We start from the raw sequence: 57,671 nt of genomic DNA on the forward strand, positions 1-57,671 counted from the left end.
CCGCGATACGGTTTTTGTCGTGAGCCCAAAGTTCCTTGATGAGCCGGTAGTCCAGTTCGCGGGACCATTTGCGGGTGAGGAAGGCTTCAATCTCCTCGCGTCCCTGCGGAAACTCGGCGCGATTTCGCCAACGCGAATTTGGCGTATAGGCAAGCGCGACCTTGGCCGGGTCACGGCTATTCCAGCCATCTTCGGCAAGCCTCACTTTTTCTCGCGCAGTTTCGTCAGAGAATGGGGGCAGCGGGGGACGGGACATGTTCAGTTCTCCATTTCCGGGGAGTGGGCAAAGGCGACCGCGCAATCGCGGCATTCGGCTTTTCGTTCTGAGAGATTGACCTCTGCGAGGCGCCTCTGGCCGTCAGCCGGGTGGTCGATGATCGCGCTTTCGACACAGGCAATCATCCCGAGCGCGACGAACAGGGCGACCAGATATCGGCGCATCTCGCGCAGTTCGGGGTCGTCTTGAGTTTTCCGAGTTGCTTCGTCGAAAGCCACCGGGGGAATGAATCCGCCAGCAAGTTCTTCAGCTGCCGGCATGGGAATGAGGGACCAGTTCATAGCTCGATCTCCAGCCTGTCGACATCGCGATGAGGGACCGCAGAGCATGTGAGCACTTCGCCCTCGGCTATCTCTACGCTGGGCTTGTTGGTGTATGCGACCTTACCCTTGAGCAGCTTGACCGCGCACATTCCGCAAGTGCCTCGGCGGCAGCTGAACGGCGCTTCGATCCCGCGAGCTTCGGCGAGTTCAAGCAGGGTTCCGCCTTGAGGCTCCCAACGCGCTTCCTTGTTTGATCCGGCAAAGATCACCGGTACGCTCTCGGTTGCCGCGGCTACGACTTCGGTGACGACCACGCCTTCATCGGGGCGACGAATGAGCGAGGATGGACCAAATGCCTCGGCGTGAATTCGGGCATCCGAGACGTCCATGTCGCGAAGGCCGTCATACACTCCCTGCATAAAGCCAGGCGGGCCGCACATGTAGAAATCGTAGTCACCGAAGGGCAGGAACCGGCCAAGATCGGCGGCGCTGAAGCGGCCGTGCCAGCTATAATCCTCTCCCTGCTTCTCGTCGTCGCTAGGCGCGTCATGCACCGCGATGAACTTGACCGCGCCCGCAGCTTCGCGAACGAGTTCTCCGATCTCATCGTGAAAGGCGCGCAGGTCGCGGCTCTTGGCGGCGTGGACCAGCCATGTCGGGCGGGTCCCTCGCGTGCGTTTGCCCTCGAATACTATCTGGCGCAGCATCGAGAGCATCGGCGTGATACCCACGCCGGCGGCAACCAGTACGGCAGGACGTTTCACATCGCCCTCAATGAAAAAGTCTCCACCGGGACCGCGCGCTTCAATGACATCGCCTTCCTTCAGTGAATGGAGGTGCTCAGAAAAGAGCCCCTGCCGCTTCACGCTCAGACGGTAGGTTCCATCCGAGGGCGCAGACGAGAGTGTGTACGTCCGGGTGACCGGCGTGGCCGAACCGGGTATGTCTGCGCGAACCGGCAGATGTTGTCCCGCCTTGAAAGTCGAGATCCCGCCACCGTCCATGGGAACCAGGGTGAACGAAGAAATCTCTGCGGTCTCGCGCGTGATTGTCTCGATGCGAAATTCGCGCCAAGTCTTCGCAGCTTTCTGCGCCTCAATCCTCGCAGCGGTCTCTTCCCATGATCCTGTCATAAGCGAGTTGGGCGAAAAGGCATCAAGGGCACGCAGTTTCCAGCGGATCGGCAGTGCAGCCCGGCGACGTACGATGCGACGCGGAGTGAAATGCCAAATACGCTCGGCGCCCTGGAAATTGGCAATTTCCGGACCGTCGAACACGATTTGCGTGTCGCCTGTAATTTGGAGGACGTCGCCTGTTTCAAAGTCGGCAAAGATCAGTCCAGCGCGTGGATTGACGGTAAAATTGCCCAGCGTGTTGAAGTGAAGGTTTCCAGCAAAATCCGGGATCGTCATCCGGCCTTCACCATCAACCCTCACGAAGCCCGGTTTTCCCCCGCGGTGCGAGACGTCGACCTGACGTTCATCTTCCAGGTCGACGTAGGAAGCCACGAAGAAAGTGTCGGCGGCTGCGATCATGGTGCGGGCTTCATCGTCGAGAGAGGAAAGCTCCTCTGCCTCGCTTGTGAATTCGGCCTTTGGCCCACGGACGAATTCAAAGTCTCTGAGTTGGATGTACTGGGGGCAATTTCCGAAAGAATGCCCGACGCTCACTGCAAAACCGCTAGCGGTGGTCGAGTGGATCAGTCCATTCATCCGGTTGCGTCGGCGGGTTGAAAGCTCGATCCCGAGCATTCCGATTGCCTTGCCGTCCTTCAACCCGGCAGTAGCGGGGTCACTGCTGTCCGGTGCAAAATCGATGGTGAGTTCGCGCGGATCTGGGGAATGCATGAAACCCGGCTCGCCTGTGACCATCGAAGCCCAGACATCGCCGCTTTCATCAACAGAGCCGATCATCATGAAGGGGATCGAGTTGTAAAAATTGCGGTGCTGCTCGGGCATGTAGTCCCGGACCACCTGCGAACCATTCTTCGCCATACGCTCCGCAACACCGAGCCGCTCCTGCACGGCGACTTCGCCGGGATGCCAGGGGAACGCTTGTTGTGCCGTTGCATGCGCCATTCTTCGTACTCCGGTCGAGTGAGGGGAAGGGGTGCAGCCGGGGCGGGTGGGGGAGAGGAGAGGGCGGGTTCCCGCCCCGGCCGCGAGGGTGATCATGCGGCTTTGCGCAGGCCGATTTCAGTGGTCTGGAAGGGTACGAAGCCTTCGAGCTTCTCAATCCGATCAAGCCACGCGTTGACGCGGGTGTAGGCCGACAAATCGACGTTCCCTTCAGGAGCGTTGACGATGTAGCTGTAGAGCGCGACGTCAGCGATCGTCGGTTGGGCGCTGCCAGTGATCCAGTTGCGGCCTTCCAGCTCGCTATCGATCAGCTTGAGAATGGCGTGAGCCTTTGCGATCGTCTTTTCCGGATCGAAATCGGCGCCGAAGACGGTAATCAGGCGAGCAGCACCTGGCCCAGCTGCGAGTTCCCCCGCGGCGACCGAAAGCCAGCGCTGGACGCGGGCTGCAGCAGCGGGTGCTTCAGGAAGCCAGTCACTGCGGCCGAACTTCTTTGCGACATAGACAAGGATGGCGTTGGAGTCTGAGATCACGGTGTCACCGTCGACCAGCACAGGAACTTGGCCAAAGGGGTTGAGCGCCAGATACGGAGCCGACTTGTGCTCGCCATTGGCAAGATCGACATCGACGATCTCGGCCTCGACGTTAAGGAGCGACAGGAAGAGCCGGGCGCGGTGAGCGTGGCCAGAGAGCGGGAAGTGGTAGAGTTTCATTACATTCGCCTTTCGAGATGTCGTCCTGGGGAGGAGTTGACTGTGGGTCGGTGCGTCCGACGGATTTCGGTCTAGGCAATTGCGTTTGACGTTAGAATGCGGCAAATATTCAAGTCAGTATTTCGAATTATGAAATAATCTACGTTGGAGCGGCACCATCGATAAAGTTCACGCTATGAAGGTCTTTCTCGAGGTGGCGCGCAGGCAAAGCTTTGCCGCTGCCGGACGGGAAATGAACGCCAGCCCTGCGACCGTCACGCGGACCGTGGCTGCGCTTGAGGAAATGATCGGTGCTGACTTGTTCGTGCGAACCACGCGTACGGTGCGCCTGACCGAAGCGGGCGAAAGATATGCTCCGGAATGTGAACGCATTCTCGCCGAGATTGACGCTGCAGACGCGCTAGCTGCCGGTGTCCAGGCGCAACCGGTCGGTTTGCTTACGATCACCGCCCCTGTCCTTTTTGGCCGATTGTATGTTGCTCCGATCGTGACAGAGTTTTGCGACCTCTATCCTGATGTGAGTGTGCAACTCGTCTTTCTCGACCGGGTGACCAACATGGTGGATGAGGGCTTTGATATCGCACTGCGCATCGGGCACTTACGAGATTCTTCGCTTAAAGCCGCACGAGTGGGACATGTAAGACGGGTGGTAACCGGATCGGCCGATTATCTCAGGCGCAACGGCGTGCCGCAGTCTCCGCAAGACCTAAAGTCACACAAGATTATTGCTGTCTCGAGCGGGTTCTCAGGCGTCGACTGGCGCTTTGGCAAGGACGAGAAAGCCGTCATCAGGGTGCACCCACAGATCCTTTGCAACAACAATGCAGCGGCCATTGGAATGGCGGCGGAGGGGTGGGGCCTGACGCGCGTCCTGTCATATCAGGTCGGACCTGAAGTAAACGCCGGTCGACTGCGGCTGGTGCTGGAGGATTATGAAGAGGCCTCGCTTCCCGTTCATATCGTCCACGGAGGGACACGCAGCACGGCTGCAAAGGTCAGGGCATTTGTCGACTTCGCGGTCGAGCGACTGCGAGCCAACCCCATTTTTGCGTCTGCCGATTAAGCCCTGAAGTGCCGCCTTTATTCGTGGCGCAGAGCGTCGATTGGGTCGAGCTGTGATGCTCGGCGTGCGGGATAGTAGCCAAAGACGATCCCCATTCCTGAAGCAAACAGGAAGCTGAAGATGTTGATCATCGGATCGAACACGAAGGGCACGTCAATGACGCCTGCCAGCGACACAGAAGCGAAGAAGGCGAGCAAAAGACCGACCAATCCGCCAAACGCACAAAGAACCACCGCTTCGGTCAGGAATTGTAACCGGACTTCTCTCGCCAGCGCACCAATGGCAAGTCTGATCCCTATCTCCCGAGTTCGCTCTGTGACCGAGACCAGCATGATGTTCATGATGCCGATACCTCCGACCAAGAGGCTGATTGAAGCGATGACGGCAACCATCGCCGTCAGCGCCCCTGTCACGGAGCTAAGTGCGTCATTCACTTGTGCTGTGTCGATGATGTTGAAGTCGTTGGGCGCGTCGCCTTGCAGCACGCGGCGTTCGCGCAGCAGGTCGATCAGCGAATCCTGAATTACAGTGGCCGAGTAAGCCGCGTTATATTTCAGGACGAAATAGTCGATATTGTCGCTGCCTCGGAACCGTCGCTGAACTGTTTTCAGCGGCATGAACACCGTGTCATCGTCGTCCGCCCCGCCGCCGCCCTGGCCGCGTTCCTCGAGAACGCCGATGACGGTACAGGGCACATCGCCGAGCCTCATTTCCTCGCCAATCGGGCTCACGTCAGGGAGGAAAATGGCCTCGCGAACCTTAGGGCCAAGCAGGCAGACGTTTTGCCCGGAAGCTTCCTCGTCGCTGGTGAAGGGACGTCCTTCGACCACTTCGATCGCCTGAGCCTCGAGGAAGTTCGTATCCGCACCCGTGACGCGCGTGTCCCAGTCCTGTCCGTTGTAGAATGCGGTCGCGCTTGCGCCGACATTGGCGGCGGCAACTTCGACACCTGCAATCTGCTGCTCGACAGCTTCGACGTCGTCGAGATCGAACTGGCGAACCGGGCCATTGTCCACGCGTACCGGGAAGACGATGAAGTTTGACGATCCGAGCGAGGAGATTTCGTCTTGCACCGATGCGGTCACGCCGTTGCCGAGCGTGACCATCGTCACAACCGCTGCAACGCCGATGATGATGCCGAGGGTCGTTAAGATCGAGCGCATGAGGTGACGCCTGATCTCGCGAAGGGCCAGAAGGAAGGTTGCACCGAGCATCAGGCATCTCCTCCCTGAGCTTCAAGGCTGCGAGTGCCCCGTTCAGTGCGTTCCACTAGGCCGTCACGGAAGTGAATGACTGTCTTTGCGAAGGCGGCCATTTCCTCTTCATGCGTCACCATGATCACGGTGATGCCGCCCGCGTTGAGCTCGCGCATCAGCTCCATGATCTCGATCGAGCGTTCTGTATCGAGGTTGCCGGTCGGTTCGTCGGCGAGCAGCACGTCGGGATCGGAGACAAGCGCCCGCGCAATCGCGACACGCTGTTGCTGGCCGCCCGAAAGCTCCGCCGGGGTGTGCGATGCCCATGGTGCAAGACCAACTTGATCAAGCGCATGCATGGCAGCATCGCGGCGGACAGACTTCTTTTCGCCGCGATAGAGCAGGGGAAGCTCGACATTCTCCAGAGCGGTCGTGCGCGAGAGCAAATTGAAGCCCTGAAACACGAAGCCGAGATACTTCCGCCTGAGCAGGCTGCGCTGATCGCGGTCCATCTTCTGCACTTCGACGCCGCGAAAACGGAAGATTCCTTCGGTAGGAACATCGAGGCAACCGAGGATGTTCATTGTCGTCGACTTGCCCGAACCCGATGGGCCCATGATCGCGACGAACTGGCCGCGATCAATGGTGAGGTCCACTCCCTTGAGCGCCTTGAACGCGGCGGGCCCGTTGCCGAAGACTTTGGTAATGCCTTCAAGTTCAATGAGCGGCACTTCGCTCATCCGGCTTGTGCCTCCACTCCGGTGACGACTTTCGTACCCGCCTCAAGTTCATCCGACTGCACGGCGGTCGTCCGACCGTCGCTTCGCCCGGTGATGACTTCGACTGCCTTGAGAGTGCCGTCATCCTGAAGCACTTGGACAGTCTGCCTGCTGCCCACACCAATGGTCGCTTGCTGGTCTTCGCGCTCAAGCCCGACGCTGACATTGAGCACACCGCCGCCTTCGTCTTCGTTCTGTTGGCCCGGTCGAAAGCGCAGTGCGGCGTTCGGCACGAGTTTGACGCTCCCGGTGGTGTCGGTTGCGATCGTTGCGGTTGCGGTCATGCCGGGTCGCAAGAGGCCTTCAGGATTCTGCACGCTGAGCCGCGCCTCGTAGTTGACAACCGAGGCCCCCGCCGCGGCAGCAGCGCCGCCCGCCTGTTCGTTGACCGTGTTGCCTGAAGCAAGGTCCACCCGGTCCAGCGTCGCAGGGAACCGCCGGCCCGGATAAGCGTCCACGGTAAAGGTTGCATCCTGACCCGCTTCTACCTGGCCGACATCCGCCTCGTCGATGGATACGCGAAGCTGCATCGCGGCAAGGTCCTCGGCGATCACGAACAGGGTCACCGTGTTGAACGCGGCAACGACGGTCTGTCCAACCTCGATCTGACGAGCGAGCACCACGCCCGTCACCGGCGCGCGGATCACGGCGCGAGATCGGGTGGTAAGGTTCGCTCTCAGCGTTGCCTCGGCTGCCTGAATGTTGGCGCGTGCTGACGATACAGCCGCTTCGTCGCGGGCCGCGGCTGCTTCGGCTTGGTCGAGTTCGATCAGGGACGGCACGCGCCCCCCCGAAAGCTCGCGCACTTCGCGAAAGCGAACGAGCTGCGCATTGGTTGCTTCGAGCGAGGCCTGTGCCTGGACGAGGCTTGCACGCGCTGCGTTAAGATTGGCGCGCGACTGCGCGATCTGCTGGTCGATGATCTCGGTATTGATGATCGCGATGACCTGGCCGCGCGTTACGCGATCGTTGACGTCGACGAGCACCTGATCGACAGGGCCGGTCACTTCTGAGCCAACCGTCACCTGGTTCGTCGGACGCAGATTGCCGGTCGCCGTGACGGTGAGTTCGAGAGAGCCTTCGGTCACTTCCTCGGTGATGTAGGTAACCTCCCCATCGCCGCTCGAACACCGCGATATCGCAAAGATCAGGATCAGGATGATCAAGGCCGGAAGCCAATACTTCATCCAGCGCCGCCAGCGCGGGCGCTCCTTCACGCCAAGGAATTCATCGACGTTCGTGCCGTCATCCGTCTGGGGCGTGTCCGCCGTCTCGCTCATTGCCCGTTATCCCTGTCTTGCGAATTCTGTTCGGATGGCGATCGCCACCCGCCGCCCATGGCCCGCGCCAATTGCACAAAGGCAATCGCCCGCGCAGCTTCGGCTGAAATTTGAGAAGTCTCGGCGCTGAGCAGCGCGCTCTCTACATTGAGCAGCACCTGAAAATCGATCAGCCCTGCCTGATACTGGCTTCGTCCGAGAATGGCTGCATTGCGAGCGCCGTCGCTCGCTTCGACCAGCGCAATCACGCGTTCATTGCTTGTATCAAGGTCGACCGATGCTGTTTCGACGTCTTCGAGCGCGGTTAGGATCGACTGGCGCCACGCAGCGAGCGATCCGTCAGCTATCGCCCGCGAAGCGTCGACTCTGGCTCGGGCTGCTCCGCCATCGAAAAGAAGTTGCGATAAGCTGGCGAATACGTTGCCGGTAATGACATCGAACAGATCGTCTATTCCGAACGAGGAAGTGCCAACCGTGCCGGTGAGGCGAGCGATCGGGTAGAGTTGTGTCCTCGCGATACCGATCCTTTCAAAGTCGCCGACGAGCCGCGCTTCGGCAGCGCTGACATCTGGTCGCATTCGAAGGATGTCGGCCGGCGCGTTGACGGCGTTCGCGAGCGGAGGTGAGGGGACGTCACGCGGATCTGCAAGCAAGCGGGCGTAGACCTCGCCAGGCGGATCTCCGATGAGCGTCGAAATGGCGTTGGCTGCGGCAACCAGATCACCTTCGAGCAGCGGTATGGTAGCGGCCGTTTGCGCGCGTTGTGTTCGCGCCTGTTCAACGTCGAGGCTCGACACGAGCCCGGCCTGATTGCGCCACCTCGCGATCTGCAGGTTGTCGTCCTGGTTGGCAAGCGACTGACGGGCAAACTCAAGCTGAGCGGCGACAGAACGCGCTGTGATGGTCTGGATCGCGACTGTTGCAACCACGATCCGTTCCAGATCGGCTGCGTTAAAGCCTGCTGCGGCAAGATCGGCGCGCGAAGCATCGATGGAAGAACTGATCCTGCCAAACAGGTCGAGCTCCCATGCAAGATCGGCACTGAGCGAGAATTGGAATTCATCGCGAGAGAAATCGCCGAAGTCTCTTCCGACACCACCGCCTGCCGATGCTGAGGGCAAGCGCGCTGCCCGTGCCTCTCGCAGCCCAGCCTCAGCTGCACGCAGCTGGGCGAGGGACTGAGCGATGTCGTAGTTTTGAGTGCGGGCCTGAGTGACAAATTCGTCGATCAGCGGATCGTTCAAAAGCGCCCAGTATTCGCCCAGCTCGATCGCTTGGCCTTCTTGCGAGGCAAACGTCCAGCGTTCGGGCAAAGGAATGGTTTCCTGCAGCGTTGGTGGCTGGGCCGTGCCGGGAAGCGAGCAGCCCTGCAAAAGCGCCAACGCAAGGATTGCGGGCGCCGCAGCGACAGCTGCGAACCTTCTTTCCCGAGTTTTCTGCATTCGACCCCCTGATGCAGTGTTGCGACGCGGCTAACGATCACGCTTTTCAGGCATTTGGCAAGCCTTGCACATCGACGCTTGCCGAGAATGTGCACACGTTCATCGACGAATGGCGATTTCTGTCTGAACCACTACGGGCAGTCAGTCTTCCGCGTTGCGTTTCGAAGCGCCAATTCCGCGTTCCAGTATGGATCGAGCAGCCATCGCAACGCTCTCGCTGCTTTTCTCGTCAGACCAGACCGCAAATCGCAAGCCGAGGAAGACGTTCATTCCCATCAGCGCCCAAGCATGCGCTTCTTCGATGTCCTCGCGCATCTCTCCCATCGCCGCACCTTCGCGCAGACGCGACAGAATTCGTCGTGCGGTCCCTTCGTAGTGAGCGCGATAGGCTTGCGGGTCGACGAACTCGGATTCGTCGATGATCCGGTAAATTTCCTTGTGCTCGCGCGCGAAGTCCAGAAAACTTGAGAGCGCAGCTTGCTCGATGTCAAAAGCGTTGAACTGACCCCCGGCCTTGAGCTCGTCGACAGATTTCCCAGCCGACACTTTCACCTGGCTACTCAGGTGCTGGACGAGCGCCTGAAACAGCGCCTCCTTGCTGTCGAAGTATGTGTAGAACGAGCCAAGCGCGACACCTGCACGGCGAGTAATCGAACTTACCGATGCTTCGTGGAATCCCTTTTCGCCAAATTCCTCTGCCGATGCGTCGAGCAACTTGCGCAGTGTCTTGCGGCCGCGTTCCGTCCGCGGCGTCTTGGCGCCCGGTGCGTCGCTCAATTCGGTTGGTGTGTCGACCATACTTCCCCTCTGCTTGCGTGGATTAGGGGTAAGCGAGTGCATTCGCAAGAGAAGAACTTGAAAGGTGGTTCAACTTTCAGTAATGACCATCGCGAGAGGATTCTTGGGAGGAAAATTCAATGACCATTCGTTCGGTTATCACTCGCGCTGCACTTTTGTCCGGGAGCGCCGGCATAGCGCTCATTGCAGCTCCTGCGACAGCACAGACGACAAGCGCGGATGACGATGCAGGCGAAAGTGTCGGACAGGCTGGCGGCAATCAGATCGTCGTGACCGCCCGCCGCCGTGAAGAGCGTCTGCTGGACGTTCCGCTTTCGGTGACAGCGCTATCTGGCGAGCAACTTGAGCAACGCGGCATCCAGGAGCTGACGCAGGTTGCGCAGGAAATCCCCAATATCACGCTTGAGGTAAGCCGCGGGACAAACACCACGCTCACCGCTTTCATCCGCGGCGTGGGTCAGCAGGACCCGGTCGCAGGCTTTGAGGCAGGCGTTGGTCTTTACATCGATGACGTGTACCTGAACCGCCCTCAAGCGGCTGTGCTCGACGTTTACGATGTGGAGCGGATTGAAGTCCTGCGCGGACCCCAGGGAACTTTGTATGGCCGCAACACAATCGGCGGCGCGATCAAGTACGTGACCGCCAGCCTTCCCGACGAGACCAGCGTCACCGTGCGCGGCACTTACGGTTCTTATGATCAAGCCGATCTGATCGTCTCTGCCTCGACGCCCATCACTCCGAACCTCAAGATCGGGGCAAGCGGTGCTCGGCTTTCGCGCGGCGGGTTCGGCGACAACCTCACGCTCGGGACTGAGAACTACAACAAGGACATCTGGGCAGCGCGCGGAACTATCGAGTTCGACAATGGCCCGGTCTTTGTTCGCCTTTCCGGCGACTACGTGAAGGATAACAGCGAGGCACGCCAGGGCAGTCGCTTGATACCCGGCCTGTTTTCAGGAGCGCCCGTGCTCGACGATGTGTTCGACACAAGGGCAGGGCTGAATGTCGTTGATCAGGAAGTTGAGGCCTATGGCGGCGCGCTCAACATCGCGATTGAGCTGTCGGACACGATCACGCTCAAGTCGATCACTGGCTATCGCGAGGACAGCTCAACGACCCCTATCGACTTCGACAGTCTGCCCGCCGCCGACCTCGACGTCCCGGCCATCTATGAAAACGACCAGTTCAGTCAGGAGCTGCAGCTTCTTTATGAAGGCGATCGTCTGTCGGGCGTTTTCGGTGCCTATTACCTGAATGCGAGCGCTTTTACCGCGTTCGATGTGGCGCTATTCACGACCGGGGACCTGATCGGTCTGCCGGGCCTCAACGCTCAGACACTGGGTGATGTGGACACCGAAACATACAGCTTCTTCGGCGATTTCACCTATGACCTGACCGACACAATCAGCGTTTCGTTGGGTGGCCGCTACACCAACGACAAGCGCACAAGCCGTGTGTTGCGCACGACCTTTATCGGTGGGTTCTCGGACCTGTTCATCCTTAACAGCCCAGCGGTCGCGATTGCGACGACGAGCGATTTTCAGGGCAGCGAAACCTTCGAGGACTTCAACCCGCGCGCTTCGATCAGCTGGCAGCCGACGCCTGATCACAATATCTACTTCACCTATTCGCAAGGGTTCAAAGGCGGCGGCTTCGATCCGCGCGGACAGACGACCGCTGCGCCTGACCTTGATGGCGATGGCGACATCGATTTCGATGACCAGTTCGAATTCCTGCGTTTCGCACCCGAAACCGTCGACAGCTACGAGCTAGGCTGGAAGGCCTCGCTGCTCGACAACCGTCTGAATGTAAGCCTTGCTGCATTCATCGGCGACTATAACGATGTCCAGATACCGGGCTCGGTCGGTCTCGACACGAATGGCGACGGCATCAACGACAGCTTTATCGGCATCACGTCGAACGCAGCAAGCGCTGACGTCAACGGTTTCGAGTTCGAAGGCAACGCGCTTGTGGGTGAAGACTTCGCCGGCGACGGCAGCCGATTCAGCGTCAACTGGTCGCTTGGCTATCTCGATGCCAGCTTCAACACCTTCATTGATGCTTTCGGCAATGACGTCGCTGATCAGCGGGTTTTCCAGAACACGCCTGACGTGACTGCGCATATGGGTTTCGTGCTCGGCATTTCGGCAGCGGAAGGGATGATCGATTTCCTCGGCAGCGCGTCGCTACGCTCAGATGCCAGCCAGTTCGAAACGCCCAACCCGTTCCTCGATCAGGATGGCTTCGTGTTGGTTGATGCGAGTATCGTATACACCGACGATTCCGATCGCTTCTCGATCGGCGTACACGGCAAGAACCTGCTCGATAAGGAGTATATCGTCGCAGGCTACAACTTCGTCGCAGGCGGCACGCCTCCGGGCACTCCGTTCGTACCGACGCTCGGCCTGGAAGGCACATTGACCGGCTTCTACGGCGATCCGAGGCGTGTCTTTGTCACCGGAGAAATCCGCTTCTGATCGGGCGAAGTCGGTGAAGCCGATGACCCCATACCAAGCCGTCGAGTATTCCAGCGCGGATGGTCGCTTGAGGCTGTTCGCGCGGGATTACCCGGCCCGTCAGGCAAGCGATGCAGCGCCGCTCCTGATGATGCATGGTCTCACTCGCAACAGCGCTGATTTCGAGCCGCTCATCAAACATCTCGATTGGCAGGGGCGAATGATAGTCCCTGACCAACGAGGAAGGGGGCGCTCGCAATATGATGAGGACCCCGCCAACTACCGTCCCGATATCTATGTCGAGGACATGTGGCGGCTGCTCGATCATCTCGGCATCGAACGCGTTGTTTGCATCGGAACATCCATGGGCGGCCTCATGTCGATGATGATGGGGGCGCAAAGGTCCGACGCGGTCACGGGCATCGCGCTTAACGACATCGGCCCGTCCGTCAGTGAGGAAGGCCTTGATCGCATTCGCTCTTACGTTGGGCCGTCGGGTCCGATGGATGGCTGGGATGAAGCCGCAAGGCGCTGTAAGCAGATCAACCAGGACGCGCTCGACGGTTTCGACCATGCGGACTGGGTCGCCTTCGCTCGGCGGACATGCGAGGAATTGCCCGATGGCTCAGTCCGCTTCGCTTACGATCCGGGCATCGCGGCTGGCATGGCTGTTGAAGACACGAACGCCGTCCCGCCGGATCTTTGGCAGATGTGGGAGGCGCTGCGAGACAAGCCGGTCCTTACGATCCGCGGCGCGAAGAGCGACATCCTGACTGCGGAGACAGTGGCAGAGATGGGCCTGCGCCATCCCGATAGGTTTTCTTCAGTCGAGATCGCGGGACGCGGCCATGCGCCCTTGCTTGATGAGCCGGAAGCTGTATCGGCCATCGCCCGCTTCCTTGACGAGACTTGCAAATGACCGACGTCGCAACGGCCAGGGCCGATCCGCATCGCAACTCGGTGCTGTTCATGCTCCTGGTGGTTTACATCTTCAATTTCGTAGACCGCCAGATACTGTCGATCCTCGCGACCCCGATACAAGCGGACTTAGAGTTGAGCGACGGGGAGATGGGCCTGCTGGGTGGTCTTGCCTTTGCGCTTCTATACTCGACGATGGCAGTACCGCTCGCAGCGCTGGCAGACCGTACGAGCCGGTCGTGGGTCATCACGGTTTCGCTCGCCGCATGGAGCGGTTTTACAGCGCTATGCGGGCTCGCGCAAAATTTCTGGCACATCTTTCTTGCGCGGCTCGGCGTAGGGATTGGAGAGGCAGGCGGGGTTGCGCCATCCTATGCGTTGATTGGCGACTATTTCCCGAGCGAGAGGCGAGCGACTGCGCTCTCAGTCTATTCGCTCGGCATACCTATCGGCTCCGGGCTTGGCGTCCTGATGGGCGGCTATATCGCGGCCACGGTCGATTGGCGCACGGCATTTTTTGTTGTTGGCCTCGCGGGCGTCCTCATCGCCCCACTCTTCAAATTCTTGGTGCGCGATAAGACGAAGAACGTGGAAGTGCCCGATGCGTCAGGCGAAATGCCCCAGCAGCCTACGCTCAGGGAGACGGCTGGCATCCTCGCGAAGAAGCCGTCCTTCTGGCTCCTTTCCTTCGGTGCGGCGTCTTCTTCGATGCTCGGCTATGGCATCGCTTTCTGGCTGCCGAGCCTTTTGATCCGCAGCTTCGGTTTCGATCTTGTGCAATCCTCGCAATTCTATGGAGCCTTGCTGCTGATCGGCGGCGTAGCGGGCGTGCTTGCCGGGGGTATGCTGGCGGACAGGCTCGGCGGGCGTGATCGTGCATACTATGCCTGGTTGCCAGCGATTGCCTTCTTTCTTGGCGCACCTCTTTTTGGCGCCGGAATTTTGAGCAGCGAAGCGCAGCTTGCTTTCTTCCTGTTCCTTCTCCCGCAAGCCCTATCCTATGTCTGGCTGGGTCCGGTCCTTTCGGCGATCCAGCATCTGGTCGTTCCGTCAGCGCGTTCGACCGCTTCGGCCCTGTTCCTGCTGATCAACAACCTCATTGGCCTTGGCGGCGGTATCTACGCGCTGGGCGCCTTGTCGGACTTCCTTGCGCCGACTTATGGAGACGAGGCTTTGCGCTTTTCGATGCTCTATGCGCTTGGTCTCTATGGTGTCGCAGGGGTCCTGATGGCGTTCGCCGGTCCAGCGCTACGCCGCGACTGGGTGGCCGAGTAACAGCGCAAAGCTGCGTTTCATGGCCAAATTCGGCCATCTCCGATCCTGATCCTAAGCCGTTAAGCCACCGCCTAACAGCCTTTGTCATGGTCATGACAAGGACTGTGTGTGGCCCGCATCACTCCCCGGTTCCATTGACGCTTGGCAGTCAATCAATGGGGAGTTTCAACGATGAAAAATGCAGTTTCGGGCCTCGCAGTCGCAGCGGTCATGACGGCTTTCGCCATGCCGGCGCCAGCGATGGCGGACGATGAGGAGTTGCAGCTGGTGAATTGCGAAGAGAGCCTCGGCACGATCGCGGTTGTCGATGGCGATACACAGGGTTGGGCCGATTTCAGCCTTGGTTCGCCGCGCGAACTAATCAACACGCTCGCTGTCGAATCCGGATGCTTCACTCCGCACAGCGCCGCGTCGGGCGTCCCGGCAGACTTCCTGATGAACGTTGTGGCTGGCACCACCGAGGAGGTCGACCAGTCGATTGAACTCGCCAAAACCGCTGCTGTCGAAGGGCTGGTGCGTTCGGGCGCAGCAGCTTCGGTCATGTCGCGTGTTCCGGGTGCAGGCGCAATGCTTGGCATGTTCGGCGGCCTTGGCGGGCGCAGCCAGCGCCTCGCCGCCGGGATCAAGCTTCTCTCTCCCGCAACAGGTCAGACTATTGTCACCGGATCGGGCGAAGTGCGCCGTACCTCGCTCAGCTTCCGCCGCAACTCAACGTGGGGCACGCGGGCGGACGAAATCGGTTATCGCAGCAGCGGCAAGGGCAAGAAACTGGTCGAAGCCTTCGTCATCGCTTTCAATCAGGTGGTGGCACAGGATGCGACTATCACCTCAATCCCAAAAATGAGCGCAGCCGCAGCCGAAGAGCCGAAGGTGGCAACAGTGGCAGTGGCAACTTCCATGATGGCAATGCCGACGGATGATGCCGAAGTCGTGCGTGGCCTCATGGAAGGCACGACTCTTTCGCCGACCGGCAAGCGCGAAGGCCTGTTTATCGAAGTCGAGGACAATTTCGGCACCAAGGGTTGGGTCTCCGTCGAAGCGCTCAACTAAAGAGGCAAGGGGCAAGGCGGGAGGGCGCGCCAGCGTTTCTTCCGCCTTTTGCGTCAAACGCTTGCAGGGGCAATACAGGCATGGCAGCTTTTGATCCTCAGGGGCATGCGCTGGCGGGCGCAAACAGCCAGGGTGGGGGAATGGACAGGACGCCGCTTCGGATACTTTATGTAGAGGACGATGCGCGCTCGGCTGCCGCGGTAAGCGAGCTTGCCGAACAGAGCGGCGATGTGATCGTCTGGGAAGAGCAGGGGAGCAAAGCCCTGCTTCGTGCAGGCATGGAAGCGTTCGACGTCATCATCCTCGACCGCATGCTCGACGATATCGACGGTCTGACCATCACCAAAAGGCTGCGCGAAAGTGGGATCGGAACGCCGATCCTGATCCTGTCGGCTCTGGGCAGAAGTGCGGACCGGACCGACGGGCTCGATGCGGGTGCGGACGATTACATGGCAAAGCCGTTCGAGCCCGAAGAATTGATGGCGCGTCTGCGCGCCCTGCATCGCCGATCCCATGGGCGCGAGCACAGCGCGGTCATCATCTACGGTGCCTTCGAGTGCCACCTCAAGGCACGCACTGCTTTTCGCAATAACCGCCATCTTGCTCTCAGCCCGAAAGAGTTCGAGCTGTTCCGATATTTCATGGAGAATGCCGGAGAGACTGTCACGCGCGAGATGCTGTTGCGCGACGTTTGGAAAATGGACTTCGATCCGCAGACCAATGTGGTCGATGTCAACATCGGGCGGTTGAGGCGCAAGCTCGAAGAAGGCTTCGACGCGCCCGCACTCGAAACGATCTGGGGATCGGGTTACCGCATCCTCGACGGGAGGTAGGCATCGAGGCGCGCCGCTCGATATTCTCGCGCCTTGTTCTGGCCGCGATAGGTCTCTCTTTGGCGCTTGTGCTGGCGCTTTGGTTCATCACACACCAGACGGTGCTCTCAACCTTGAACGAGGGCGCTGAAAGCGAGGTCGATGTCGATATTGCCGGGCTGGTCGACATCTATGCGACGAGCGGTCAGGGCGAGCTCGAACGCCGGATCGCCGACCGGATCGCGCTGACGCCATCGGAGGGCAGCACGCCGCATTATCTCCTCGCTGACAACGCGGGGAACGTCATCGCAGGCGATATTGCAAGCTGGCCGGGTTTGGATGCTCGGGTTTCTGAAGCTGGCGTGATTGCGATCGGAGAACAGTCCGAGGCGTTTGCGCGAGCGGTTCAGCTTGGCCCCGATCTGCGGCTGCTCGTGGCGCGGCGGATTGATGGTAATGATGCCGTGCTTCGCAATGTCACGCTCGCTTTCGCGTTCGCCGGGACCTTCTTCGTGGTGCTTGTCGCACTTCTTGGAAGGCTCGCCGCGCTCAAACTCCAGCGACGCATTGGCCAAATCAACTCCGCCTTCCGTGACCCCGAAGCCGAAAGCGAATTGGAGCAGCGGATCGAAGGCGATGAGATCGACGAGCTTGCGAGCCATTCTGCAAAGGCATTGCGGCGTCAGCGAAACCTTATGGAAGCATACAAGGAAACCTCGGAACAGCTTGCACACGAGATGCGCACACCCCTCTCACATCTCGACAACCGCCTCCTGAAGGCGCTGCAATCCGGGCCTGAGCCGAAGGTTGGTGAACGGCTGGTTGAAGCACGGGCCGAGATCAAGCGGCTCGTGCAAACGCTGGAGTCGCTTCTCGACATTGCGTTCAGCAAGACGCGCCGCGGAGATGCAGCTGGCCTCGAACCTGTCGACCTTAGTGCGCTGATCTCGCGCATTTGCGACCTCTATTCAGGCAGTGCGGAAGAGACAGGACATGAGCTGGTCTGCGAAGTAGAGCCGGGCGTGGTGATCGACGGTGAGGAGCACCAACTTGGTCGTCTTGTGACCAACCTGCTCGATAATGCGTTGAAATATGTGCCCGCCGGTGGGCGCATCGAGGTGATCCTCTTTCAAGGGCCAGAGCTGGTCATTCGAGATGACGGCCCGGGCATAGCGCCATCCGACCGCTTGCGGATATTCGAGCGTTTCTATCGGGGGAGAGCGAGCATGAACGAGACGCATGGAAGCGGCTTGGGATTGGCGCTCGCGCAGGCGATTGCCGAGCGGCATGGGCTAAGCCTGACGCTCGACGACACTGACAAGGGAGCCAGTTTCCGCCTTAGCTGAGGCCATTCTTTGGCGTCGTATCCATACAAGAGGTTAGTTTGAGTAAGCAGTAAACAATTCATGGGGATTTGGGAGAACGGACATGGCAAGATCATTGTTAATCCTCGCGATTCTCGCGGCAGCAGCCTGCGTTCCTGCTCAACGTGCGTCAGGAAATGCTGCGGCCCAGGCAAACGGACCAGATTCCGTCGAACCACGAGCCACCAAAATCGCCCGTTCTCTTGCTGAGGCCGAAGCCGCTTACACCAGCGGGGAACAGGCAAAACTTGCTTCACTCGTCGGATCGCTGCGAGCAAGCGGGCTCGCCAAGCACGCGGAAGCTGAGGACGACGCACTTGCCACATGGTCGGATGCAACCGGCGCTGAAGCGGTCCCTTATCGAGGGCGGTTGCTCGGCCCGGCCTATGTTCGCGGCGAGCTTGCCGCAGGAGAAGTCTGGCGCAGCGCCCAGACCTTCAAATCGGGCGTGCCAAGTACTCTCGCGGTCTCTCACGAAGGATCGGGCCCGGTGCGGATGAAAGTGCGCGATCAAAGCGCTCGCGCCATCTGCGACCCGGGAAGAGTTACCAAGCCAGCCTGCCGGTTCACCCCGATGTACACCCAGCGCTACGAGATTGAGCTCGTGAACGAAGGAACGGGCCGTGCCGTCTATTTCCTCGTTTTTGACTAAGGGTTTTTTCGCAGCGACGAGCTTGCTGCTGGCCAGCCCGGCAGCCGCGCAATATTTCGACGTCTACGGTGAGGCAAACCGCACTTTGCCAGCGGCGCAAGCGGCATTTGATGCGATGCCCGAAAATGCGAGCATGCAGCTTCGTGCCGAGCGGGTGTCCGACCTCATCATGGGCCTGATCGGGAAGGCCAAGTACAAGGAAGCCTACGAGCTTTTTCTGGCAAACCAGTCGCTGGCGCTTCATCCCGATGCCCGGATGGCTGCGATTGGTCATGGCCTGGTTGCCTTTACCAAGGACGAGGCTCTCGCTGCACAGTACATCGAGACACTGGAGCAATTCGCCCAAACGGAAAGTTGCGCGCCATGCTATGCGCGGACCTTCGCAGCGCACCACCTTGCTCGCTATTTCTTCAACGTTGAAGACGATCTTGCGAAATCGATCCGATGGCACAAGCGCGCACTGGACCTGTCGCGCGAGGATCTGGCGCCTGGCGATCCCGCGCGGGTGAACTTCGCCTATCAATATGCTGCCTATCTTCGCAACCAGGACCTCGAAGCGGCGGAACTCGCCACCCGCCAAACCGAGGCGCTCGCTCTGGAATTGCTTCCGCGCGACGATCACCTTGGTTGGCTTTACGTGTTTCTCAACAATGCGCTCGTGGCGCTCGACAAGGGGCGAATTGGCGAGGCGGCCGAGTTGTTTTCCAAGATCGCCGATATCGGGGTGAAGGAATGGGGTCCAAGCGATCCGCAACTCCTCGGCATATATCAGAACACCGCGATACTGCTATCACGTGTGGGGCGGACCGAACAGGCGGTAGAGGTGGCTCTTACAGCTGAGGCCAACCAAGCTTACTCCGACGAGCGCGAACTGGGATATCACCAGTCTCTGATCGCTCGGCTTCTGTTCGAAGATGCGCGCGGAGAAGAAGCGATATCCTATTATCGCCGGGCCTTGGACACCTACAATGCAGCCTCGGATGATGAAACGACCGTGGCCCGAACTCGATTGGACCTCGCCAACGCGTTGAGCGTCGCCGGTGAGCACGACGAGGCGATATCCTTGTCGCAGCGCGCGCTCGAGACTTACACAAAGCTGGACGCCATCAATCCGGATCGCCGCACCCGGCAGTCCACCGCCGCGTTGATCCATGCCCGGGCAGGCCATATTGCGAATGCTGGTGCCATCATGGGGGAGGTACTCGGCGCAAACGAGGACGCCCTGCTCGATATCTACAGCCGAGATCAGGAGCGTGCGGCGATTGCGTCCGATGGCAAGACGATCTTCCGGGATTCGACGCTTGTCGCACTGCTAAGTGCGGACGTTGAGCGCGCTTGGCGTAGCGCGCAGCTTGCAGTGATGAGCGATCTTCAGGCTAGCGCTGTTGCCTTGACCTATCCCGGCGACCCGGACGGTTTCACCGCGGCTTTGCAAAACGTTCGAACAGCGCGTGCGACCGAGGTCGCCGCGCGTGAAAGCCTAGCCGCTGGTGAAGGCTCAGCCAACGCGCTTGCCGATGCAAGCGACATACGAAAAGCGGCAGAACTGGCGCTTGAGACGCGGTATCCCGATTACGCGGAATTCTTGAGGCCACGGCCACTTTCCATCCAGCAAGCGCAAGCGATCTTGAGCGACGATGAGGCATATCTTGTTCCGCTAGTATTCTCCGATCGCGTGGTAACGATTGCAATCACGTCCGACGGGTTTGTCTGGGGCGAGTCTACCAGCGAGCTCTATTCGACACGCGAGCTCGTCGAACGCTTGCGTGCATCTCTGGACGCCGGGCTTGGCGGGGATATGACCTTCGATGCCGATGCTGCTCACGAACTGTATCGGCGCATATTCACAGATGAGATCGTTGCTGGACTCGATGGAAAGGCGAAGCTCATCTTTCCCGCAGGCGGTTCATTCGCCGCAATCCCACCTTCGGTTTTGGTCAGCCGTGCCCATGAAGAAAGCGCTGCGCCCGCATATCTCATCCGCGAATACGCGATCGCGATCACTCCGGGGCTTGGTCTGCGCAAGAGGAATGACACGTCTTCGGCAATGGCGTTTGCCGGAATAGGCGCGCCGACCCTTGCTGCGGCGCCAGCGGACCGCTCCGGACTGCGCGGCGCGGTGGTCGATGTGAACAGCATTCTCGCGTTGCCTTCACTGCCTGGCGCCATGTCCGAGCTTGAAGCCTTGCGCGACGCGTTTCCGGATAGTCAGCCGCTCATTATGACAGGTGATGCGGCGACTGAAGCTGCCGTCCGCTCCGCTTCACTTGAACAGTACGAGGTTCTTGCCTTTGCCACTCATGGCTTGGTCAGTGGTCAGATTTCTGGCCTCTCGGAGCCAGCACTCGTGATGACACCTGAACCAGGAACCGCTTCTGCTGAGAATGACGGATTGCTCACCGCGAGCGAGATCGCGCAGCTCAGGCTTGCGGCGCAATGGGTTATCTTGTCGGCATGCAACACGGCGGCTGGAGAAGGACGCCATTCGCCGACGTACAGCGGGCTGGCTCGCGCGTTTCAGCTTGCAGGAGCGCGGTCTCTCCTGCTGTCGCACTGGCCGGTGCGCGATGATGCGGCTTCGCGGCTGAGTATCGAAACACTCACCGCGTCACGAGCGGGAATGTCGCGCAGCGAAGCTCTGCGTCAGGCGCAATTGAGCCTGATCAACGATGCTAATGTGCCCGGGGGAAGTTCGCCGTCGGTGTGGGCACCATTCGTCCTGATCGAGTAGCCGCAACGCGCAGATCAACCGATCTTGAGGCTGAGCACATTGTGGTTGCCGCGCCTTGCGTAGACCATGTCCTGCGCCCAGGCGCGGACGATCGCAATGCCGATGCCGCCTCCAGTCTGCGGGTGAGGGCTAGTGAATGCGGGCGCTTTGGCGAGATTGAACGAAGCTCCGTCATCTTCGACCTCGAGCACGACCGCATCGCCAGATCGGGAAAGGGACATCCACAAGGAGACATCGCAGTCCCCACCGCCATGTCGAAGAGCGTTGGAAACAAGCTCTTCAACGATGATCGAGACCTTGACCAATGTACGCTCACAAAGTCCGGTCTGGTTCATAAACTCGCGTGCAAACTCAATCGCATTCAGGATCGAGGGACGCGGATCGTGACCTGCGACCACAAAAGCAGAAAAGCGTCTCCTTTGATCCATAATTGTATGCTAACACAGACTCCGATGGAGGGAAGATATGCAAAAAATTTGGCTCTTGGTTGCTGCCCTGCTTGCCATGGTAGCGCAACCTGCGTTTGCGAATGAGATCGGGCGCGTCAAGAATGTGACCTCTGAAGGGGTCAACATCATTCGGGCTGGAGACCGGATACAAGCCACATCGGGCCTTCAGTTGTTCGAAGGCGATATTGTGGAAACTACCCGCAGCGGACGCGTCGGAATTACCTTCATCGATGATACTCGTATCGCAGTCGCTCCAGGCAGTCGTATGATTATCTCGCGATACAGTTTTGATCGTGCCCGCCGCACTGGCGCTTCTGAAATGAATGTTGAGCGCGGCAAGGTCGGGGTTGATTCCGGTCAGCTCTCGTCGACCGGAAACATGCGTTTTCGGGCAGGCTCTTCGACCCTTGGAGTAGCAGGTACCCACTTCATCATAGAGGTCGATGCCTGATGCGACTTATACTAGCGCTGGGGGGCGCGCTGGTTCTTGCCGGATGTGCAACCTCCAAAGAACGTGTAACGCTGCTGGATCCGGCTGAAACGCCGGGGAGCGCAAACAGCGAAATGGGATCGGTGGTGGTGATCCATGGAGATGGAGAAACAACACCAATCACCATGGCCAACCAGCAGGCGCAACTGCGCGGTGATCGGCCTCCGAACGTTAGGCAATTGAGCGCTCGAAGTGACGTCCACTCGGATGTCATGGCAGGACTGCCACTGCCCGTTGCGGCGCAGAGGTTCACTTTTGCTCGAAACACTGAGGCCCTAGATTCAGGAGAGCTGGGAAAACTTCAGACGTTTCTTCAAACCTATCTGGTGAGCTATTGCGTTTACTATCGCGGCCTATCAGCAGCTGAATGCGAGGACCCTGACCTACCGCCAGCTGAAGACGACCTTCCCGAATTCCGCGTGATTATCGAAGGCTTCACCGATTCCGCGGGTTTACCCGAAACACCCGACGATGTTCTTGAGCAGAGGAACCAGGATCTGTCACAAGACCGCGCGAACGGCGTGAGAGATCAGGTCTTGGCTTTGGTGCAACAGGCAGGAATTCCGATCACTGCTGCTCAGATCTCCGCACGTGGTAATGGTCAGTATGCAGCTTTGCGCAAACACAATGGTCGACGTGTAGATGATCCGGAGTTTCGGGTTGTCTCAGTGACCGTTCGTTGAAGCTTCTAGGCGAGTGATCATCGCGTCACTCGCCCAGATATCGAAGCGCGAAAATGGTGAGGTCATCGGCGGGATCGGCATCGCCTTCAAACTGGGCGATCCTGTCAGCTAGATATTGCACCCGTGAGCTCGCGCTCGCGCCTTGCTCTTCTTCGAGCGCCTTGATCACGCCGTCAAAACCGAACTGTGCCTTTTGCAAGTTCTCGGCATCGGTAGCGCCATCACTGATAAGGACCAAGGTATCGCCTTGCTCCAGTTGCACGCTTTCAATCTGATACGGAAATCCGTCAAAACTTCGAAGCCTTGGCCCACCTCTGAGGTTGACCATTTCGACTTTGCCTACTGCGTAGACACGTAACGGATTTTCGTGCCCGGCATTGACCATTTCGACCTTTCCGCTGGCGCAATCGATAACACCAGCAAGCAGGGTAAGGTCCATTGCATCGTCTTCTTCGTGCGACAGCTCGTCATTGAGAGCAATAACTGCGTCGTCCAGTCGAGCGCCGTGCGAGAGAAACTTGCTCTTCGCCGCGGTCTTGGAAAAGGCCATGAACAATGCCGCGCCCAAGCCCTTGCCGCTGACATCACCGACAAGAAAAAGAAGGCGATCGTCCTCCAATTCGAAAGCGTCATAGAAGTCGCCGCCGACCGATTTTGCGGGCCTTAGTTTCGCGCCGATCTCTGTCCGTCTTCCGAGGTCTGCGAGCCTTTCCGGGCTGGGAACCATGCGTAATTGCAGGTCGCGGGCATTCTCGTTTTCCTTCTTCTGTTCGGCCTCTCTGATCCTTTGAGCGACCAGTTCCTGAAGCGCGATGGCGTAGCGGGCGAGGAGCAGGCCCAAAGCCGCAAAGATGGCCACAATGAGCGGCCGCGCGGGATCGAAAAGCAGGTTTGCCTGCGCGTAGGCAAGATAGGATCCGACAGGCAAGGCTAGGCCGATTGCAGCCGCCGGAGCGAGAAGCCAATTGTTGAACGTCAGGCTGGCACCGAGAAGCAGCGCGACCAATCCAATCGCAACAGCCACCTCAAGTGCTTTCGAGGATGATGGGTAGGCCAGCCATTCGCCCTTCAATATCGCGTCGACGGCCTGAGCCTGAACGACGGGTCCTGGAATTTCTGAACCATGAGGGGTGGCCACGATGTCGTATGTGCCGGTTGCCGCGAGACCCAATATGACGACCTTTCCGCGCAGCCTTTCGTCCGGCTCTTCAGAATTCATGATCTGGACTGCGGGGATGACCCTAGACTCGTATTCCTCGTCGTAAGGAGACATCTTGAACAACAGGCTGCCGGTCTCATCGGACGGGATCTCTCGATTTCCCATTTCAAGTGTTCGACCGTCCCACCGCACTGGTTCACCGCCCGCCTTGATCCGAGCGAGTTCGACCGCAAAGCCGTTTCCGACGTTGCCTCCAGCCCTGACCGCCAATGGCACCCGGCGCAGAATGCCGTCGTCGTCAGGCGGACCGTTGACGAATGCTTGAGAAAACGCGGACGTATCAAACTTGCTGATGCTTGCGAGAACTTCTGGCCGGGACAGGGTGCCCGGCGGCGGTTCGCCTTCAACCGCGCTTGTGTTGAACGTCATTTCTTGCGCCGGAACACCCAGTGGCGAACCTTCCGGTTCGGCTACGCGCGCAAGGACGCTTGGCGATTGAGGTGACGCGATAATGTCACTCAAAAAATCGTCGAAATTTGGCAGAGACGTGATTTGGCTTTTGAGCGATGGGTCGATTTCAGTATCGAGGTAATTCTCGACAAAAGCGTCTGGCCTATTGGGGTCCTCTTTCAAGAAGTAGATGTCGATCCCAACAGCAGAAGGCTGCGCTTGGGTCATTTTGAACAGGAGCTTGGCAACGTTGAAACGTGTCCACGGCCATTGACCGTAAGCGGCAATCGAATTGTCATCGATCATTACAACGACAACTTGATCGTCCATCAGTTCGCGCGCATCCGCCCTTTGCCAGGCGTCGAACACAAGCCGGCGTTCAAAATCCTGCCCGATCCATGTGATAAGCGAACCGATGAGCGCGCCTATCATCACCGCCACTACCGCTAGGCGGCGGGCGCTGCTTTGCGGATTACCGGATTTAGAGTTCGACACAGAGTCCGTCGTAAGAGCACAGAACTTCGAGTTCGGTGTCGTTGCGGGTCAGTTCTTCGTAGCGAATGGTCTCGGAATGCATGCGCTGAATGTCAGCATCACTGTATGTCGGCTCATGATGGAAGAGCGCCAGTCTTTTCGCGCGCGCTTCGTGGCAAAGATCGACCGCTACGATGTTCGAGGAATGGCCCCAGTCCTCTTTCATGGAGACACTGTCGGCGAGCGAGTACATCGTATCGGCGATGACGAGGTCCGCATCGGCCATGAAGTCGGCCATGGCGGATTCGTCTTCCATCTTGTCGATCTTGTACTCGGCATCGGTGGAATAGATCGCAACACGCCCATCTGCGCTCTTGAAGCGATAGCCATAGCTTGCATGCGAATGTTCCTGCCGGATCATTGCCACGGTCAGCTCGCCGATCTGGTATTCGCGTCCGGTCTCAAGCGTGCGAAACTCGATGTCCGCCTTCAGCCAGTCGAAGGGTACCGGGAAAGAGATCTCTTCCTGTTGACGACGCAGTGCCTCTTCGGCGTCGGCATGGCCAGCATGGATAATGACCTTCGCCCCATCGACAAAGGCAGGGACGAAGAAAGGGAACCCCATGATGTGGTCCCAGTGAAGGTGTGACAAAAAGAAATGCCATTCTTTCGGGCGGTTGCCGTCGGATAGTCGCCGCAAGGTATCGAGGCCGAATTCTCGCAGTCCTGAACCCATGTCGCAAACCACGAAGGCACCGTTGCCGGCATCAACTTCCACGCAGCTAGTCGCACCGCCATAGCTTTGGCCAACCGCAAATTCGAGCTCGTCGCGAGCGAATTCAATCGCGGCTTCCTTGTCCGCGAAGCTCTTGCCATTTGCTTTGAGGAGTGCGTCGGCGACCTTGTCAGTTATCGTGGAGGCGTGAGGAGCAACCGGCAGCGACCCGCGCGTCCCCCAAAACCGGATATGCATAAATTCCCCCCCTTATGCATTTTAGTGTCCGATTGCGTCCTCGATCGTGTCAGCAACTCGGAAAACCATGTCGTAGCGACTTATCGCAAGGATTTCTCGCATGGTTTCGTTTGGTCTGGCAAGCACGATTGTCGTGTCGGTTTCCTGACCAGCACGCTGTGCAAGGGTCAAAGCGCGAAGGCCGCGTGACGACATATAGTGGATACCTGCAAGGTCGATAATCGCGTTGGCTGGCGCTGCCTTCACATGTTCAATCAGGTTGGTTTTGAAGTTGTCCGCGGTCGATTCGTCGACCCGTCCTGAAGGCGCGATAATTAGCGCACTACCGCGTTCTTCGGTTTTCCAGTCGAGTTCAGCGCCTGTCATACGAGTTGCATAGCGTGGCTTAACCGGATTGCCAAATGCCGCACGCCTGCGCGTGTGGCTTGCATCATACGCACCTAGGACTGGCGATATTGCGGCGATGTTCTGCACGATTTTTCTGCCTTGTTTTGCGACCTGGATTGGGGGGCCTCGCCACCCAATCAGCAGAAAGTAAATTTTCTCCTATTGCAGGGCTATTCCGTGCGCTTCGAAAGGCGCACGCCGCGGCGCACCAGCGCTTGTGTCCGCTTATCCTTGTGAAAACGCGACAACTTCGCATCTGCCCCCACCTATCACTTGTCATACCCTTGTTTTCAGGACGGAACGCGGTATCACTAAGGGAACAAACGGGTCGCCCAACTGCGATGCCTGATCAAAGACAAAAGTCGTTTCAGGCCTATTTCGCGAGCTTGTCGAAGCGCAATATCTGCTTCGAGGCGCTTTCGAGCGCTGAATGGGGACAAAGATGGGGGCACGTTTGTCAACACTTGATCAATTGTCGAATTGCGTCCGATTTTCATCGGATGCTGGTTCAGAACGTAGCAATGCCGCTGTGAAATGCGGGCTGAGGCGCGGCGCGATCGCCGGCTCGGTTCCGGCTTTCGCAATCGCCGCAACGGCGCTAGTTCCTTTCGAAGCCGCATCGGCTCAGGCGACGCCCGGCGCGCAATTGCCACCGGTCACGACCCCTCCGGCAAGAAACCAACTGACCCCGCCAGAGCTTCGCCGTGAAGATCGCAGTGTCACGCTGACGATCGACGGCGATCTAGAGCGCTCACCCTGTGTGCTCGATCGCGAGGAATATTCCGAGATTACGCTAACGCTTTCAGGCGTTCAGTTTTCCGGTCTCGAGAAAGTTCCCGGCCTCTCGCTCCAAGATGCCTATGACGGCTATCTCGGCCGTGAACTTCCGCTTGCGGTTTTGTGCGATATCCGCGCGCAGGCCAACTCAATCCTTCGCTCGCAGGGTTACCTCGCTACCGTCGAGATTCCGGAGCAGAACCTCAGCGATGGTGTCGCCGATTTCGGAGTGGTGTTCGGTAGGCTGACAGGCGTTCGCGTCCGCGGCGATGCGGGACCTTCCGAAGGGCTTGTCGCTGCATATCTCGAAAAACTCACTGACCAGCCTGTCTTCAATACGCAGGAGGCGGAGCGATATCTTCTGCTCGCTGACGACCTTCCCGGCGTTGCGGTGCGACTCTCGCTGCGTCCTGCTGCGGGTGGGGCGCCTGGAGACTTGTTGGGTGAAATCGCTGTCGTGCGCCAGCGCGGGGTCATCGATCTAAACGTCCAGAATTTCGGCTCGAAGGCCATCGGGCGCTTTGGTGGCCTCGTTCGCGGCGAGGTTTATGACATCACCGGGCTCGGTGACCGAACGTCGATTGCCGCCTATTCAACGCTAGAATTCACCGAGCAGCAAACATACCAGTTCGGCCACGATTTTGCCGTGGGCGGAGAAGGTCTGCGGCTTGGGGTCAATCTCACCTACAGTGTGACCGATCCTGATGTCGGCCTGCCGAACTTCGATGTTGATTCCGAGACTTTCCTCGCCGGCATCTTCGCGACCTATCCACTCCAGCGTTCACGGCGGTCGAGCATCTTTGCTGCGGGCGGGTTTGATCTCGTCAATCAGGAAGTTGATGTAAACGATTTTGCCCTGTCGACCGACCGCGTGCGTACACTGTTCGCCAGGATTTCAGGTGAACGGACTGATGAGCGCAGCGTGCAGCGGATCGATGGCTACTCGCCGTTTGAGCCTCGCTGGCGGTATCGCTGGGGCTTTGAAGTGCGCAAGGGCCTCGACGTTTTCGAGACGAGCCCCGATTGCAGGGCAAACCCGCTCGCTTGCACCACTGGGGGCTCGATCCCGCCAAGCAGGATCGAGGCTGACCCCGAGCCCCTGCTGTTCCGGTATGACGGGGCGCTGGAGTTTCGTCCTGACCCGATGGTGACCTTCTCGCTCGAGACGTTTGCACAGCATTCCGACGATCCGCTTCCAGCATTCGAAGAGTTCGCAGCAGGCAGTTTCTCGATTGGTCGCGGCTATGATCCGGGCGCCGTACTTGGCGACAGCGGCGTCGCGGCTTCGTTTGAGGTCAGCTACGGCACGCTCGCGCCTGCTGGCCCGGAGGAGGTCGCTTACCAGCCCTACGTCTTCACTGACGTAGCCTATGCCTGGAATGAAGATCCCAGCCGCAGGCCGCTCAATCCCGATCGGCTCTGGTCAGCTGGCGGCGGCGTGCGCGCCGCTTGGGGCTCCAAGATCCAGGCTGACGCATTTGTCGCGGTCCCGCTCGAACGCCCGGACCTCGCTATACAACGCGGCGACGTCCGCTTCATGTTCAGCGTAACCGCCCGACTTTTCCCGTGGAGATACTAAGATGGCTCATCTGAACCATAACCGCTCGAAACTTCTGATCGGCTGCGGCTCCGCTGCAATGGCCATGGGAATGTTGGCGACGCCGAATTCGGCAAGCGCTCAGGCGATCCAGGCGACAGAGACGATCGTCTCAGGTGATGTCGGGCGCGTGTTCACCGCAACCGGCAGCGAGGTGATCATCCTCGGCACGCCGACTGCGGTGATCGACTGGACTCCCGATCAGGACAACGCTGGCAACGCGCTCGACTTCCTGCCTAACGGCAACGATGTAACCTTCCAGAATGATGGCGATCAGCTGCTTGGTGAATTTGCGGTCCTGAACCGGATTCTGCCGTCTGCCAATGGCAACATCGCGGTGATTGATGGCACTGTGATCTCGCAGATTATCGATGGGCAGGGGCTACCTATTGGTCCTGGTGGCACCGTCGCGTTTTATTCGCCGACCGGTCTTCTGATCGGTGACAATGCCCTTTTCGACGTCGGGAATCTGATTCTGACGACGCTCGATATCGACCTCGCTAGCTTTGACAATTTCGCGCTGAACGGCGGGCAGTTGCAGATGGGTGGCACGCCGACGACCGCCAGAGTCCAGATTAATCCCGGCGCGATAATCACCGCGAGCGCAGAGAATTCCTTCTTTGCTGTCACCGCCGCAGAAATCCAGATGTTCGGCACCTCGGACATCAACGGCAGCCAGGCTTATGTCGCTGGCGAGGCGGTCAACATCACCGTCTCGAACGGCCTGTTCGACATCCAGATTCCGACCGGCACGACTGTCGGAAACGCGATCGTCTTCGATGGTGACGTCGGAGGTCCGTCGAGCACAGGCGTTACCGGCGACAACCACCTGATCTACGCTGTAGGCGCAGCGCAAACCGATCCTATTTCGCTTCTATTCAGCGGGAACCTGGGTTTCCAGCCGGCTGCAAGCGCAGGGATTGTGAATGGTGAGATCATCCTGTCGGCGAACTATGATGTGAGCGGACGGTCTGCCGCTGGTGGTAATGTCAGTGGCAATATCACTCAGCTGTTCGAGAACCGTGCCACTTCTAGCGATGTGGCTGGCAGTGTTTTTCTGACTGACTTTACCGCCAGTAGCAGCATCCTCGCCGTGGCAAATGAAGAGGTGCAGGTCACGGCCTTCAATGCCCCAAGTTCCATCGATGGCAATCTGTTCATGCTTGGCGCCAATTTTTCCGAACTGACAGCCAGCAACGGGCAGGATTTCACCATCACTGGTGACGTTCTTGTTTCGGCTGATGATCTGGCGCTCGAAGGCGCGGCATTCCCGGATACCTCTTTCATTGATGCACAAGCTGGCAGTGCCTTCATCGATGCCTTTGGCGGGGGTACCCTTTCAATCGGAGGCAACGTCCAAGTCAGTGCGAGCGCATTTGCTGGGTTTGATGTTGAGTTCCAGCAAGCGGGTTCCGCCACGGGTGGTGACGCCACAGTTGCGTCCACCGACGGAAACTTGTTCATCGCTGGCGAGGTCGATGTCTTTGCTACAGGCGGTATCCTCCCGATCTTTAACGACATTCTTTCCGCAGGCACGCTGACGGGCGGAACCGCTCAGATCTTTGCGACCGGAAATGGGCAGGTTACTATCGATGGTCCTGCCTTCTTGCGCGCGGGCACCAACAACAATGCGGATGGCTCACTGACCGACACCTCGACAGGGTCGGACGGCGTCGGCGGTTTGGCTATTCTTCAGTCGCTCGATACGAGTACGATCAATCTGAATGGCAGCGTCCAACTCAGCACTTTCGCGAGCGCAGGTGACTCCAACACCTCCGGACCCGGAGCAAGCGCGACCGCCGGAAGCTCAATCGTCTTCATCGGTTCAACTGGGTCGATAGACATCGTTGGTGACCTCATACTGGAGGCCGGCGCATTCGGCGGCTTCAATCAGGCCGGTCAAGGGGGTGAGGCGCGTGGTGGTGGAGCGAACGTCTTCTTCGACCAAGGCGGCACACTGGACATTAGCGGCGACTTCCTTGGCCTCGCGCGCGCCGCTGGTGGTTCCGGAGACAGCGGTGGCGACGCTTTCGGCGGCTTCGCGGGCTTACGGGTTGACGTCGGCACGATCACTGTCGGTGGAAACGCAGTGGCCGTTACGATCGGTTCCGGCGGAAGTGCGGTCAATTCGGGCGGCGACGGTGGTCGTGGAGAGGGCGGCAATGCGTTTTTGCAAGCAAGCGGTACGCTCACTGGCACTGCAAGCCTTACTATCTCAGGTAATGCGACCGTCAGCGCCGATGGCGAGGGTGGCAACGGTGGCGACGCGACGTCCGATTCTCCGGCTGGCAACGGCGGAATTGGTCTAGGCGGACAGTTTCTGACGCCCAATCAGGCAAACCCGCAAGCCGTACCTAACAATGGCGCTTTCATCCTTGCAGGTGGTGATAACGGATCAATCTCTGTGGGCGGCATCTCAATTGCACAAGCTGCCGGCACCGGCGGCAATGGAGGCGCTGGAGCTACCTCGCAGGCGGGCGGTCGTGGCGGTGACGCTTTTGGCGGCCTTGCGCAGGTTGGTCTCGCATTTCTGCTCGGCGACGGATCGATCGGCATTGGCTCAGCCAGTTTCGGCGCAATTGAGGTCGACGCCACGGCATTCGGCGGAAACGGCGGCGCGGCAGGACCCGGCTCCACAGCAGGTGACGGCGGAACTGGCCAAGGCGGTGATGCCGTATTCAGCGCGCGCGCAGGCACGGCGATCGCAGGCGACGTTTTGCTTCTTTCCGACGCTGATGGCGGCTTTGGCAACATTGGTGGTGAGGGCCTGGGAGGCAACTCGGTGCTGTCTGTCAGCGCTGGCGGTTCGGCCACGATTGCTTCGCTGAATGCGATTTCCGACGCTCGCGGGGGTACGGGCACGCTTGCCTCAGGCCTTGGAAGTGGTGGCGGTGCCGCGATCGATGTGTTCGATGTCGGCGAGCTAACCATCAATGGTGACGTCTTGCTTCAAGGCTTCGGCTTCGGGGGAAGCAGCACGACCGGCGAAGGCGGATCGGGCAATGGCGGAGATGCCAATATTCGCGTCGATGGGGAGGGACTCGTCGACGAAGGCAACCTGCTGACCATCAATGGCAATGTCAGGCTGGATTCGACCGGCTTCTCCGGTTCGGGCCTTTCGAGCACGCTCGGGGCCGAAGCTGAAGGCGGCGACTCTCGCATTGAGATCCAGGGCCTCAGCACCGTCTTCATCGACGGTGACATCAACATGCAGGCCGATGGTAATGGCGGCAACAATATCGGGACCGGCAAAGGCGGCACCGGCATTGCAGGCGAATCTGTTACGCTTCTTGAGAACGGTGCGGTTTTCGAGCTTACCGGTGACTATGACACGCTCGCGTTTGCCATGGGCGGTGTCGGCTTCGACGGCGGCGACGCGTTCGCTGGCATGGCCGCATTCATCGTCGAAGGCGGTGCCGAGGCGACTGTCGGTGGCAATCTCTTCGTCAATTCGGACGCACGCGGTGGCGCGGCTATCGGAGCGGGCGGACGAGGGGGCGATGGCCAAGCTGGCCAGGCAAACATCGCAGCGATCGGCTCGGAAACGCTTGCAGCGCGCCTGACGATCGGTGGTGAGGCTGGCGCGTTCTCGAACGGCTTTGGCGGTGTTGGCGGCAATGGCGATGGTGACACAATCGCAGCCGGTCGGGGCGGTGACGGCTTTGGCGGGAACTTCGATTTCGTTCTGGCTGGCGATGACAGCGAGGTCAGCTTTGCCCGCATTGCGGCTGGAAGCGACAACGGTTTCATCACCGTCTCCGGGGCTTCCACGATTGCCGCCGATGGTACTGGCGGTGCTGGAGGCAATGGTGGTCCTGATCAAGCGGGCGGTACCGGCGGTGACGGTCTTGGCGGCGATGCCAACGTCGGCACGGTCTCTTTCCTCGATGCCTCGCCGCTGGTTGGCAACGGCTCGATCCAACTCGGCACGATTGCTGTAAGTTCGAACGGAATTGGCGGCGCAGGCGGATTTGGCGGCTCTACAACAGATCCCCGAGGCAATGGCGGCAATGGCACGGGCAATCGCGCACTCGCGTCTACGCGAGGTGGTAGCTTTACCGCTACTGATGTCTTCGCATCAGGCAACGGAACCGGAGGCGAAGGCGGTGTCGGAGGCACCGGCACCGGCGGAGAGCGAGTTGGCGTCTTCACCAACACTACGGATGGCGGCACCATCAATATCGATAGCTTGATTGCCGTCGCTATCGGTCAGGGCGGTTTTGGCTTCAACGGCGATGGCGGCGCCGGGATCGGTGGTCAAAGCTTCATGGGTTTCCAAGGTGGCACCACGACAGTCACTGGCGATGTTTTGGTAGACTCGACAGGCTTCGGCGGCTCTTCGGCTAACGGAAATGGTGGGGACGGTACTGGCGGGGTTGCTGACCTTGCCGTGTTCACAGCTAGCGCGGGTACTGGTGACATTGCTGGGAATGCTGCGGTCATAGCAAACGGCGTTGGCGGCGATGGTAGTGCAGGCAATGTTGGCGGCATCGGGACGGGTGGACGTTCCTTCATTCAGTCTCAGGCAGGTGGCAGCGTTAGCCTTGGTTCGCTCCAGTTGGTCGCAAACGGCCAAGGCGGCGATGGCGCAGGCGCCGCAGGCGGGCTGGGTGTGGGCGGCGTTGCCGATATCCTCGCGTTCGACCCGTCGAGTACGCTGACGATCATCAATGATGCGCCTAATTCGGCATTCAATCCCGGCAATGGACTGATTGGTCAGTTCGGCTTCCTCGCGACGGTCGACGTCTCCGGGTTTGGCGGAGATACGACCGGCGGTGGTTTGCAGGGCGGCGAAGGTCGCGGCGGAGCTATCACGATTGCAGCCTCCGGTGGGGGCAACGTTAGCTTGCCCGATATCGAAGAAACCGGCTTCCAGGGCACGCTGCTAACCGCTTTCGGTCGCGGCGGCGGATCTGGTGTCGAGGGAGGCATCGGTGGTCTTGGGGCCGGCGGAAGCCTTCTTATTCAGGCGGACGCTGGTAACCTTTCCTTGGGCAACATCGCTATGGGTCTTAGCGGTTCAGGCGGAACTTCGCTTGATGATGCGCTGAATATCTCCGGCGGGGAATCCAATGGAGGCGAAGGATTGATCGAAGCGATCAACGCTTCTGTGATCTCGGGTACTTTCGAATCGGTTGGATTGGGGAGCGGTCGCGGAACAGGAACGGGCGATGGTAGCCTGTCAAATGGCGGGACATTTGTCCTGCGCGTTCTGGACAGCACGCTGAACCTGAACGGTCGCAATGTTCTTGCGATCACCAATTCAGGCGGTAGCGGCGAGATCGGCGGCGATGTGGTCGGCGGCGATGTCCAACTGATTGCCAACAACGCGTCAATCAACTTCGAAGACGGTGCGTCACTGGCGCTCGGTGACCTTGCCGGCGGTGGTAGTGGTGTACTCGAGGGTGGCTTCGCGACCGGCGGAAATGTCGATATCGATATCACCGACACGGATTGGGTAGGCGGTACCCTTTTTGTGCAATCGACTGCGTTCGGTGGCTCTGCAAGTGATCCCGTAGCAGGCCAAGGCGGTGCAGCGCTTGCTGGCACGGTTACCGTGAACATCACTAACTCCGACTTGCAACTCGCAACCCAGCCTGACCAGACAGCCTTTGTGTTCAATCCTGACACTGGGATGACCGAACCGGTTCAAGTGCCGGGTGGCTTCAACAGCTTCAGTGCCAGTGCATTTGGCGGCGCGGGTGTCTTCGGCGGTGACGCGACCGCGGGGACTGTTTCGCTGACACTCACGGGCAGCACCATCAATATCGCTGACTCGGCCACTCAAGCTGGGCTGCTGGTGCTTGAAGCCACCGCCACCGGAGGAGCCGGGAACCCCGGCAACGCTAGCGGCGGGACGATCAATTTAAGTCTTGTCGATTCGATCCTGAATGTCGCTGGCCTGATGTTCTCTGCCAACGGTATTGGTGGTGACAGCGGTGATGACGACAACGACCCCACCGCGGATGGCGGTTCGGGCGAGGGCGGTCAGATCGACATCAGCATTGACGGTTCCACGGTGAACCTCACCGGCTCCAGTTCGATCACCGCCGATGGATTCGGCGGCCGCGGACTTGTCGAAGGTGGCGACGGCGAAGGCGGACGTGTCGATCTCGACATCGTCAATTCGGATGTCGACTTTGGCGCCTCGCTCACGATCATTGCGGATGGTACTGGCGGTCTTGGAGGAGGCACGGTTGGCTTCTCCAGCGGGGGCAGCGCCAACCTGTTCGTCAGCGGATCGCAAGTGTCAGGCGGAGCACTTTCGCTTGCGGCGAACTCAACCGGCACTGTGCCGATCGATCCGGTGACTGGCGAACCAGTGCTCGACACCGAAGGCGGCGACGTCGGCGGGGGCGATGTTCGCGCAACATTCATTGGTGAGACCAACGCTCAGCTGAGCAGTCTCAATCTCAGCGCTACCGGCACGACATCGCCGGGCGATGATGCGAATGGCGGTTTCGCTACACTGCAGGTCGGTAGCCAGGAGGTGCCCGGCGCTTCGATCGTCAATGTCGGCAATGTCGATATCGACGTGAACGCGACCGGCGGTTCGATCGATGGCAGCGGAGAGCCTGCGAATGAGGTCGGGCAGTTCACGGTGCGGGTCCTCAATGGCCGACTGGTCACTCAGAACCTTCGCGGAACTGCGCTAGGCGATGCGTTGCCCGGCGAACAGGGCCCGTCGGCACTGATTGCGACCGGTGGCGATATCCAGGTCTCGAACGACCTGTTCATCGATGTGTTCGACAATTTTGAGGTGAGGACCGCCAACAACAGCATCATCGGCGGGCCGAACGTCTCCTCGCCGAGCGCCGATATCGATATCTTCACCGACGGCACGCTGCGCTTCTTCGGCGACAACGATGATTTCATCAGCTTCGGCGGCGCAACGGTCCTGCTGTCCTCAAACGATATCGAGATCAACGAAGGCTCACGCATTGGCGGGAACAGCTTCAACCTGGTGTCGACGAATGAGGACGCGACTGCGCTTCTTGGTGAGCTTCCGTCGCCTGATCCGTCGGCCACGTTTGGCTACACTTTGAGCCAGGCCGAGGCCGCGCGGATCGATGCGGGAACAGCTTCGTTCACTGCGCCGATAGTCACCGGACAAAGTGGTTCGCTTCCCGACATTTTGATCGGCGACATCACGGTGTTCGGTTCGCTTGAGGAAGGTGTGTCGAGCCTATCGATCTCGACCCCTGGCGCAATCCGCGTCGCCGGGCAGGTCCGAATGATCAGCGCAGCAGCGACCGATCAATTGCGCATCAATGCTGGCGAAACCCTTGAGGTGATCATTCCAACCGGTGGCATTAGCATCACCGGCCCTGATGAAAGCCTTGCCGGATCGCTGAGCTTGTCGTCGCAGACAATTGTCGCTGCAGTCGCCGACCTTGCTGCCCAGATCGCAGAGGACCCTCAATTTGCAGGGCTTGCTGACGCTCTGAACAGCAATGACGGTACGCTTGATGCGGATGGATACATCCGGGCCAATTCGGTTGCGGTTGTCGCCGGTGAGAACATCCTCATCCAGAACACCGGCACCAACGAAGTGCCGGGCGGTATTCTTGTTGGCGATGGTGGTCTGATTATCGGACAGCTGACCACGACGATCACGCTGAGCGGGCAGGAGGTGTTCACCTTCTCGGGCACCCTGAGCACTCCGGACGAGGTTCTGTTCTTCGAGTTCACAGTCGCGGATTCGTCGAACGTGACCTTGCGCACCTTCAGCTATGCTGGCGGCACCGCAGGTGATGGAACAGAAGTACCTGCGGGCGGCTTTGACCCGATCCTTGCACTGTTCGGTCCCAACGGCGACCTCATCGGCCAGAACGATGACGGCGACGGGGTGCCGGCCGATCCGGTCACCGGCTCGCGTTTCGACACGCTGCTCGAACTGACGGTTCCGCCGGGCGACTACACCGCATCGGTATCGGTCTTCCCGAACTTCGCGGGCGAAAACATCAACGATCCGTTCCAAGGCACGGGCGAGACTGACTTTGGCGATCGCACACCGTTCTTCTTCTTTGAAGTACGGGGGGCCGACACCGTCTCTGGTCCGGGCACTGGCGATCCAATCAACGTCTTCGCTTACGGCAGCCGCGTCACCAGCGATGGCGGACGGATTACCGGCAATGCCTTCTTTGACGAGGTGAACTTCGGCGATCCTCAGACGCTGGCATCGCGCTTTGCCGAGGCGGCGATGTTCAACAATTGCAGCATCCTCAATGGCTGTGATGTTGGTGAAACGCCGACGCCGCCACCTCCTCCGCCTCCGCCTCCGCCTCCGCCAATCGAGGAAGCGCCTCCGGTCAACAACCCGGCGGTTGTAGCAGCGCCAATCCAGGCGGCTCAGCCAGTGGTCGTGACTGAGCAGGAAAGCAATGACGAGTTCGGCATCGACTTCCCTGGCCTGCTGGAATCCGAAGAGCTTGAAGAGGAATCAGACATCGAAGATCCGGTCGCATCGGGCGGCGACAGCTCGCTCTACGGTCAGGGTGCTAGTGGCAATGTCCAAGTGGAAGGCAATCCAAATGACTAACAAGCCATTGAAATCACTGCTTTCGATTTGCAGCGCAGTAGCTGTGGGGGCAGCCGCTCTCTGGGCGGTCCCCGGCACCACTCAGACCGCCCAACAGCGTTCGATCAGCCTGCGCGACACCTTTCCCGTAGGCTCGAATGGTCTGTGCGAAGCGCAAATTCAGACGCCCGAAGCCGGGGCGGGATTGTTCGATCGCAAATACAACGTTCTTTGCCGCGATGCTGCGGCATCGATCGGAACGCTTTGGGTTGTGCGTGGACGGTTGGTTGACGAGGCGGCGACCCGTTTCATCGGTCCCGGAGCCAATTGCGTCGAGCGCGAAACAGCCGAGATGCCGACAGGACTTACGGATGGCAAACGACTGATCTGTAGCCGCGAGGGCAGCATCATTCGTACCGAACTGCTGGTCGGAGAAGTCGGCAATCGCACTTATGCTGCAACTGGCCTGTCGGCTTACGGTACGGCGCTTGAGCTCGGCGTTGCATCGCTCGCCACTGACCAGATCGTTCCAGGCACGGTCGATATTCCGCTCACACAGACAACGGATTCGCTCGCCTTCATTCGTCAGCAGGCTGAATCCATCACCGCAGATCAGGCGCTTGTCGAAGCCTATCGCCGCGCCAATGCGGGCGAGTTTGCCGAAGCGGCGGAGTACTTCTCTGCTTCCGCTGAAGTCCTCAGCGGGAACGGCGAAGCCGAGGCGCGACTGAACGAAGGACTGCTCCAATCCAACCTTGGCAATTTTGCCGAGGCTAAGCGCCGGTTTGACCAGACCCGGCCGATTGCGACGACCAGCCCTGTGCTGGCTCGGCTGCTGCGAAATTACGAGGCCATCGACGCGCTTAACCAGGGTGAACCTGGCCGCGCTATCGAAATTCTCAATCGACCTCTCGAAACCGAATTCAGCGATACGAATGCTCTGCGTAGTTTGCAGATCGGTCCAGCAATGGCACGCCGCCTCGCGGCTGAGAGCGAGAGCGTTGGTGGTGCCACATTGTCGCAATCGTTGACCCCGCTAGAGCGTGCTCAATTGCTTGATGGTCAGGCAGACTACCTGCGGGCGACCGGATTGCGCCTTGTCGGCAACAACGCCGCAGCGACCAATAACCTCAACCGTGCCAACACAACGCTTGCTGAAGTACGCGATGGACGCATTGCGTCGATCGTCTGGCTTCGTGCGCAGGTTCTTGGTGAACTGGCCGAGCTTGCAGAAGCATCTGGACGAGGCGGCGATGCCGAGTTGCTTCACCAGCAGGGCATCTCACTGCTTTCCTTCGCTTATCCCGATTCTCCCGCGCTCTACAGCGCGCAGGCCCAGCTTGCGGGTTTCTATTCCCGCAACGGTCGCGAAAGCGAAGCTATCGATCTCTATCGCGAAATCGTTTCGGAGGCAGAGGGGCGTCCCGCTCCTTCGCTGCGCAGCTACATGTCCAACTACTTCGGACTTCTGCTGGCCGACGGAGCAAGTGCCTCGGCGGCTGATGACATGTTCTCTGCAAGCCAGCTGCTTCTTCGTCCGGGCCTCGCCCAGACACAGGCCGTGCTCGCGCGCGAACTGTCGGGTGGCAGTGACGAGGCATCGCTTCTGTTCCGCCGCAGCGTAAATCTTGGCCGATCGATTCAGCGCCTTAGGGCATCGATTGTCGAGATCGAAGGTGAGGCTCAGGTCAACCCGCAAGCAGCAGGTGTACTCGCCGAGCGTGAGACCCGCCTCGAAGCGTTGCTCGAACAGCAGGCCGAAGTGCTCCAGAAGCTCGCCGAATACCCTCGTTTCAGGGCTGTTTCGAGCGGAGCGATCAACCTTGCGGGCATGCAGGAAGTCCTGCGGGACGATGAGGCATACGTGAAAATGATTGCGCTCGATGAAGAGGCCTTCATGATCTACATCACTCCGGCAGAGGCTCTAGCCTACCGGATTGATGCGACACCGGCCGAGCTTGACGATCTTGTGCTAAGGCTGCGTGAGAGCATTGCGATTGCCGAAGGGGGGCAGGTTCTGACCTTGCCGTTTGAACTTGAGACATCGCGCGATCTTTACAAGCGCCTGTTCTCTCCGGTCGCAGATCGCTTGCCGAGCAAGAAACACATCGTGTTTGAACCCGATGGCGCCATGCTAAAGCTGCCGATCAACCTGCTTGTCACAGATGATGAAAGCGTTGAACGTTACAATGAGCAGCTTGCTGGACCCGAGGGCGACGAATTCGACTTCCGCGGGGTCGCCTGGCTGGGACGCAATTCCCAAATCTCCACCGCAGTTGCTCCAACCGCATTCCGTGACGTTCGCGCCGCTCCAAGCAGCACCGCAAGCAAGGCATATCTCGGTCTTGGTGAGAACACGCCTATCAGCGACACGCCTGCAGTATCAACGGGCACGCGATCGGCCCTTGCCGGCGGGGACAATTGTCTGTGGTCAGAAGCCATCTGGTCGAACCCGATTTCATCGGAAGAATTGTACGATGCTGCCAACCGGTTTGGCGGCGAAGATGCCGCGCGTGCCGATGTGCTGACCAAGGATGTCTTTACCGACACCCGCATCAAAAGCCGCGAGGACCTCGCAGACTATCGTATTCTGCACTTTGCAACGCACGGCCTTGTGACAGCGCCTCAGCCCGAATGTCCGCCGCGCCCTGCGCTGCTGACTTCATTTGGAGATGACAATTCTGATGGGCTTTTGACGTTTGCCGAGATTTTCGGCCTCCGCATTGACGCCGATCTCGTCATCCTTTCCGCTTGCGATACCGCCGGCAGCGCAACGGTTGGCGCGACGCTTGAGGCTGGGATTACCTCGGGCGGTGACTTTGCACTCGATGGCTTGGTCCGCGCCTTTGTTGGGGCAGGCGGTCGGACCGTTCTTGCCAGCCACTGGCCGGTGCCCGATGATTTTGATGCGACGAAGCGGCTCATCTCGGGCCTCTTCGAAGGCAACGGCACCGAAACAGCAGAGGCGCTACGTCGCTCGCAGCTGGGGCTAATGGACGATCTTGAAACGTCGCACCCCTTCTATTGGTCGGCCTTTGCGATCGTTGGCGACGGCTCGGTCCAGGTCACTCGCTAAACGCTTTGGTAAGCGGCACTGATTAGTGGGAATACGCATGGCGCCGGGCTTGCGCGCGCCATGCAATCCGGCTTTGTTGCGCCGTGATATTAGGGGCGGGCAATGACCGAAGAATCCGACACGACGAACAAGCGCGGCGGCTTTATCGCCAAAGGCTGGCGCAGCGTGCGCGAGGCCGGCACTGTTCAGCTTGTCTCGACCGTGCTGTTGGTGCTGCTTGCGCTATTCATCGCGCGCTACAGTTGGGTTTTGCCCGGTGGGGAAGAGCCCACTCCAATCACTAACGATGCCGAGCGAGCGCTCTACGATACGCGCGCCTACCTTTCCGCGGACCTCGTTGAGCAGGACGAACGCATTATTCTGGTCGTTTTCAACGATCAGGCACTGATTAATCTTGAGAAGCGATCCCCCTTGCCGCGCGGGGCAATCGCCGAGGCTTTGCGTAACCTTGACGGCATGGGCGCCAAGGCGATCGGGATCGATATTCTGTTCGACCAACCTCAGGCTGAGGACATCGACCTTGTCGAAACGCTACGCGGCATGGAGACGCCTACTTCAGTCGCTTACGCTACCGTCGCCACCAACGAGGCTGACATTGCTTTCGAGCAACAGCTGTTTCTCGATGATTTCATGGCAGCAATCGAGGAAGGCGGGACCAACGCAAGACGTGCGAGCATCCGGTTAGACGATGAATTCGGCGCGACCCGCGTCTGGCCCGATATCGTACCGACGCTTCCTCCGCTTCTCGGGCGTGCCATGCTCGAAGATGCAGGCGGCCCTTATGAGGCGTTTGAAGGGTATGAAGGTGCGATCGAATATCGCCGTCCCCTTCGCGCCGACTTTGAAGGAGGTGAGGGCGAGGTGGCAGCGGATTCGGTTGTCGAAGAGCCATTGTTCCAGTCGCTCTCGATCGAACTGTTCCTCGACATGGATCCGGCAGTCGCCGAGTTCGTGGCTCAACAGATCGAGGGCAAGTATGTCCTGATCGGCGGCGACATTCTTGATTACGACCGCGTGGTGACCTCGCTCTATGCCTGGACCGGTTTCGAGCCTGCCGGATTGTCGGTGCACGGTGAGCTGATCGCTCAGATGCTCGATGGCAAGCGCTTGGCACAAGTCCCGATCTGGGCGCTGTGGGTGATGGCTATCCTCGTCGTATCCACCGCTGTACTGACAGCGCTGCTAGAATGGCCTGCGAAGAAACTTGTGCCGCTCCTTTTCGGCCTCGCAGCGTTATTCATAGGCATTCCGTTCGTGCTGCATTTTCAGAATATCGACACCTATGGCCTTCCCGCGGTGGGTTGGCTGGTCGCCTGGATCGTGGCGTTTACGGCTGTGACCGCGGCTGCCAGGTCAGCTGGGGCCGCCCAACGCAGTTTTGCGCAGGGTGCGCTCGGGAAATACATTCCAAAGGATATCGCTCAGCAGATCATCGATGAGCCAGAGCTACTCTCGCTCGGCGGCGAGAAGCGCGAGATTTTCGTCCTGTTCAGCGATCTTGAGGGCTTCACCAAGATGAGCCACGCCATTCAGCCGGAGATGGTCGCGAAATTGCTCAACCGCTATCTCGAAATGCTCAGCAACGTGGTGCTCCAGCACGGCGGTGTGATCGACAAATATGTCGGCGACGCGGTTGTTGCATTCTGGGGCGCGCCAATCGCGAGACCCGATGACGCGCAGCGCGCGCTCGAAGCCGGATATGCGATGTGGAAAGCGGGCGAGGATTTCCGAGCCGAAGTCGCCGCGATGGATCCAAATCTTCCAAGAATTGGCAAGACCCGGGTCGGGTTGCATTTCGGTGAGGCGGTCGTCGGAAACTTCGGCGGGGACATGCGCATTCAATACACCGCGCTTGGCGACTCGATGAACACCGCCGCTCGACTTGAGGCGGCGAACAAGCCTTTGAATTCCAACGTTTCAGCGAGCCGAGAGTTCATAGAGAAATCCAATCCGGATTGGTGGGTCCCAATGGGCCGTATCGTCCTGCGAGGCCGTGCGCAGCCGGTCGATATCTATCACCCGAAGCCCGGGTTCCCGGAAGAGGACCGCCGAAAGCTTGAAGAAGCTGTTCAGGTTTCAGACACTGATCCTGAATTAGCAGCTAAACTTGTTGACGAAGTGCTTGCTGGCCATCCTGACGATTTGGCGCTACAAAACTACAGCAATCGCATTCGAAATTTGAATGATGGGGGAGCATATGTTCTCGGATAAATTTAGGGCCCGCCTTGCGGGTCTCGCGCTTGCGGGCGCGGTACTCTCGGTTCCCGGCGTTGCAAGCGCCGGCGTGGTGGTGAAATCCTCTGGTCCTTCAGCCGGCAGCTACCCGGTGGGGCGCCAGGTCGCTGACAGCGCCACAATCACTTTGCGCGCAGGTGACAAGATCACCGTGCTTACCGATGATGGCACGAAGGTCATGCAGGGGCCGGGCACGTTCCGCGTGGGCGAGGGGGCAACCCGCCAGCGAGCGCGCTTTTCAAACCTCACACGCCGTAACGCATCGTCGCGGTCACGCACCGGAGCCGTGCGGAGCGCCGGCGAGGGCAAGCCACGTCGTCCCAACCTGTGGCTTGTCGACGTGACGTCTGAGGGCACGACTTGCCTCTATGACTTTGAACGCGTGCGTCTGTGGCGCCCGACCGCAGGAGATGCGGCGACTTACACCGTTTCCAACGCCACCAGTGCAAATTCGCTCGATGTGACTTTTGCGGGAACCGAAGCCATTCGTGCACTTGATCCGGCAGGGCTTACTCTGTCCAGCGGCGCTGCTTTCACAATCAGCGGTCCGACATCGCCGATGATGGAGGGCGAAGACGCGATGGCGGAAGATCCGACAACAGGTCAGCCTGCACCGTCGACAGTCAATGTCTCTTTCGCTCTCATGCCGCAGGATGCGCGCACCGGTATTCAGGTTGCTCAGGCACTTGCAGAGCGTGGCTGCACCACTCAGCTTGCGCTGCTGGGTGATGTGGCCGAGGCCGAAGCCTCGCGCTAACCAACAGCTGGACGAAGCCTGAAAGGGCCCTTCACGATGGAAGGGCTGCGTCCAAGCGCGGCCCTTTCGCGTATCTGGAAGCATGAATGACAAGCCTGTGAAAGTCTGGTTCGACGGCAATTGCCCGCTATGCCGGCGTGAGATTGCATTTATGCGCAGGCTCGACCGCAAGGACGCCATCCATTTCGTCGATATTGCTGGCGAAGGTGACCCGTCCTGCCCTGTCGAGCAAAGTGAATTGCTTGCGCGATTTCATGCCGAGGAAGATGGAGCGATCCTGAGCGGTGCCGCCGCTTTTGCCGCGATGTGGCGCGCAATCCCTGTTCTGCGACCGCTGGGGCTGATTGCCCGAAAACGGACAGTGCTGGAGATGCTTGAAAGGCTATACAAAGCATTCCTTAAGGTCCGGCCGCGCCTGCAAAAGCTCGCCAGCTGACAGCCGCACGAAAACACTTGCCGCTGCCCACCTGATCGTCTCTCCTGTGCTCAAACAGAATGCGCATGGGAGAGGACGACGCGATGAGCAATTCCGGGCACAATTTCGGCGGAATGCAAAACGAGATCTACAACGCCGGATTACAGGGTATCCTGCCTGATTATCCGGTCGATTTCGCAACATTGGAAGCGCGCGCGCACGAGGCGCTTGGGCCGATGCTCACCAACTATGTCGCCGGAGGATGCGGGGACGAGCATACCCAGGATACCAATGCGAGCGCATTTCACCATTGGGGCATGGTCCCGCGCATGATGGTCGACTGCACCGAGCGCGACTTGTCGATCAACTTGTTCGGAATGGACCTTCCGACCCCGCTCTTCATGGCTCCGATCGGCCTCAATGGAGAGGCGACGCAGGATCGGCATGGCGACATGGCCGCGGCCCGCGCTTCGGCGATGACGGGCGTTCCCTTTTGCGTCTCGACACTTTCGAATGACCCGATGGAGGACGTCTTCGCGGCAAGCGGCGACACCCCTGCGATGTTCCAGCTTTACACTCCGCGCAATCGCGAACTGGCGACAAGCCTAATCCAGCGCGCTGAGAAGTCCGGCGCGAAGGCCATCGTGGTGACGCTCGACACGTGGCTCACCGGTTGGCGACCGCGTGATCTCAACGCCTCGAACTTCCCGCAACTGCGCGGGAAGGTGCTGCACAATTACTTCTCCGACCCGGTCTTCCGCTCAATGTTGGACAAGCCGCCGGAGGAGGATCCGAGGGCAGCGATCATGCTGTTCGCGGGGATTTTCGGACAGGTGCTGACATGGGAGGACATGGAGTTCTTCAAATCGGTTACCGACCTTCCGATCGTGCTGAAAGGCATCTGTCATCCGGACGATGCCAAGCGCGGCATCGATCATGGCGCGGATGCGATTTACTGCTCAAACCATGGCGGGCGGCAGGCCAATGGCGGGATATCGACGATCGATCTGCTGCCCGATGTTGTTGCGGCCTCGGGCGATCTGCCGGTGCTTTTCGACAGCGGAATTCGCTCTGGCACCGATGCGATCAAGGCTATCGCACTTGGTGCGACCGCTGTTGGGGTTGGGCGTCCGTATACTTATGGCTTGGCGATCGGCGGCGACAAAGGCGCTGGCTGGGTCCTTCGTTCGATCCTTGCCGAGGCGGACCTTTTGATGGCGGTAAATGGTTATCCAACTCTCGAAGCGGTACGGGAGGCTGGTGCCCAGCGTACGGCCTAATCACCGTTGGTCGCAAATGCCACACTCGCAAGCCATTGCGACAGCGGTAGAATTCAGAGCACTTGACGGGCGAGGCGGAGGAATCTGCGAATCGGTCAAATTCGGACTGAGTTTTCCACAGAACCGTGTTACCTTACGGAAAGATAACAACGCGACTCGGGGACCGCGATAGATGGAACGACCGACAATCATCTCGTCGGGCCCAGATACTTTGGGCCGGACCGTCTGCTTCGGAGACGAGCTATCTCGCCGCGCACGTTACGGACGCATTCGTCCCATGCCGCGACGTAGAGGTTGGATGTCGGTTTTCTCACGCCTCGTGCGTCGACGCTAAGCTACCCGCAGCAACAGAACCACGCCCGCCGCAAACGCAATTACGGCGCGGATTTGGCGACTGTGACCAACTTGGTTTCCGTATAGCCCAGATAGCCTTCGACGCCGCTTTCCGAACCAAAGCCGCTATCGCCGATTCCGCCGAATGGCGTCTCGGGTGATCCAACCGCGAAGTGATTGATTGCGACCATGCCAGCGCGCAGCGACTTGCCGAGATAGTGGCTCTCGTCGAGGCTGGCGGTGAAAGCGTAAGCCGCAAGTCCATAACGCAGCGAGTTCGCAATCCGCACCGCTTCTTCGATGTCATCATAAGGAACGATACCGGCAACGGGACCGAAAGGCTCCTCGGTCATCAGACGGCTCTCGGGTGATGGAGAGGCAATGATGGTCGGCTCGAAGAAGTGTCCGGGACGATCCAAAGCCGTACCGCCACTGACGATTTGCCCCTGATCGCCGCCCATCGATCCCATCAGGTCCTGCATGGCCGCGACGCGTCCTGCATGAGCGAGCGGGCCCATCTCGACACTGTCATCCTGGCTAGCATCGCCAATCTTGAGCTTCTGCGAGCGAGCGGAGAACTCGGCTACAAACTTGTCGTAGATGCCGCGCGCCACGAGGAAGCGCGTGGGCGAAACGCAAACCTGCCCGGCATTGCGGAACTTGGTCGCTGCGCAAGCGGCAACCGTGCGGTCGAAGTCCGCGCTCTCACCGATTACAACAGGCGCATGGCCACCGAGCTCGGGGGTGAAGCGCTTCATCCCCTGGGCTGCCAGGGCGCCCAACTGCTTGCCGACTGCGGTCGAACCGGTAAAGCTTACCTTTCGGGTGATGGGCGAGGCTATCAGGTGTTCGCTGATCATCGCCGGGTCGCCGTAGACGAGGTTGAGCACGCCTTCGGGAAGGCCTGCATCCATGAAGCACTCGGTCAGCATCTGCGCGCAAGCAGGCGTCGTTTCAGCAGGCTTGAGGATCGCAGAACACCCTGCGGCGAGCGCGCCTGCGATCTTCTTGGCAGGCAGGTTGATTGGGAAGTTCCACGGCGTAAGCAGCACTGCCGGGCCGACCGGCTCCTGCGTCACGCGCTGTTCGAGCAAGTTATGCGAGCGCACTGGTACAAGACGACCACCTTGGCGCTTGGCCTCTTCTCCAAGGAAATCGATGAGGTCTGCAGCCCCGTTGGTTTCACCCAGCGCCTGAGCATGGGGCTTGCCCATCTCGAGCGTCATTACACGAGCAATACCCTCGGCCCGCTCCCGAAGCAGTTCGGCGGCGCGGCGGATGACGCGAAATCGCTCGATTGCAGGGGTGTTGCTCCACAGTTGAAACCCAGCATCGGCCGCTGCAAGCGCGGCATCAAGCTGGGCCTTCGACGCCTTCGGAGCGCTGCCGATCCGCTCTTCGTTTGCCGGGTTCACGATCGGCATTTCGCCATCACCGCCCTCGGCGACCCAGTTTCCGGCGATCAGCATCTTCACTTGAGGGTAGGCGGTCATGGGATGTCTCCTGCTTGTCTCTTGCGCATCAATGTGGCGAGCAATTGAGTTCGTTTCAATTGAAACATTGTTGCGTCGGCGCTAGGGGGACGCAAGCCCTGAGTCGAGAGGAGAAAGTCATGCTCGTCGGCGTCCCGAAAGAGATCAAGAACCACGAATACCGCGTCGGCCTGACGCCTGAATCCGCGCGCGAGTACATCGCTGCGGGTCACCGCGTCATGCTTGAAAGCGGCGCTGGCACCGGGATCAGCAAAACCGATGACGATTACCGCGCGATCGGCGCCGAGATCGTTGACACCGCCGAAGAGGTATTCGCGAGCGCCGAGATGATCGTGAAGGTCAAGGAGCCGCAGCCGAACGAGTGGGTGCAGCTGCGCGAAGGGCAAATCCTTTTTACCTATCTCCACCTCGCCCCTGACCCCGAGCAGGCAAAGGGCCTGATGGAAAGCGGCGTTTCGGCTGTCGCCTACGAGACCGTCACCGACCGTGACGGAGGCCTCCCGCTGCTTGCTCCGATGAGCGAAGTGGCAGGTCGTCTCTCGATCGAAGCAAGCGCTCATTCGAGCCACGCCAATAATGGCGGTCGCGGCATCCTGATGGGCGGGGTGCCCGGCGTGCTTCCGGCGAAGGTCGTCGTTATCGGCGGCGGAGTTGTCGGAACGCAGGCTGCGCGCATGGCGGTTGGCCTCGGCGCAAACGTCGAGATCCTCGACCGGTCGCTGCCGCGGATCCGTGAGCTCGACGACATGTTCCAGGGGCGCGCCACAACGCGCTATTCCAATGCCGGAACCATCGAAGACGCGATTACCGAAGCAGACGTGGTGGTGGGTGCAGTGCTTATCCCGGGTGCGAGCGCTCCCAAGCTGGTGACGCGCGACATGCTCGGCCTGATGAAGCACCGCGCGGTGCTGGTCGATGTTGCGATTGACCAGGGCGGCTGTTTCGAAACGTCCAAGCCGACGACGCACGATGCGCCGACTTATATGGTCGACGACATCATCCACTATTGCGTTGCCAACATGCCTGGCGCCGTCCCGCATACGTCGAGCTATGCGCTCAACAATGCGACGCTGCCTTTCGGCCTTGCGCTCGCCAACAAGGGTGTTGTGAAGGCTTGCGAGGACGATCCGCATCTGCGCCTCGGCCTCAACGTTCACGAGGGCAAGATCGTGAACGAAGCGGTGGCGGAGAGCCTCGGCTTCTGATCTCTAGCGATTGCGCATTACGCAGGAGTGGGAGGCGATCTCGCTCCTGTGTTGCATGAAAACGAACAGCTATTGTGTGCGTTTCTCGGGTAATTCCGGGGCGTGATCTCTATATCTCAGCTGCCGATGGCGACCTGATCAGGGCGCTCGACATGAGGGTCGAGTAGAAGGGATCAGGCCACTTGAGAGTTTCCCATGCAACAGTTCGATACCCGTCCTCTTGTCCGTCAGGTCAACTACGACGCTGACGTCACTTCGCATGTCGCGCCGCAGTCGAAGAGCGACCATGTCGCCTTCGCTTTCGTGAAGCTGCTGCGCTTCTTCGCCGACACCTTCTTCGCCAAGCGTTATGGCCACCGCGCCGTAGTGCTCGAGACCGTTGCAGCCGTACCCGGTATGGTCGGCGGGCTTCTCCAGCACCTTCGCGCGCTTCGCCGAATGCGCGATGACGAGGGCTGGATCCGCACTCTTCTCGACGAGGCCGAGAATGAGCGGATGCACCTCATGACCTTCATCGAAATCGCCAAGCCCAATGCGTTTGAGCGGTTCCTGATCCTCTCGGTCCAGCTGGTGTTCTACAACTTCTACTTCTTCCTATACCTGCTCGCACCGCGCACCGCACACCGGGTCGTTGGCTATTTCGAGGAGGAGGCCGTGATCAGCTACACCGCGTACCTCAAGGAGGTCGAAGCCGGTCGCCATGAGAACGTGCCTGCACCGCAGATCGCGATCGACTATTGGCAGCTTCCAAGTGATGCGCGCCTCAGCGATGTCATCATCGCCGTGCGCGCAGACGAGGCGGAGCACCGCGACGTCAACCACTGCTTCGTCGATCGCATAGACGAGCGCCGCGATGGCACGCGTGCCAAGCGGCGCAAGCTGGGCGAGGCTTAAGCCTGCACCACGGTCTGTTCGATTGAGCCGAAGATCGAGTGGTTCTCGCCATCGCGCATCTCGATCTTCACCGTGTCACCCGGAGCCATGAAGCGGGTGCTCGGCTCGCCGTCGCGGATGGTTTCGATCATGCGGATCTCGGCGATGCACGAATAGCCAAGGCCGCCATCGGCGACCGGCTTGCCCGGACCGCCGTCGGCGCCCTTGTTGCTGATCGTGCCCGACCCGATGATCGAGCCTGCGCATAGCGAGCGCGTCTTGGCCGCGTGCGCGACCAGCTGCGCCATGTTGAAGGTTGCATCCTGGCCTACCTCGGCGCGGCCGAACGGCTCGCCGTTGTAGTCGACCATCAGCGGCAGGTGGATGAGACTGTCCTTCCACGCATCGCCAAGCTCATCAGGGGTCACCGCAACCGGTGAGAAGGCACTTGCAGGCTTGGACTGGAAGAACCCGAAGCCCTTGGCGAGTTCGCCGGGGATCAGGCCGCGCAGGCTCACATCGTTCACCAGCATGATGAGCTTGATATGGTCCGCCGCATCTTCGGCGCTCGCGCCCATCGGCACGTCGTCTACCACGACGGCGACTTCGCCCTCCATGTCGCAGCCCCATTTGGTATCGCCCAGCGGGATGTCGGCGCGCGGGGGCAGGAAGCCGTCGCTGCCGCCCTGATACATCAGCGGATCGTGATAGAAGCTTTCGGGCACTTCGGCATCGCGCGCCTTTCGCACCAATTCGACGTGGTTGATGTAGGCCGATCCGTCTGCCCATTGGTAGGCGCGCGGAAGCGGAGAGTGGGCCTGCCTCTCGTGAAAGCGCTCGCACGGCACGGCCTCGTGTTCGACATCGCGCGCCAGCACCTCGAGTTCCGGCGCAACCCGCGCCCAGTTGTCGAGCGCTGCCTGCATGGTCGGAGCGATGTAGCCCGCGGCACAGCAGCGAGTGAGGTCCTTGGATACGACGACCAGTTTGCCGTCGCGTGTTCCGTCATTGAGCGTTGCGAGTTTCATGTCAGGCCTTCTCGGGATTGTCTGGTTGGTTGTCCGGGTGAGCGCGCTGGAAGGCGGGCAGGGCAAGGCATGCCGCTTCGATCCGCGCGATATGTGGGTGAGCGTCGATGTCGTAGGCGAAACGCCGCGCGTTGTAGCATTGCGGCAGCAGTACCACTTCGAACAGGCCGGGCGCTTCCATCACGAAGTCGCCTGCATCAAGCTGCGCCAGTCGCTGCTCCACCGGCGTCAGTCGCACGCCGCACCAGTGGCGATACCACTCGTCGATCTCGTCCTGCGAATGGCCGAGCTCATTCTTCATATACTTGAGCGTCGAGAGGTTGAGCGGTGCATGCAACTCGGTCGCGATGGCGTAGGCGAGCTCGCGCACGGTGTAGCGATCCTCCAGTCCCTCTGGCAGCAGCGGGTTTGCCGGATAGGCTTCGTCCAGCCATTCGAGCATGGCCATCGACTGGGCCCGGTCGCGGCCATCGGCCTCCAGCATGGGCACGGTCGCAAAGGGGTTGCGGCTGGTGAAGGTCTCTTCCTTCTGTGCCATCTTAAGCAGGTTGACCGGCGCGCTCTCGTAATCAAGACCCTTGAGCTCAAGCGCGATCCGCAACCGGTAGCTCGTCGAGCTTCGGTAGTAGCCGAACAGCTTCATGAGGCAGCTCCTGCGCCAAGAAGTGGACCGCATGTTACACGGTCCAGGGCAAAAACTGCGCCAGCGTTTTCAGGCACTTGGCAGGTTACTTGCGAGCGTATCGCAAAAGGGCCGGTGCGCGTTTTCACCCAACCTCCATAGCGATTGCAAGTCATGTAGGACAGCGGTCCGTTTTGCTCTCCGGAGTGCACCAACGCAGCGATCAAAACGCCGCGATGCCGGTGATGCCGCGGCCAAGGATCAGCGCGTGGACATCGTGCGTGCCCTCGTAGGTGTTGACCGTCTCGAGGTTCACTGCGTGGCGGATGACCTGATATTCCTCGCTGATACCGTTGCCGCCGTGCATGTCGCGCGCGGTGCGAGCGATGTCGAGCGCCTTGCCGACATTGTTGCGCTTAACGATCGAGATCATGTCGGGGCTGAAACGGTTTTCATCCATCAGGCGACCGACGCGCAAAGATGCCTGCAGGCCGAGTGCGATGTCGGTCAGCATGTCTGCGAGCTTCTTTTGATAGAGCTGAGTGCCGGCAAGCGGGCGACCGAATTGCTTGCGGTCGAGGCCGTACTGCCGTGCGGCATGCATGCAGAATTCTGCTGCTCCCATCGCGCCCCAGCTGATGCCGTAGCGCGCACGGTTGAGGCAGCCGAAGGGGCCTTTCAGACCCTGAACATTGGGAAGCAGCGCATCGGCTGGCAGCTTCACCTCGTCCATCATGATCATGCCGGTGGGCGAGGCGCGAAGCGAAATCTTGCCCTCGATTTTGGGCGCGGAAAGCCCTTCCATGTCCTTTTCGAGGATGAAGCCGCGGATCGCTCCGTCATGCGCTTCGGACTTGGCCCAGACGACAAAGACGTCTGCAAACGGCGCATTTGAGATCCAGGTCTTCGAGCCAGAGATCACGAAGCCGTCGCCGTCCATCTTGGCGTAGGTTTTCATGCCAGCCGGGTCGGAACCCGCATCGGGCTCAGTCAGGCCGAAGCAGCCGATAAGTTCGCCGCTGGCAAGGCCGGGGAGATACTTCTCACGCTGCTCCTGCGAGCCATAGGCGTAGATCGGGTGCATCACGAGGCTGGATTGAACGCTCGCCATTGAGCGATAGCCGCTGTCGACGCGCTCGATCTCGCGCGCGATCAGGCCGTAGGAAACATAGCCGGCGCCGGCACCCCCGAGTTCTTCAGGGATGGTCGCGCCAAGCAGGCCAGCCTGGCCCATAAGCGGGAAGAGTTCAGGGGCGCTTGCCTCGTTGCGGAACGCTTCGATCACGCGCGGCTGAAGCTCGCTCTGCGCAAAACCGCGCGCGGCGTCGCGGATCATCCGCTCGTCTTCGGTCAGCTGGCTTTCGAGATCGAACGGGTCTTCCCAGTTGAACGGGACTATCCCGACGCTTGCGAGTTCGGGGGAAGGGGGGGCGTGCATTTGGTTGCTCCTGAAACTTGTTGCCCGTCTCTCGCAGGACTCGTGACGGCCTGCAAGGGGCGGGACAATCGCTTCGGGAGCTTACGCTTCGCTTGGACGAAATTCCAGCGCTTCGCTGATTGTGCTCAGCATCGCGGAAGGCGGGCACGGCTTGGCGAGCGGGAAGGAGTTCGGGAATTGCTCGGCGACATCGTTAACGCGGCGGCTGCCCGTGTAAAACACGACCGGCACGTCTTCTTCCATCAGGGTCCGGGCGAGCTCGAGCGCGTTGCCATCCTGCAATTCGATGTCGAAAATTGCGAGGTCGGGTTTTTCTTTCTGATAAGCGAGCATGGCCGATGAGACACCGGCATGCGGTCCATCGACCTCGAACCCCGCTTCTTCAACGGTGTCGATTAGATCGAAAGCGACGATCATTTCGTCTTCGGCAACGAGAATTTTCTGAGCCACGAATCAGTCCCCTGTTAGCGTCCTGATCCCTCGGTAAGTGGCATAACACAATTTTTGCGCGAACCCCAACACGCAGGCTCAGAATGTTGCCATAGTCCCGCGTTTAGCCTTTGTTTCTACCGCGCTTGGCCGAACTTAGAGGTGAAACCGGTCTCGTCTTTGGCGCTCAGGAGCTTGGCCTGTTCGACCCACTGATCGCGAGTGATGCGGCCAGAAAAACGGCCCAGTCCTGCATCAACTCGCGCAATGTCTTCGTCGCTCCAAGCCGCGATCTGGTCGAACCGAGTGATGCCCTGTTCAGCAAGGATGGTGCGCAGTTTGGGGCCAAGGCCCTTGATGCGGGTGAGATCGTCCGCCTCGGCTTCAGCTGCGGGGGCAGGGGCAGGGGTAGGGGCGGGAGCCGGGGTCGGGATGGCATCTGCGGGCTGCTCTGCTTCCCAGTGATCGGGGCGCGGCGGCACGGGATCGCCAACGGTCGGGGCGACTGATACGCCAGCCTCGGCGTCCGCGGTTGCGCCAGCCGCTGCGATTTTATCGGAATTTGCGTTCGCGCTGGTCTGCCCAAAGTCCTGTTTGACCGCCGTCGGCGCATCGATCAGCGCGTGGTTGCGCGCCGCACGTTTAGCGCCTTCGTCGAGCACGTCCTTGCCGCTCTTGCCATCATCGACGATCGTCGTTTTCCGATTGGCTCGCAGCCATAGCCAGATCGCGAGCGCCACGAAGACGACCGCAATCGCGATCATGATGGCAGCCTGGGTGTATTGTGGCGACATGCAAAGCTCCTCGAAAAAGGCGAATTCGGAAAGGGTTGGCAGCCCCTTAGCAGCGCGAGCGGGTTAGCCCAAGATGGTTGGCCCGGCGCCAGACGCCAAAACGGCTGGAGCCACACTCGCCAGGTGGCTCCAGCCGTGCGCCTGACGCCGCGCTATCCCTAACCGTGTAGCGCGGCGCCTTGGGGTCCGGTGTATTTAGCCGCCCCCGCGAGCGGCGCTTGCAATGGCATTGAGTTCAAGGAACTCCTGCCGAATGAAGTTGCTCTGGCGTCCGGCAAGCGCTTCGATGTCATCGTGGTCGAAGCCCATCATAAGGTCGTCTCCGCGAAGGATCTGGCCGTAGGCGGCGACTGCTGCGGCGAAGGCGAAGTCGCCCGAGGGTGCGCCTGCTTCGAGAAACGCATCGCTCATCACGACCGTGTCGATAAGGCGCGAGGTGTCGCCATCGGGAAGCTTGAAGCGCAGTTTGACGTGCGCTGCCTCTGCCATGCGGCGGGTGGCCTCGGCATCGACCGCGTCCTCATAGCGGCGCGGCTTGATCCAGCCATCGCTGCCAGCTGGGACCACCTCATAGATCGCGGTGACTTGGTGGCCGGCACCAATATCGCCCGCATCGACCGCGTCATTGTCGAAGTCCTGCTCGCGCAGCACGCGGTTTTCGTAGCCGACAAGGCGGTACTGGCTGATGACGGCTGGGTTGAATTCGACCTGGATCTTCACGTCCTTGGCGATGGTGAAGAGCGTCGAGCTCATTTCGTCGCTCAGCACCTTTTTCGCTTCGAGAGCGCTGTCGATGTAGGCGTAATTGCCGTTACCCTTGTTGGCGATCTGCTCCATCATCGCTTCGTTGAAGTTGCCCGTGCCAAAGCCGAGCGTGGTCAAGTTGATCCCGCGATCTCGGTTCTTCTCGACCATCTCGACAAGCGCATCGCGGTCCGACACGCCGACATTGAAGTCGCCGTCGGTGGCAAGGATCACGCGGTTGACACCGCCTTCGATGAAGTTGTCCTCGGCGATGTTGTAAGCGAGCTGGATGCCTGCTCCCCCGGCGGTCGAACCGCCTGCGGAAAGCGACATGAGCGCGGCGCGGATTTTCGCCGTGTCGTTGGTGGGTTCGAGCACAAGCCCTGCTGCACCCGCATAAACGACGATCGAGACACGGTCCTGCTCGCCAAGTTCTCCGGCGAGGCCAGAGAGTGCAGTCTGGACAAGCGGCAGCTTGTCAGGGCTACCCATCGAACCCGACACATCCATCAGGAATACGAGATTCGCAGGCGGGCGCTCGTCACGCTCGATATCGTATCCGCGAAGGCCGATCCGCATGAGGTAGGTGTCCTCATTCCACGGCGTTCTTGCGACGTCGATGTTGGTGGTGAAAGGCACGTCGCGCGTCGTCGGCCGTTCGTAATCGTAGCGGAAATAGTTGATCATCTCCTCGGTCCGCACAGCATCGCGCGGTGGAGTGACCCCTTGCCGCAGGAAACGGCGGGTGTTGGCATAGGCGCCGGTGTCGACATCGACGCTGAAGGTGGAGACCGGCTCGGCGCTGACCAGCTTGACCGGCGAGACTTCCTCGCCGTCATAGCGTTCGCGGCCCGGATCGACCGGCACGACCACTGGCGGGATCGAGTAGCCTCGCGGTGCGGAGGCCACTTCGGCTGAGACCGCGCCGGTTCTGCTCCTGCTTGGTGCACCGGCCCGGCGCGAAGCGGTGACGACCACCGTGTTGTCAGCCAAGGCCTGCGAAGGCGGAGGCGGTGGTGGCGGAGGAGGGGGCGGCGGCGGTGGTGGCGCTTTCGTTCCCGACGTCGGCGCTGGCGACCCGGTTACGACGATCTGCTCACTTGGCTGCGCGCAGCTTGCAACGAAAAGACTGAGCGTTGCCGCACCGACCAGCTTGAGGTGGAAATGCTTTAAAGGACCCATTGCTTACTCCCCTCGACTTACCCGTTCGAAAGGTCAGCCTCAGGGCGTGAATAACGACTGAACGTGCTGTCAGGACGATGAAATGTTTTGGCGCAACTGGCTGCAAACCAACGTTTTTGCGCCGGTCAGAGCGGCTTGCCAGTGCTTTCGGCGGCTTCGAGAATTTCCTCGGGCAATTTGGCATTTTTGCGGAACAGGACCTTGTCCGATTCCTCGAAACCGCGCTTCCAGATGACCCACATATAGACCACGAGAATCATCGGCCCACCGATTGCAAGCTCGACCCATTCGGGAGTGAATTCGGTGAACAGAAAACCGACGAGAACGGCGGGCGCTGCGGCATAGACGAGCGCGGCGCGGTAGTTCGATACCGGCGCCTTGAGCAGCGTCTTGAGCACCAACGCTTTCACAAGGCTCGACGTGCCGAGCGCGAAGAACAGGGCGAGCGCCGCGCCAGCGGCCTGGAAGCCTTCGCCCCAACCCATTTCCTGCGCCAGCCAAATGAACCCGATAGTAAGCGCGGCCTGCAAGGTGATGACCCCGACGGAGATCAGCAGGTTCCTCTTCCTCGCGATGTAGACCAGAACGCTCTCGGAAACGACTGCCATTGATGCGACCACTTCTGCGGCAAGCAGAATGGCGAGCGCGCCCGTACCGCCGACAATGGCCGGACCGCCGAGGCCCATGACTGCCTCGCCCGGAATTGCGAGCATGAGCGCGATCCCGAATTGCAACGCGATAATCCAGAAGCCGACTTGCCGCACCTGCGCGGCGATTGCGTCCATGTTGCCGATCTTCAGGTTCTTGGTGATGACCGGCGATAGGATCGGCTCGAAGCTTGATTTCAGCTTCTGCGGCAGGCTCACGACTTCCTTGGCGAACCAGTAGATGCCGACGGTTGCCGCCGAGGTCGCCTGACCCAGAAGGAACACGTCCAGCAGCCGCGTCCCACGCTCGATCACGTCAGCTCCGATGAGCGGCAACGCGCGGGCGGTCATCTTGGAAAGGTAACGCGGGCGAGGACGCCACCCCTTGGGCCAGCCATAGGTGCGGAAAAACGACCATGCGGCGGTGACTAGCGCGGCATAGATCGAAGCGAGGAAGGCAAGCGCGATGCCTCCGCTTGCAAGAGCGGGGACGAAGAAAAGTCCCGCAACAAGGATCGACTTGGTCCACGGCTCGACCACCGCGCGGGCGCGCACCGTGGTGGCGATGTCATAGCGATAGGCTTGCGCGGCGAGCAGGATCTCGGTCAGCGCGAAGGCCGGAATCGCCGCGATCATCCACATGTCGAACTCGCTGTTCGTCCCGCTCGGGAAGATGATCACCGGGAAAGTGATGAGCAGCGCGCAGGCGACGAGGCTGAACAGGAGCGAGGTCAGCATCCCGTCGAAAACGAGATTGGTGGGCGAACCTTCGTGGTCTTCAGCACCCTCGGTAAGGCGTTGTGCAAGGCCACGCTTTTCACCCAGTGCGCAGATGAGCGCAAAGATCTCTATGACTACGAACGCCGCGGCAAAGCGGCCCATTTCATCGACGCCGTAAAGCCTGAAACCGACAAACAGGAACGGGATGCCGCCGAGCAGGCGCAGGACAAAGCCGAGCGTGTTGGTGCGCCCGCCCTTGGCAAGCGTTTCCATATCGTCATTGCCGCCAGAGGCGGGCTGCGGCTGGGCCGCAGGTTTGTCGGTGGGCGTGCTCACTCGACGTCGCCTTGGTCGGACGGCGTCTCGGCGCGCAGGGGACGTGAAAGCAATTCGGCAACGACTGCTTCGGGCGCGGAGCCATCGAGGATCGCGTTGACCGCGATGACGATCGGCATGGCGATGTCGCGCTCCTTGGCGAGGCTCGCGAGCACAGGCGCAGTGTGTGCGCCTTCGGCGACCGTTGTGCGGTCAGCCATCAGGTCGGCGGCCTTCTCGCCTTCGCCCAGCGCCTTGCCGAGCGAGAAATTGCGGCTGGAGGTCGAAGAACAGGTGAGAACCAGATCGCCGAGGCCGCATAGGCCAGCGAGCGTTTCGGCTTGAGCACCCATATGTTCGCCAAAGCGTAGCATTTCGGCAAATCCGCGCGCAATTAAGGCTGCGCGCGCATTCTGGCCGAGCTGAAGTCCTTCGACCACGCCGCAGGCAATCGCGAGGACGTTCTTGATTGAACCGCCGATTTCCGCGCCCGTCACATCATCAGAGTAATAAGGACGGAAGGCAGGCCGCGCGATCGCGGGAGACAAGCGCTCCCACTGCTCGCGCCCGCCCTCACAGGCGAGCGTTACAGCAGTTGGCAGGCCGGCGGCGACTTCGTGCGCGAAGGTTGGTCCGGAGAGCACCGCGATCTCGCTACCCGGGGCGGCATCGCGTGCAACGTCGTTCATCAGCCGACCTGTGCCTGCTTCAATGCCCTTCGAACAGAGCACGAGGTCGCGAGGCCGATGCTGAAGACCACATAGCACTTTGCCAAGAACCTGAGCGGGTGTGACTACCAACGCGATGTCGACCGAGTCGAAATCGGATAGGTTCCCGGTCGCGCGGATTGTGTCTTCAAGCTGAGCGCTGGGCAGATAGTGCAAGTTGCGGCGATCGGTATTGATCGCTTCCACCACCTCATTTTCGAAGGCCCAAAGCAGCACGTCTCTGCCGTCGCTGGCGAGCATTTGTGCAAGG

The 57,671-nt window shown here is 60.0% G+C and carries 42 protein-coding genes (2 of these 42 running past the window's edge); 20 read left to right on the forward strand and 22 right to left on the reverse strand.

Translation table 11 applies throughout. From position 1 onward, the window contains the following. The 4 genes from AC0V6T_RS03075 to AC0V6T_RS03090 form a co-directional block, all read right to left on the reverse strand. Positions 1-256, reverse strand: the 5' portion of a protein-coding gene (locus AC0V6T_RS03075) for a nuclear transport factor 2 family protein (RefSeq protein WP_486124220.1). 209 nt of this gene lie to the left of the window's left edge; the window shows 256 of its 465 coding nt (coding positions 1-256); its start codon is at positions 254-256; its stop codon lies off the left edge, out of view. Positions 257-258: 2 nt separating this feature from the next. After that, positions 259-558, reverse strand: a complete 300-nt coding sequence (locus tag AC0V6T_RS03080) for a hypothetical protein (RefSeq protein WP_486124222.1) — start codon at positions 556-558, stop codon at positions 259-261. After that, positions 555-2,618, reverse strand: a complete 2,064-nt coding sequence (locus AC0V6T_RS03085; protein ID WP_486124224.1) for a 2Fe-2S iron-sulfur cluster-binding protein — start codon at positions 2,616-2,618, stop codon at positions 555-557. Before AC0V6T_RS03085 ends, AC0V6T_RS03080 begins: the two co-directional genes overlap by 4 nt. A 92-nt stretch (positions 2,619-2,710) precedes the next feature. After that, positions 2,711-3,331: a glutathione S-transferase family protein gene (locus AC0V6T_RS03090; protein ID WP_486124226.1), complete on the reverse strand. Its 621-nt coding sequence runs from the start codon at positions 3,329-3,331 to the stop codon at positions 2,711-2,713. A gap of 175 nt (positions 3,332-3,506) precedes the next feature. Between AC0V6T_RS03090 and AC0V6T_RS03095 the strand changes: the two genes are divergently transcribed. After that, the gene (locus AC0V6T_RS03095; RefSeq protein ID WP_486124228.1) at positions 3,507-4,394 is read left to right on the forward strand and encodes a LysR family transcriptional regulator; all 888 of its coding nucleotides are present in this window, start codon (positions 3,507-3,509) and stop codon (positions 4,392-4,394) included. Between the two features lie 17 nt (positions 4,395-4,411). Here the strand turns inward: AC0V6T_RS03095 and AC0V6T_RS03100 are convergent, their stop codons facing one another. The 5 genes from AC0V6T_RS03100 to AC0V6T_RS03120 all read right to left on the reverse strand — a co-directional run bounded on the left by AC0V6T_RS03100 (position 4,412) and on the right by AC0V6T_RS03120 (position 9,889). After that, complete coding sequence (locus tag AC0V6T_RS03100; RefSeq protein WP_007164878.1) at positions 4,412-5,608, reverse strand: ABC transporter permease; 1,197 nt, start codon at positions 5,606-5,608, stop codon at positions 4,412-4,414. After that, the gene (locus AC0V6T_RS03105; RefSeq protein WP_486124230.1) at positions 5,608-6,330 is read right to left on the reverse strand and encodes an ABC transporter ATP-binding protein; all 723 of its coding nucleotides are present in this window, start codon (positions 6,328-6,330) and stop codon (positions 5,608-5,610) included. Before AC0V6T_RS03105 ends, AC0V6T_RS03100 begins: the two co-directional genes overlap by 1 nt. Next, positions 6,327-7,649 carry an efflux RND transporter periplasmic adaptor subunit gene (locus tag AC0V6T_RS03110; RefSeq protein WP_486124232.1) on the reverse strand — a complete coding sequence of 441 codons (1,323 nt, stop codon included), beginning with the start codon at positions 7,647-7,649 and terminating at the stop codon, positions 6,327-6,329. Before AC0V6T_RS03110 ends, AC0V6T_RS03105 begins: the two co-directional genes overlap by 4 nt. After that, the gene (locus AC0V6T_RS03115; protein ID WP_486124234.1) at positions 7,646-9,091 is read right to left on the reverse strand and encodes an efflux transporter outer membrane subunit; all 1,446 of its coding nucleotides are present in this window, start codon (positions 9,089-9,091) and stop codon (positions 7,646-7,648) included. Before AC0V6T_RS03115 ends, AC0V6T_RS03110 begins: the two co-directional genes overlap by 4 nt. A 141-nt stretch (positions 9,092-9,232) precedes the next feature. Continuing rightward, the gene (locus AC0V6T_RS03120; protein WP_486124236.1) at positions 9,233-9,889 is read right to left on the reverse strand and encodes a TetR/AcrR family transcriptional regulator; all 657 of its coding nucleotides are present in this window, start codon (positions 9,887-9,889) and stop codon (positions 9,233-9,235) included. A gap of 119 nt (positions 9,890-10,008) precedes the next feature. Between AC0V6T_RS03120 and AC0V6T_RS03125 the strand changes: the two genes are divergently transcribed. The 8 genes from AC0V6T_RS03125 (at position 10,009) to AC0V6T_RS03160 (ending at position 21,147) form a co-directional block, all read left to right on the forward strand. Continuing rightward, the gene (locus AC0V6T_RS03125) at positions 10,009-12,366 is read left to right on the forward strand and encodes a TonB-dependent receptor (protein ID WP_486124238.1); all 2,358 of its coding nucleotides are present in this window, start codon (positions 10,009-10,011) and stop codon (positions 12,364-12,366) included. A gap of 22 nt (positions 12,367-12,388) precedes the next feature. Further along, positions 12,389-13,264 (forward strand): alpha/beta fold hydrolase, encoded by an 876-nt coding sequence (locus tag AC0V6T_RS03130; protein WP_486124240.1) that lies wholly within the window; start codon positions 12,389-12,391, stop codon positions 13,262-13,264. Then, positions 13,261-14,538, forward strand: a complete 1,278-nt coding sequence (locus AC0V6T_RS03135) for a spinster family MFS transporter (RefSeq protein ID WP_486124242.1) — start codon at positions 13,261-13,263, stop codon at positions 14,536-14,538. The genes AC0V6T_RS03130 and AC0V6T_RS03135 overlap by 4 nt, the downstream gene beginning before the upstream one ends. Before the next feature lie 171 nt (positions 14,539-14,709). Then, positions 14,710-15,588 carry an SH3 domain-containing protein gene (locus AC0V6T_RS03140; RefSeq protein ID WP_486124244.1) on the forward strand — a complete coding sequence of 293 codons (879 nt, stop codon included), beginning with the start codon at positions 14,710-14,712 and terminating at the stop codon, positions 15,586-15,588. 140 nt (positions 15,589-15,728) lie between these two features. Continuing rightward, positions 15,729-16,421, forward strand: coding sequence for a response regulator transcription factor (locus tag AC0V6T_RS03145; protein ID WP_486128482.1), 693 nt, complete (start codon positions 15,729-15,731; stop codon positions 16,419-16,421). Between the two features lie 68 nt (positions 16,422-16,489). Further along, the gene (locus tag AC0V6T_RS03150) at positions 16,490-17,746 is read left to right on the forward strand and encodes a sensor histidine kinase (RefSeq protein ID WP_486128484.1); all 1,257 of its coding nucleotides are present in this window, start codon (positions 16,490-16,492) and stop codon (positions 17,744-17,746) included. Positions 17,747-17,828: 82 nt separating this feature from the next. Further along, complete coding sequence (locus AC0V6T_RS03155; RefSeq protein WP_486124246.1) at positions 17,829-18,416, forward strand: hypothetical protein; 588 nt, start codon at positions 17,829-17,831, stop codon at positions 18,414-18,416. Further along, entirely contained in the window at positions 18,388-21,147 is a 2,760-nt protein-coding gene (locus AC0V6T_RS03160) for a CHAT domain-containing protein (RefSeq protein WP_486124248.1), read from the forward strand. Before AC0V6T_RS03155 ends, AC0V6T_RS03160 begins: the two co-directional genes overlap by 29 nt. A gap of 14 nt (positions 21,148-21,161) precedes the next feature. Here AC0V6T_RS03160 and AC0V6T_RS03165 read toward each other — a convergent pair whose 3' ends face one another. Further along, a complete protein-coding gene (locus AC0V6T_RS03165) occupies positions 21,162-21,575 on the reverse strand; it encodes an ATP-binding protein (protein ID WP_486124250.1) in 414 nt (137 codons plus the stop codon). A 37-nt stretch (positions 21,576-21,612) separates the two neighbouring features. Between AC0V6T_RS03165 and AC0V6T_RS03170 the strand changes: the two genes are divergently transcribed. Together AC0V6T_RS03170 and AC0V6T_RS03175 are read left to right on the forward strand one after the other, a co-directional pair. After that, positions 21,613-22,047, forward strand: a complete 435-nt coding sequence (locus tag AC0V6T_RS03170; RefSeq protein WP_007164864.1) for a FecR family protein — start codon at positions 21,613-21,615, stop codon at positions 22,045-22,047. Continuing rightward, complete coding sequence (locus tag AC0V6T_RS03175; RefSeq protein ID WP_486124252.1) at positions 22,047-22,769, forward strand: OmpA family protein; 723 nt, start codon at positions 22,047-22,049, stop codon at positions 22,767-22,769. Before AC0V6T_RS03170 ends, AC0V6T_RS03175 begins: the two co-directional genes overlap by 1 nt. A gap of 25 nt (positions 22,770-22,794) precedes the next feature. Here AC0V6T_RS03175 and AC0V6T_RS03180 read toward each other — a convergent pair whose 3' ends face one another. From AC0V6T_RS03180 to AC0V6T_RS03190, 3 genes are read right to left on the reverse strand one after another with little or no spacing between them, the layout of a single operon-like run. After that, entirely contained in the window at positions 22,795-24,810 is a 2,016-nt protein-coding gene (locus AC0V6T_RS03180) for a CHASE2 domain-containing protein (RefSeq protein WP_486124254.1), read from the reverse strand. Between the two features lie 49 nt (positions 24,811-24,859). Further along, the gene (locus AC0V6T_RS03185) at positions 24,860-25,825 is read right to left on the reverse strand and encodes an MBL fold metallo-hydrolase (RefSeq protein WP_486124256.1); all 966 of its coding nucleotides are present in this window, start codon (positions 25,823-25,825) and stop codon (positions 24,860-24,862) included. Positions 25,826-25,846: 21 nt separating this feature from the next. Continuing rightward, positions 25,847-26,191 (reverse strand): STAS domain-containing protein, encoded by a 345-nt coding sequence (locus AC0V6T_RS03190; RefSeq protein WP_486124258.1) that lies wholly within the window; start codon positions 26,189-26,191, stop codon positions 25,847-25,849. A 475-nt stretch (positions 26,192-26,666) separates the two neighbouring features. Here AC0V6T_RS03190 and AC0V6T_RS03195 point away from each other — a divergent pair, with 475 nt between their 5' ends. From AC0V6T_RS03195 to AC0V6T_RS03225, 7 genes are all read left to right on the forward strand, one after another. After that, positions 26,667-28,568 (forward strand): ShlB/FhaC/HecB family hemolysin secretion/activation protein, encoded by a 1,902-nt coding sequence (locus AC0V6T_RS03195; RefSeq protein WP_486124260.1) that lies wholly within the window; start codon positions 26,667-26,669, stop codon positions 28,566-28,568. A gap of 1 nt (position 28,569) precedes the next feature. Further along, positions 28,570-37,128 carry a beta strand repeat-containing protein gene (locus tag AC0V6T_RS03200; protein ID WP_486124262.1) on the forward strand — a complete coding sequence of 2,853 codons (8,559 nt, stop codon included), beginning with the start codon at positions 28,570-28,572 and terminating at the stop codon, positions 37,126-37,128. Then, positions 37,121-40,183, forward strand: a complete 3,063-nt coding sequence (locus AC0V6T_RS03205) for a CHAT domain-containing protein (protein WP_486124264.1) — start codon at positions 37,121-37,123, stop codon at positions 40,181-40,183. The genes AC0V6T_RS03200 and AC0V6T_RS03205 overlap by 8 nt, the downstream gene beginning before the upstream one ends. Positions 40,184-40,285: 102 nt before the next feature. Next, a complete protein-coding gene (locus tag AC0V6T_RS03210) occupies positions 40,286-42,394 on the forward strand; it encodes a CHASE2 domain-containing protein (RefSeq protein ID WP_486124265.1) in 2,109 nt (702 codons plus the stop codon). Then, the gene (locus tag AC0V6T_RS03215; RefSeq protein ID WP_486124267.1) at positions 42,381-43,175 is read left to right on the forward strand and encodes a hypothetical protein; all 795 of its coding nucleotides are present in this window, start codon (positions 42,381-42,383) and stop codon (positions 43,173-43,175) included. The genes AC0V6T_RS03210 and AC0V6T_RS03215 overlap by 14 nt, the downstream gene beginning before the upstream one ends. 82 nt (positions 43,176-43,257) lie before the next feature. Continuing rightward, positions 43,258-43,611 (forward strand): thiol-disulfide oxidoreductase DCC family protein, encoded by a 354-nt coding sequence (locus tag AC0V6T_RS03220; RefSeq protein WP_486124269.1) that lies wholly within the window; start codon positions 43,258-43,260, stop codon positions 43,609-43,611. Positions 43,612-43,694: 83 nt separating this feature from the next. Further along, positions 43,695-44,870, forward strand: coding sequence for an alpha-hydroxy-acid oxidizing protein (locus AC0V6T_RS03225; RefSeq protein ID WP_486124271.1), 1,176 nt, complete (start codon positions 43,695-43,697; stop codon positions 44,868-44,870). 374 nt (positions 44,871-45,244) lie between these two features. Here AC0V6T_RS03225 and AC0V6T_RS03230 read toward each other — a convergent pair whose 3' ends face one another. Then, entirely contained in the window at positions 45,245-46,696 is a 1,452-nt protein-coding gene (locus tag AC0V6T_RS03230; protein WP_486124273.1) for an NAD-dependent succinate-semialdehyde dehydrogenase, read from the reverse strand. A 119-nt stretch (positions 46,697-46,815) separates the two neighbouring features. Between AC0V6T_RS03230 and ald the strand changes: the two genes are divergently transcribed. After that, the gene (ald, locus tag AC0V6T_RS03235; protein WP_007164851.1) at positions 46,816-47,901 is read left to right on the forward strand and encodes an alanine dehydrogenase; all 1,086 of its coding nucleotides are present in this window, start codon (positions 46,816-46,818) and stop codon (positions 47,899-47,901) included. 195 nt (positions 47,902-48,096) lie between these two features. Beyond that, entirely contained in the window at positions 48,097-48,795 is a 699-nt protein-coding gene (locus tag AC0V6T_RS03240) for an alternative oxidase (protein WP_486124275.1), read from the forward strand. Here AC0V6T_RS03240 and AC0V6T_RS03245 read toward each other — a convergent pair. The 8 genes from AC0V6T_RS03245 to AC0V6T_RS03280 form a co-directional block, all read right to left on the reverse strand. Beyond that, the gene (locus AC0V6T_RS03245) at positions 48,792-49,802 is read right to left on the reverse strand and encodes a fumarylacetoacetate hydrolase family protein (RefSeq protein WP_486124277.1); all 1,011 of its coding nucleotides are present in this window, start codon (positions 49,800-49,802) and stop codon (positions 48,792-48,794) included. The genes AC0V6T_RS03240 and AC0V6T_RS03245 overlap by 4 nt on opposite strands. A 1-nt stretch (position 49,803) precedes the next feature. Further along, positions 49,804-50,445, reverse strand: coding sequence for a maleylacetoacetate isomerase (gene maiA / locus AC0V6T_RS03250; RefSeq protein WP_486124279.1), 642 nt, complete (start codon positions 50,443-50,445; stop codon positions 49,804-49,806). A gap of 202 nt (positions 50,446-50,647) precedes the next feature. Then, positions 50,648-51,862, reverse strand: a complete 1,215-nt coding sequence (locus tag AC0V6T_RS03255; RefSeq protein WP_486124281.1) for an acyl-CoA dehydrogenase — start codon at positions 51,860-51,862, stop codon at positions 50,648-50,650. A gap of 81 nt (positions 51,863-51,943) precedes the next feature. After that, positions 51,944-52,312, reverse strand: a complete 369-nt coding sequence (locus AC0V6T_RS03260; RefSeq protein WP_007164846.1) for a response regulator — start codon at positions 52,310-52,312, stop codon at positions 51,944-51,946. A 116-nt stretch (positions 52,313-52,428) separates the two neighbouring features. Then, entirely contained in the window at positions 52,429-53,085 is a 657-nt protein-coding gene (locus tag AC0V6T_RS03265; protein ID WP_486124283.1) for a helix-hairpin-helix domain-containing protein, read from the reverse strand. Positions 53,086-53,280: 195 nt separating this feature from the next. Continuing rightward, complete coding sequence (locus tag AC0V6T_RS03270; protein WP_486124285.1) at positions 53,281-55,011, reverse strand: vWA domain-containing protein; 1,731 nt, start codon at positions 55,009-55,011, stop codon at positions 53,281-53,283. Between the two features lie 125 nt (positions 55,012-55,136). Continuing rightward, on the reverse strand, positions 55,137-56,714 hold the full coding sequence (locus AC0V6T_RS03275) for a lipopolysaccharide biosynthesis protein (protein WP_486124287.1): 1,578 nt from the start codon (positions 56,712-56,714) through the stop codon (positions 55,137-55,139). Continuing rightward, on the reverse strand, positions 56,711-57,671 hold the 3' portion of the coding sequence (locus AC0V6T_RS03280; RefSeq protein ID WP_486124289.1) for an NAD(P)H-dependent glycerol-3-phosphate dehydrogenase. It continues 47 nt past the right edge of the window; only the last 961 of its 1,008 coding nucleotides appear in the window; the start codon falls outside the window, past its right edge; it ends in the stop codon at positions 56,711-56,713. The genes AC0V6T_RS03275 and AC0V6T_RS03280 overlap by 4 nt, the downstream gene beginning before the upstream one ends.

The sequence above is a fragment of the Erythrobacter sp. S158 genome (assembly GCF_057364915.1).

Bases quoted from the DNA above. Each gene is read 5' to 3' on its own strand.
- AC0V6T_RS03100 (WP_007164878.1), bottom strand. From the start codon at position 5,608: ATGCTCGGTGCAACCTTCCTTCTGGCCCTTCGCGAGATCAGGCGTCAC.
- maiA (WP_486124279.1), bottom strand. From the start codon at position 50,445: ATGAAGCTGTTCGGCTACTACCGAAGCTCGACGAGCTACCGGTTGCGG.
- AC0V6T_RS03190 (WP_486124258.1), bottom strand. From the start codon at position 26,191: ATGACAGGCGCTGAACTCGACTGGAAAACCGAAGAACGCGGTAGTGCG.
- AC0V6T_RS03095 (WP_486124228.1), top strand. From the start codon at position 3,507: ATGAAGGTCTTTCTCGAGGTGGCGCGCAGGCAAAGCTTTGCCGCTGCC.
- AC0V6T_RS03205 (WP_486124264.1), top strand. From the start codon at position 37,121: ATGACTAACAAGCCATTGAAATCACTGCTTTCGATTTGCAGCGCAGTA.
- AC0V6T_RS03175 (WP_486124252.1), top strand. From the start codon at position 22,047: ATGCGACTTATACTAGCGCTGGGGGGCGCGCTGGTTCTTGCCGGATGT.
- AC0V6T_RS03130 (WP_486124240.1), top strand. From the start codon at position 12,389: ATGACCCCATACCAAGCCGTCGAGTATTCCAGCGCGGATGGTCGCTTG.
- AC0V6T_RS03255 (WP_486124281.1), bottom strand. From the start codon at position 51,862: ATGCACGCCCCCCCTTCCCCCGAACTCGCAAGCGTCGGGATAGTCCCG.
- AC0V6T_RS03145 (WP_486128482.1), top strand. From the start codon at position 15,729: ATGGACAGGACGCCGCTTCGGATACTTTATGTAGAGGACGATGCGCGC.
- AC0V6T_RS03265 (WP_486124283.1), bottom strand. From the start codon at position 53,085: ATGTCGCCACAATACACCCAGGCTGCCATCATGATCGCGATTGCGGTC.
- AC0V6T_RS03180 (WP_486124254.1), bottom strand. From the start codon at position 24,810: ATGATAGGCGCGCTCATCGGTTCGCTTATCACATGGATCGGGCAGGAT.
- ald (WP_007164851.1), top strand. From the start codon at position 46,816: ATGCTCGTCGGCGTCCCGAAAGAGATCAAGAACCACGAATACCGCGTC.
- AC0V6T_RS03110 (WP_486124232.1), bottom strand. From the start codon at position 7,649: ATGAGCGAGACGGCGGACACGCCCCAGACGGATGACGGCACGAACGTC.
- AC0V6T_RS03165 (WP_486124250.1), bottom strand. From the start codon at position 21,575: ATGGATCAAAGGAGACGCTTTTCTGCTTTTGTGGTCGCAGGTCACGAT.
- AC0V6T_RS03245 (WP_486124277.1), bottom strand. From the start codon at position 49,802: ATGAAACTCGCAACGCTCAATGACGGAACACGCGACGGCAAACTGGTC.
- AC0V6T_RS03185 (WP_486124256.1), bottom strand. From the start codon at position 25,825: ATGCATATCCGGTTTTGGGGGACGCGCGGGTCGCTGCCGGTTGCTCCT.
- AC0V6T_RS03135 (WP_486124242.1), top strand. From the start codon at position 13,261: ATGACCGACGTCGCAACGGCCAGGGCCGATCCGCATCGCAACTCGGTG.
- AC0V6T_RS03090 (WP_486124226.1), bottom strand. From the start codon at position 3,331: ATGAAACTCTACCACTTCCCGCTCTCTGGCCACGCTCACCGCGCCCGG.
- AC0V6T_RS03200 (WP_486124262.1), top strand. From the start codon at position 28,570: ATGGCTCATCTGAACCATAACCGCTCGAAACTTCTGATCGGCTGCGGC.
- AC0V6T_RS03125 (WP_486124238.1), top strand. From the start codon at position 10,009: ATGACCATTCGTTCGGTTATCACTCGCGCTGCACTTTTGTCCGGGAGC.
- AC0V6T_RS03230 (WP_486124273.1), bottom strand. From the start codon at position 46,696: ATGACCGCCTACCCTCAAGTGAAGATGCTGATCGCCGGAAACTGGGTC.
- AC0V6T_RS03240 (WP_486124275.1), top strand. From the start codon at position 48,097: ATGCAACAGTTCGATACCCGTCCTCTTGTCCGTCAGGTCAACTACGAC.
- AC0V6T_RS03225 (WP_486124271.1), top strand. From the start codon at position 43,695: ATGAGCAATTCCGGGCACAATTTCGGCGGAATGCAAAACGAGATCTAC.
- AC0V6T_RS03140 (WP_486124244.1), top strand. From the start codon at position 14,710: ATGAAAAATGCAGTTTCGGGCCTCGCAGTCGCAGCGGTCATGACGGCT.
- AC0V6T_RS03220 (WP_486124269.1), top strand. From the start codon at position 43,258: ATGAATGACAAGCCTGTGAAAGTCTGGTTCGACGGCAATTGCCCGCTA.
- AC0V6T_RS03270 (WP_486124285.1), bottom strand. From the start codon at position 55,011: ATGGGTCCTTTAAAGCATTTCCACCTCAAGCTGGTCGGTGCGGCAACG.
- AC0V6T_RS03085 (WP_486124224.1), bottom strand. From the start codon at position 2,618: ATGGCGCATGCAACGGCACAACAAGCGTTCCCCTGGCATCCCGGCGAA.
- AC0V6T_RS03155 (WP_486124246.1), top strand. From the start codon at position 17,829: ATGGCAAGATCATTGTTAATCCTCGCGATTCTCGCGGCAGCAGCCTGC.
- AC0V6T_RS03105 (WP_486124230.1), bottom strand. From the start codon at position 6,330: ATGAGCGAAGTGCCGCTCATTGAACTTGAAGGCATTACCAAAGTCTTC.
- AC0V6T_RS03210 (WP_486124265.1), top strand. From the start codon at position 40,286: ATGACCGAAGAATCCGACACGACGAACAAGCGCGGCGGCTTTATCGCC.
- AC0V6T_RS03120 (WP_486124236.1), bottom strand. From the start codon at position 9,889: ATGGTCGACACACCAACCGAATTGAGCGACGCACCGGGCGCCAAGACG.
- AC0V6T_RS03080 (WP_486124222.1), bottom strand. From the start codon at position 558: ATGAACTGGTCCCTCATTCCCATGCCGGCAGCTGAAGAACTTGCTGGC.
- AC0V6T_RS03115 (WP_486124234.1), bottom strand. From the start codon at position 9,091: ATGCAGAAAACTCGGGAAAGAAGGTTCGCAGCTGTCGCTGCGGCGCCC.
- AC0V6T_RS03215 (WP_486124267.1), top strand. From the start codon at position 42,381: ATGTTCTCGGATAAATTTAGGGCCCGCCTTGCGGGTCTCGCGCTTGCG.
- AC0V6T_RS03170 (WP_007164864.1), top strand. From the start codon at position 21,613: ATGCAAAAAATTTGGCTCTTGGTTGCTGCCCTGCTTGCCATGGTAGCG.